This is a genomic window from Teretinema zuelzerae (assembly GCF_021021555.1).
GTDB classification, from domain to species: domain Bacteria; phylum Spirochaetota; class Spirochaetia; order Treponematales; family Treponemataceae; genus Teretinema; species Teretinema zuelzerae.
Map to the genome: position 1 here is coordinate 229323 of NZ_JAINWA010000001.1, position 57671 is coordinate 286993.

The window sequence follows — 57671 nt, forward strand, 5'->3', positions numbered from 1 at the left end:
CTCGGGCGATTCCCAATAAAAGTCCTGCGCGTACAGGGATGAAAAAAGAGAAAACAGCATAATACCGAGCAGAACGATTTTTTTCATCATAATTGAGACTCGATCCTCTTTTTCAAATCCTGAACTTTTGAAGAATTCCTGCTTTTGGGACTCTGAAGCAATTCATTGACCAAAGCGAGGGCGTCGTATTTCGCGCCGCTGAACAATAATTGCAATGCCCTATTATACTTCGCTTCATCTTCCGCGGAAAGCACCGCCAGCGATTGTCCGCCGATCGCTGTTTGAACGCGGTCTTTCAGGGCTACGGCGGCAGAGTTATCGGGATTCAGCTTGATCGCCTCGTCGAGCTGAACGAGAGCCGATTCGAATTCCGTTCTTCTGTTCGCGTCGTACGTGCGCTGGGCCAGACGGGTCAATTCAGCCGACCGGGCCAAGGCTTTCGGGTCAGGCGGAGGGATGCGGATTCCCAGATAATACTCGATCTCGGTTAACAGGCTTCGTATTCCGGGATAGGCAGGATTAATCTGATACAGATCCAAGAGATCGCTGTAAGCTGTCTGCCGTTCCGTACGGTAGTTGATTCTGATGGACTCGACCTTATCCCTGAAGAAGACCCGGAACTGCGTAGGATCGATGAGCTGATTGATCAACAGGGTAAGCTGGCCTGCGTCCTGGTTGAGGGGATACAATAGCTGAAGCTGTTGCAGCTTCTCCTTTGCCTCCTGCAGCACCGCGGTTCCTTCGGCTCGTTTTCCGCTTTCGATCAATTCCTTTCCGCGCGAGTATAGCGTATTAGCGCCGCTCAGGATCTGGCTCAGCTGCGGGTACAGAGGCTCCGAGATGGGAATGGTACGCCCTGTTTTCATGGAAAGAGCGATGTTGATGATATCCAGCCAGTTCGTAACTTCCGCGTTCGCTTCGATATTCGTCACCGCCCAGCGTGTTTTCGCCTGAATAAAAACCTGTTCTGCCTGATCGAAATTGCCCTGATAATAGAAATTCTTTCCGCTGGAAATCAGAGCGCGGACTTCCCGAACCACGGATTCGTTCTCTATGCGGGTGATCTCGGCGCCCAGAAGTTCCAGCTTTTTATCGGTATCAAGCCGAAAAGACGCTGATTCCTGGATGGAGAGGGACTCGCTCGCCTTATCTCGCGAGCGTTGCAGATTGTCGCGGGCTGTCGGAAAATCGCTGCGGCGCAGAGCGGCCTGAGCCTGAGCATACCGGCGTTCCGATTCCTGCCGGGCGACAGCGGCTTCGAGGATTCTGGAATTCGCGCGCGAGATGCCCGTCGCCGTCAAGCCGGCAAGCCGTTCCAGGCCGGAGCGGCGTTCTTCGAGACTCGCAATAGCGGCGGTGTAAAACTCCAGAACCTTTATGTCTGTCCCCAGCGATGCCTGGGCCGTTAAAACTCTATTAAAGGAGGAAAGATCCGAAACGAGGCCGGTTCGAAGCGCATTGAACGCAGAGAGAGCTTCTGCCGGATAGAATAACAGGGGCGAATCGGGAGTGCTTTGAACGCCGGTTAAATATGCCGAGGCCCCTTCATATTCGCCTGTTCGAAGTTCGAGTATCTGTCCGCCGCTGTCTGCAAGATAGCGAAGCATTTCTTCGTGCAGTGCGTTTCGCGACCCGAGCACTTTTTCGTCCAGGGACGCCAACAGTGCTGAATAATCGTCGGCATAGGCTCCGATAGAGGCCAGACCCTGAGCCCGCCGAACGCTCTCGAGTATCCCGGCGCGAATAGAATCAAGCTCGGCTGCTTTCGCCTGGCTGCTTATATAGGTCTGGTCAGGATATGTTCTTACGCCCGCGGGAGACGCCGTCATGCCGGACGGCGAAGCTCCGGTGGAAACCAACGACTCAAAACGCCGGACAAGAGTTGCGTATTGCGAGCTCTCGCGCATCAGGCTTTCGACGGAGGCGAGCTCCGCGGTTCTTTTGGGCTGGTCCCGCCTTCCCCAGGTGTCGTCCCGGTACGCGAATAACCGGCCGGGCCCGTCCATGCGCAGCGCGGAACGCGCGATGAGAGCCGATGTATCAAGAGCCTGAAGCATAGAGTCGTAGCGGCCGGCTTCTGCCTCGGAAAGGGCCGATTGCCAGAAGGAACGCAGAACTTGATCGGTCAAAGCATCGAGTTCTCCGAGAATAACGGTATATTGGGAGTCCATCGCGCCGAGTATGCCTTCGAATCGGTTAGAGGTTTTCCTTCCAAGGGTAAAACGCAGGGCGAACGGAAGAAAAGAGTTTTCCGTAACGACTTCGGCCGTCTTTTGAAGCTCGATAAAGGAATCCTCGAAAAACCAGCCGTTCTCCGCTATGCGGTTTCTGATTTTCGCGTACTCCTCGACGACTCCGGCCAGAGAGGAAAACGCAGTGTCTATCCTTGGAGCGTCTCCAGCCTCCAAAGCCGCGCGGACTTCCAGGACGGCCGTTTCAAGCGGAAGCTGAAGGGCAACGTATGAGGCATTCGCGGAAAGAATGTTTCCCAGCCTGCGGTTCACCTCTGATACGGTCTCAGGATCGTTCGTCTCGTCGAAATCGGTTTTATAAAATGAAAAACCTTCGTTAAACACGGCCGGAGCGCGAGCCCACTCGCGCGCGTCAATCAACTGATTAGCCTCGTTCATGATCTCGTCGAAACGGGCTCTGTAATACGTGAACTGGGCGGCCGCCTTCGTACCGGCGATGAAATCCCTGGTGGCCTGGTTCGGGTTTTTCTCCAGGGTTTCCATGAAAGCGATCATCTCAAGCTTTTTTTTGTCGTTGGTCGGCTCTTCCGCCAATACCAACAAGAGCTCCATGGCCTTTTTATTATAATTCTCGCGCATATCGATGATGCGCTTGATTCGCCGCTGGGCGCCGTCGAAATCTTCGGGGTTTTCGTTCATATACGCCGCCAGCTCGAGAATGGCTTCGTTGTAATTCCGTTCTTTGATGAGTCTGTCGACCTTGGGCAGACCTATCTCCTGGTTGCCCCGCGCGCATAAGGGAACCGACAAAAAAAGAGAAAAAAGTATGATTAAAAATACGGAATGCTGTTTGTACACTTTTTTTGCCTGTATGACTCCAACCCCTGTATCGAATTTCGGCATCTAAACCGGGTGTATGGAGTTAAAAAGAGCAGAATAATAACCGAAAATACAATATACTCGGAGTGGGAATGCAAAAGACCAGTCGTTTTCTGATCATCATCTTCTCGACGCTCATGGCCTCTTCGGCTCAGGCTTTGGATTTATCCGATCCATACAGCTACCTGTCAGGAATCCTCGCCCCGCTCGTGGACGAAAACGAAGGCGAAACAACCTTTCGATCCCTGCTGATACCCGGGGGCGGCCGCTCTGAAGCCATGGGGTCAGCCTTTTCCGCATTGGCCAACGACATCAGCTTTTTTGAAACCAATCCCGCCGGCAGCTCGACCATGCCGAACACGGAACTCGCCGTATTCCATAATAACTGGATCGCAGACTCTCGCCTTGAAACCCTTTCATGGACGCAGCGAGCCGACGACCTGGGGTACGGCGTTTCCCTCCGATGCTTTTATGTGCCGTTCACTGAATATAACACCTATGGAGAGAGAGTTTCACGGGGATACTATACGGAAACGCTCGGAATCCTCAATTTTTCCTATAACTTCCTTTCCGGCTATTATTTCAAGGGAATCGCAGTCGGAACTAATATCAAAGCGGGATTCAGGAGCATGCCGGACTTTTCTAATAACACCGCGGGCGCGGTCGAAGGTTCGGGATTCAGCCAATCCGCGTTGACAGTCATGGGCGATTTCGGTTTCCAGACGCGATTCAACCTGATCAAACTGTACAGTTCCCGGGATCCCAACTTCTTCATCGGGGCGACGGCTCGAAACATCGGACCGGCCGTCCAGGGAGATCCCCTTCCGAGCGTTCTAACCGGAGGGGCTGCATGGAAACCGGCGAATCCGATCACCGTGTCTGCGGAAATTCAACAGCCGGTCAATCTGGTTAATCCGGAAAACTCGGGTCTTATGGCCGCCGGAGCCGGCGTTATGGTGGAATTCGCCGAGTTTTTCACCTTTCTCGGAGGCTTTCAGCTCAAGGGCGGCAATCCCCGGGCAAGCATCGGCGGAGAAATAAACGTAAACGACTTTCAATTCAATATTAACTACACCCTTGATATGACCACTCAGGCGGCTTTATTCAATCGAATCAGCCTTGCGGCCAAGTTGAATCTGGGAGACAGGGGAAGAGCGGCGCGAAGAATTCGCATCGAAAAGCTGTATATCCAGGGACTTAAGCTGTATGCGAGCGGAGATTTGAATCAGGCGATAGAGATTTGGGCCGATGTGCTGGAAATCGACAGGCGATTCGATCCGGCAAAGGAAGGAATCGCCACCGCTACGCAGGCTCTGGAAATTCAAGCCCGCATTCAGGAACTTCAACAACTGGAATAAATCGAAGACGGAATCACTTGCGGCGGCTGAATACCCGATAGTTCATGGAATGAAAAAGATTATGCTTTTTTTCCGTGTTCGTGAGCCATTCAGTGCTGATGAAATTCGATCCAAGGGGTTCGTATACGACGGTGAAGGCGCGGACGCTTTCTTCGAAACGGCTGCGCGCGTAGTCGCTTTTCGCGCTGTCGTTCATGAGCATATACCAATCCATCGTTTGCGCCAGAAGCAGTTCGCGCGCCGCCATATTCAACGCACGTTCCTTCAGCCCCGTATCGTCGGGGAAGCGCTCGGCGAGATCTATCATCCGTCGCGTGGCCTTCTGGATATACGGATACATCCAGTCGTTCGTGCTGTTAAGGACTTCCTCGGCGTATCCGCTCGGAAACCAGGACGACGGATACGGATCTATCTTCTTTTCGCTGACCCGCGAACGGATCACCGATGAAGGCAGGGCGAAAGACACATCCTGGCGCGCGGCTGCAGCCCTGAAGAGCTGTTCCAGCCAGGAAACGCCCTCGTACCATTCGCTGCCGAACATCTCGGACGGAAGCGCGCACACGAGGGAAACAGGGGCGCCTTCGAGAAAGGAAGAAGCCTTCGCGAGGGCTTCCGCCCTTCTATCGAGAAAGGCGGAAGCGTCCAGACATACCTGTTCGTGGGCTTTACTGATCTGGTACCACTTGGAAGAGGAAGAGTCTCGGGAACGAGGCCAGTATCTGAAACCGGTAATCCGCCGGCCGAGCTGTACATCGAACAAGGGAGACAGAGTTTCTTCTGACAGTTCGAAGCCGATATCCCTGTCCACGTCGAGATACACAGAATTCGCGGAAAAGGAATTCTCTTCTCCGGCGATTTCCTGACAGGCGCTCTTGTCACGCCCTAAAACGGCAAAATTATTCCTGCACCAGGCCGGAGAAAAAAGACCGAGGTCAGCCTGAGGCGCGGAAAACATCAGTCCGTGGGATTCCAGCAGCGTGTATTGGAATCCGTAGGACTTGAGCACTTCTTCGATTCCGCTCGAATACCCCATGGCGGGAAGCCAGAAGCCCGTCGGAACAGCCGTAAAGTGCTCCCTGAAGGAAAGCAGACCCGTTTCGATCTGCGCGTTTATCGCTTCGGGAATATCGTTGTAGAAAGGAAGATAGCACGAGGTCGCGGTGGTCGCTAACAGCTCGATATATCCGCGATTCGCGAAATAATCGAATTTTTTCAGAACATTCTTTTCATATATCTCGACGAAGTCGCGGCGGTTCAGCTGGGCAAGATCAAGCTGAAGCTTGATCATCTCGCGGGCTTCCGGCATATCCGCGCAGCGGTCCAGCTCGCTCAGCCCGAAACCGATAGTCCGGTCGAGGGTGTCTATATAGCGTTCCTGAAGAAGAGGATCGGAGAGCATTTCGCAGAGAGTAGGCGAAAAAGCGATTCCCAGCTTGAAGGGCACGCCCTCGGTCTCCAAGGAGGTGCAGCTTCGGAGCAAGGGAAGCCAGGTATACGAAAGAGATGTGAACAGAGCGGTCTCCTCCACGCAGCCGGGAACATCCGGATGGCGAACGAAGGGGAGATGCGCATCAAGCACGAAGACAAGGTTCGAATCAGACATCTAATCGGTACCCTCACATAAATGATTGTCGATGATTGCGGAAATGAGATTTCCGTAATTCGGTAAAACCCGAGAGCTCAAGCAAGGGTGGAACCTTTCGCTTCTCCTCGTGGGGGGCTTCCGCGAAACCGCTGCAGGGAACGCACAGTTCCTGGGACTTCGCGAGCAGTTGCTCTTTCTCCTGAGAATTTCTCGTATAGAGATCGACCCTGCACCATTGGGTGCCGACAGGCAGATGCGCGTACCATTTTCGGTCTCGGATGCCCACGTCGATGTCGTAATAGTCAGCCGAAGCGCTGTCCTTTTGAGTTCCTTGAGAGTTGACCCGAAGGAAAAAGGATTCAAACTTGTGATTTCCCGTCAGAGCGGAATACAAATTCGAGTGAAAATCCCAAAACACGAAAACCCAGCCCGGATCGCGCATCAGAACCGTAATCGCGGTCTCGTTATATGTTTCGGGAAGAACCTCCGGGGAGGCCGGAATATCAGTATCGACAAGGCTTGCAGTCTCGGCGGCGATCTTATTGTCCTCGGCCGCGATTTCCAGCACTTCGCCTATGATGAAACGCCTGTTTAGGCCTTCCGGAACATCGATTCCGTACTCTTCTGCGAGAGATACAAGGTCGGAAGTGGAAAGCGATTCTAGGTATGCTCTGCTCAGGGGTGTCTGTTCCATAAGTTACCGCGTATGATGGAGAAAACCGATGGGTCTGTCAAGCCGGAGCGTGTATACCAAGCGATTCCAGGCAAGAAAGCATGTGATCCGGCAGCGGTATTTCGAATCTGCATATTTTTCCCTGTATCGGAACGCCTAAGGAACGGGACACCAACTGGAGCTTGCGAACGCCGCGTTCGGAGCGGATCAGGCGATTTTTGCCGAAGTCTCCGTACTTGTCGTCGGCTATGATGGGTGTGCCGGCTGAAGCAAGCTGCATCCTGATCTGATGCATCCTTCCGGTAATGAGCGTCAGCGAAACCAGAGCGCATCCGTTTGCGGACGAGGCGACGCGGTACCGGGTTTCAGCGGGCTTTTCCCTGCCGGCCTTTCCGGCATCGGTTTTCAAGACTCCTGACGAGGGAGACGGGAGGCCGAAGCACACTGCGTTGTATTCTTTTTCGAGCGCGCGGCCGGAAACCAAATCGCTTAAGTCCGCGGCGGCCTTCGACGATTTTGCGACGATAATCAGGCCCGCAGTGTCCCGGTCGAGCCGATGCACGGGATAGGCCTTGGCTCCAAGCTGTTTTTCCAGTACATCGATCAGGCATACGCTGATCCCGGCGCCGCCCTGAACGGCAAGGCCGCAAGGTTTATTCACAATGACGAGCTCGTCGTCTTCATATATAATAGGTACGTCTTTCACAAGGAGAAATACTAGCATGAACGGACGAAAAAATCTCGGGTCTCCCTGCCGCGCCTTCCTTGTTTGCTGCCTGATCGCGGCGTTCGCCGCCGCGAACGCTGAAATCATCGGATCGCCGGAGGAAGGGTGGTCGATCGACCTGCCTGAAGGCTATATTCTCGCGGAAAAATCAGGCTCTGACCGTTACCGCTTTACGCATACGATCTTCAGCTCTGATCTTCTGATCGCCAGATACGATGCAGCGCAGTTTTCTTCTGCCGAAGAAGCGCTTATCCATGTACAGAAACAGTTTACCGGAACTCAGGATCGCGCCGCCTTTTTCTGGAGAAACAGGGAAGCCGCTCTCGGGAAAATCGAATCCTCTCAATTATCAGGCTGGTCGCTCGCCCTGGAGCTTCCGGAAAACCGCGGTTGGCTCGCCTTCGCCTCAGTCTCTCCGCCGGACAAGTTCGAGTATTCGGAAATACTTATTCTTTCAACCCTCGATGCCGTATGCACCGATGAAGGAAGCTGGTTCGCTTCAGGACCGATAACAACCTTTGCCTGGCCGCAGGAGGGGCCTCTTGCGGGACAGTTTAAAACGGCCGAATATACGGTCGAAGCGCCCTTCGATACAACCGATATTCCGGCGAGCCAGGCTGTCGTCGACCGGGAATTTTCTCTCCTCACCGCCTACCTCGACTCGCCTCTCGTCTATGACGCATGGAAAAGATATTACCGGATGATTTGGAAGGACAGCTGGGAAAGGATGGAAAAAGCAGCCTTCGTCGCGGCAACCGTATTGCCCGACAACGCGTATGAAAAAGCGGCGGTGCTGCTTGAATGGACGCAAAGCTTTCGATACGAAAGGAATCTTGAGCAAAGCGATTTCGCTTCGCTTCCCGCTGCCTTCATCGAGAACCGCGGAGATTGCGATTCAAGGGCTCTTCTGACGGCGCTGTTGCTGAACCAGATGGGGATCGACGCTGTTGTCATGATTTCGCCCGAATTCAGCCATGCGCTGGTCGGGGTTGATTGCGAGGGAGAGGGAGCGAGATTCGAGTCAGGAGGAAAAAAATACTTGGTGGGAGACACCACCGCGAAGGTAAAAATGGGTTTGATCGCGAGGGAAATGGCGGATCCGACAAAGTGGTTCGCCGTCCATTTCCCTGCGTTTCCCCAAGCTACTCCTTCGCAATAAGAAGATTATACGCTTCCATGGGTGTAGCGGCGGCGAGAAGACCTTCCCGGAGGGAGGTCTTTTTCAGCTTCGTGCTGAAAAAAGAAAGGGTTTGCAGATAGTACGCGTGCTGATTGTAGGCAGCGGCGATCATGAATAGAAGGCGCACCGGCACATCGTCTATGGTTTGAAAATCAATTATGTCGTTTTTGCACAAACCTACGGCCATAACCAGATCCGTGACCGAAGAAAGCCGTACGTGGGGAATAGCGATTCCCCTGCCGATCGCGGTAGACATAAGCTCTTCGCGCTTCAAGATTTCCACCGTCAATTCCTGGCGGTTCTTGATCTGGGGAGCGGTTCCGAGAGTGTCTGCCAAAGCGACCAGAGCGTCGTGGCGGGTTGAGTGGTTCAGGATGACGATTCTATCAGGCGAAAGAATATTCTGAACCTGCACAAGAGGAGCGCTTTGATTCGTTTTCACGGAACTCGTCAGTCGCTCATTCACCCATTTCTCGATTTCGTCTTTTTTGAATCTCCAAACAGTACCGATCTTGCCGGCGGGAATTTCACCCTTCTGAGCCCAGTCATAGACGGTGCGTTCGGATACGCGTAAATATTTCGCAACTTCTTCAATCGTTAATATATCGTCAGCCAAGGCTTTCACTCCTGTTCTTCGTTTCGCATTATTTTGCATCATACAGTACTATATGTCAAGCATTATGGGTAATCATGGGCTATTTGCGAAATAATTTACACGACGAATATCAGGATTTTGCCAACTCGTGCAAAGCGTCGAAGGGATAGAGCTCCGAAAGGGAGGAATAGATCGCTTTCTCGAAAACCGGTCCGAAAAGAATCGGAGCATCTGCTTTCATGAATTCGGACAAGACCTGTCTACATGCACCGCAAGGGCTCACCGGATACTCGGAGTCGGGAGTAGCGATCGCTATCGCCTTGAAACCGAGCTTTCCAGCGCTCACGGCAGTATATACGGCGCTTCTTTCAGCGCAATTGGTCAATCCGAAGGAGCGGTTTTCCACATTAACGCCGGTTATGATTTCTCCGTCGTTTAATAAAAGCGCAGCGCCGACCCTGAATTTCGAATAGGGCGCGTATGCCGACCTGGCGGCTTCGAGAGCTCGTTCAAAGAGCTCTTTGTATTCTATTGAATTTTCCATATACCTATTATACCATTGAAGCCCATGAACATCAAAGGAAATATCAAATACATAGTCGCCGGTTCCATCGTATTCCTCATTATCTATCTTTTTGCGGCCCCCCTGCCGTTAAAAAGCGAACTGTACTTCGAACCCGTATGGACGCAGGATATTTCAGAAGCTAAAAGCTGGCCGGAAGGCCTTGACGCTCCTCTCGATCTGGAGCCGTTCATCCTTGGAGAAAAATTCGGCTATTTCACGCCTTCAGGCGAGATTCTGTTCTCCCGGCAAATGGAGGGAAATGCCTCGGTAAGCCGCGCTGCATGGGCTCATTCCGACATGAAAAGCAAAACGACCTCGATTGCCTCTCCGGACGGAACGCCTGCGGCGACTATAGCGCTGCAGGGAAACGTTTTTCTCATGGACGACCGTAGGTACCTGTTTCTTCCCGGCGGCGGCGGGGTAAGCCAGCTGGACGAGACAGGCAAACCGCTGTGGACGCAAGATCATATCGCGCCCCTGACGGCGTTCAACTCTTCCCGCTCAGGAACTATTATGGGGTATGGAGACGGAAAGCTCGTCTGCGTAAATCAAACAGGCGAAATCCTCTTCTCTTTCTATCCCGGCGGAAGCTCGCATCAAATAATTCTCAGCGCCGCGGTGTCGGAGGATGGAAAAAAGGTTGTCTGCCTTTCGGGCATCAAGGAACAGAGAATTCTGGTCATCGATATTCGGGCGAATCAGACGAAAATCATCCAGCACCGATACTTGAAAGGCGATCTGCGCAGAAACAGCTTCGCGTCTTTCGAATCTGCGGGAGAGTGGGCCTTTGTGGAAACTTCAGACGGATTGGGAATCATAGACTGCAAAAAAAACGAAATACATCTTATTCCCCTCGCCGGAAAAATTGTATCTGCGGGGTTCAATCCCGGCGAAAGCCTCTTTCTTATACTCTCGCGCGATGAGGAGTATTTTACGCTGGCGATGGTGGAACGGCCCGATCATCTGCTCGCGAGCACACGATTCAAGGCTGATAACGCGTTTCTCATTCAAAACGGCGGAGACGCGTATCTGGGTGCCGATTCGAATATTTCCAAAATCGCGATACGGGGTCTAAAATGAAAAAAATCAACGCAGCGCTGTTAACATTCCTCGCGGCCGTTCAGCTGGCTTCGCTTGAATGGCCGTCGTCTTTGATGAACGCGACGTCCGTATTCGGACAAAAGACTGATTCGACCGTTCAACGAGGCATAGTACTGTCGAAAACGGAAGAAGTCCGCGTAGCCGGCGACGGAGAAGTTCTTTTCGTCATGGAGGAAAGCTCCAATTTAAGCGGTTTTCCCGGAACGCTCGGCAACGCGGTGCTCGTCGCCCACGAAGATTCGCTGATCAGCGTCTACGGAAACCTGGACGACCTCCTGAGAGTTGCCGAGGCTATCCAGGTTGAATCGGGAGCCATCATAGGAGCGGCGAAAAAGAATCCCGGGGAGAATGAGGGAGACTGCTTTTTTCAGGTGTACGATACAGACCGAAAGAATCTCTTGAATCCCCAAATGCTTCTGCCTTCCATACCGGACTCAAAAGCGCCGGTCATCAGGAACGCAAGCGCTGTGTCGATTGCGAACGGCCAGGCATATCCGCTCGGAACGCTCAAAACCCTTAAACAGGGAAAATACAGAATCATCGCGGAAATATTCGACACGGTTAACAGCGGCAATGCCGAACTGGGAATATTCAGAGCGAGCGTTCTCGTCAACGGCGCGGAAACAGCCTCCGTGCCCTTCGAACTGTTCAAGGAAAAAGACGGAAAGTTGTCGGTCGGAACCGATATTGACGGGTCGGTATTATACACGGACGATGCCCGCCTCAATCTGGGCGAAATCAGGATATCCAGGGGAAGAGCTGATATCACAATCGTTGCGCGGGACATCGCTGGCAATGAAAGAAGCGTACAGTTCGGATTGACGGTCGAGTAATAAAAAAAACCTGAAAACAGAAAACTGTTTTCAGGTTGCATTGCGTCACGGACGAAAAGATTTATTCTCCGTACAAATGTTCCAGCTCATGCAGCAGTTCCATTGTTTTTTCGCGGCATCCGCCGCAAGCTGTTCCTATCTTCGTACGCGCCTGAAGATCCTCCCAGGTGCGGTCCCCTGCCTTGTACGCGTCTTCTATATCCCTATCGGTGACATTCAAACAAGTGCAGATCACGGTAACCTCTTCCTTGCCTTTAAGCGAAGGAAGGCCGTTCTTTTCCAGGTAATCGTCTATCGCCGCACGCAACGCCTTATCGCCGAGAACGGAACAGTGGATCTTGTTCGCAGGCAAACCGCCGAGCTTGGCTACGATGTCCTGAGGCTTCAGAATATAGGCTTCTTTGAGAGGCATTCCCTTTATTGCCTCGGACAATATCGAAGTAGAGGCGATCGCGCTGGCGCATCCGTAGGTTTTCCACCTCACATCGGTTATTACGTCGTCCTTAATCCTGAGAAGAATCAGCATCTGGTCGCCGCATTTTATATTTCCAACGATGCCCCGTCCGTCGCAAGGCCAGGAAGATTCATCATCCTCCAACACGTTTTTAGGATTCATGAAGTGGTCTTTCACCACGTCGGAATACAGCCATTCAGTCATACGCCCTCCTTGTGTGCGACAGTAGAAAAGCCTCGAAGACGTTTTATCACCGGAGGCATCTGTTCAAGTACATAGTCTATTTCTTCATCGGTCGTGGTGAGTCCCAGACTGAAGCGGATCGATCCGTGCGCGAGTTCGGGACCGACTCCGGTCGCCATAAGCACATGCGACGGCTCAAGGCTTCCTGAAGCGCAAGCCGAGCCGGTCGAAACGGAAATGCCCTTCAGATCGAGCATCAGCAGAATCGCTTCGCCCTCCGCACCGGGAAATGAAACATTCAGGGTGTTGGGAAGAACCTGATCAGGATGTCCGTTTATCCTGATGTCGGGAATCGCCTCAAGGAAACCGTCCCGAAGCTTGTTCCGCATCCGGCGAAGACTTGCTTCATAATCGTTCAATCCCTCCGCAGCCAGGCGCGCCGCTTCTCCGAAGGCGATGATCGAGGGAGAATTATAGGTTCCCGCCCGCAGGCCCTTTTCCTGATGTCCGCCCTTAATGAACGATTCCAGGGGGGCGCCTTTTTTTACATAGAGGGCGCCCACGCCCTTCGGTCCGTATATTTTATGAGCTGAAAGCGTCAAATAATCGACATCCAGAGCTTTCACGTCGACCGGTATTTTTCCCGCCGCTTGCACGGCGTCGGTGTGAAACAGAGCTCCCGCCTCGTGAGCCAGAGAAGACAAGAGCCGAATATCCTGAATTGTCCCGATTTCATTGTTCGCCATCATGACGGAAACGAGGAGCGGCCGATCTTCAAGCCGTGCCGAAGAAGCCGCGGCTGACAGCATTGCTTTATAGGACTCGAGTACGATCATTCCTTCAGGGTCTACCGGAATTTGCTTCACTGTAAATCCGAGAAACTCCAACCGCTTCGCCGACTCCATCACGCACGGATGTTCTATAGCCGAAATGAAAACGGTTTTTCTTCCGCCGTACAGCTCCTTCAACCGTCCTGTATGTACAAGAGCCGGAGAAGAAACGGTATTGAAAACGGTATTGTTCGACTCTGAACCGCCTGATGTAAAAATAATCTCGTCAGGATCAGAGCCTATAAGCGATGCGACTTGCTCCCTCGCCGCGAATACATTCTTCGCTACGATCCGCCCGTCCTCGTGCATGCTCGAAGCGTTCGCGTACTGCGTCAATGCGGTAAACAAAGTCTCCCGAACCTGCGGATTCAAGGGCGTCGTCGCGTTAAAATCAAGATATATGCGTTCTTTCATGTTGTTAGGGTTCAGAAACCCACCCCCCTCACGGATAACTTCAGCAGCCCGCGCCCAGTAAATATACTAAAACAGGTCGCAAGTGCCAATGGGAAAGCGATGCAAATGCAACACTCTCGTCAAGTTGAGCAAAAAAGGACGATATGGTAACATTTCGAAAAATCGGAGGTGCTCGCATGCCGCACGCAAATATAGCTTTTTCGGAATTCGCCGACTCGCACGATTCCTTGCTCTCAAGCCCTCTTCCTTCGTATGACGATGTGCAGAACGCATTTTCTCCGCTGATTTTATCCGCTTCAGGATGGAGAAAACCGTTTGCCGAATCCGGTGCGGACGAAGATCCGTCTCCGACGATAGGCAAGGCCAATACCGTGCTCGCGGTTCATATGGCCGCGGCCTTCGCCGAATATCTTCATGCGAAAACGCCGCACCGCAAGCCCCGCATCGTTGTGGCTCTCGATTCGAGGCCGACTGGCATTCAATTAGCCGATGCGATGTGCAGAGCATTCATCGCTTCGGATATCGAGGTCCATTTCCCCTCCATAGCCGCGGCTCCGGAGGCGATGGCCTACGCCCGCTCGTTCGACGGCTTCGCCTATATCTCGGCGAGCCACAATCCGATAGCGCATAACGGCGTCAAATTCGGGCTCGACGACGGAGGAGTGCTTCCCGGACAGGAGGTGGCGATCCTTATCAAGCGCTTTACCGAGGCATGCCGGGATCCCGGCACCGTCGACAAGGCGAACACGCTTTTATCCGCCTGTCCGCGCGACGCGCTTGCGGCAGTCCGAAAAGAGTCTGAAGCGGAAAAAAAAGCGTGCCTCGAAGCCTATGAACGGTTCGCGCGTACGGTCATCTCCGGCCGCGACGAAGAAGAACTTATACAGCCGTTCTTCGAGCTGATACGGAGTTCCGCCCGAAAACTCAAGGAATCGGGAACACCGCTTTCGGTCGTGGCAGATTTCAACGGAAGCGCGCGGGCGTCGTCGATCGACAAATCCTTTATGGAATCGTGCGGAATCGGCTTTTTCAGCATCAATTCTGAAACCGGCAAGATCGCGCACAGAATCGTTCCGGAAGGAGAAAGCCTCTCGTATTGCGCGGAGGAATTGAAACGGCTGCGGACAGCAGGATCCACCGCGGAAGAAAGAAACACCGTTCTCGGCTATATGCCGGACTGCGACGGGGACCGGGGAAACATCGTTTTCTGGAATGAAGAAACCGGCGAGGCGGAAATTCTGCAGGCGCAGGAGGTTTTCGCGCTTTCCGTAGTCGCAGAGCTCTCCCATCTATTCCATCAGAAAATCATTGCACGGGTTCCGGGATCTCCCTGCGAGCCTCCTGCCGCCGTCGTCGTCAACGATCCGACATCCCTTATGATCGAAAGCATCGCCGAAAAATTCGGGGTGTCCGTAGCGCGGGCCGAAGTCGGAGAGGCGAACGTGGTAAACCTCGCGCGGGAGTACCGTTCAAAGGGATACATCGTCAGGATACTGGGAGAAGGGTCCAACGGCGGAAACATCACACACCCGGCGGCCGTGCGCGACCCCTTGAATACCCTGTTCGCCCTGCTCAAAATGCTCATCATCCGGGACGATGCCGACGGTCCGGGACTCTATCATCTCTGGTGCGCCGCGTCGGGACAGGAGCATCTGTATCGCGAGAATTTCACGCTGAACGACATCAGAAAAAGCCTCCCTTCATGGGTAACCACTTCCGTATTCGAAGCCGACGCCATGCTCAGAATAACGACGCTCGACCACGGCGAATTAAAGAGGAAGTTCCAGAACGTATTCCTCAGGGAATGGAAAGCAAAGAAAGACTCTCTGGCCGCCGAGTTCGAATTTGCGGATTGGACGGCCATATCGAATAATGGAGTAACAGAGACCAGGGGAATCGGCGATTTCGGAGAGTCGGGAAAAGGCGGATTGAAAATCCAGTTTCTCGACCGTCAGGAAAACCCGGCCGGCTATCTGTGGATGAGGGGCTCGGGCACCGAGCCGGTATTCAGAATACTCGCGGATTGCCGCGGAACCGACGTCAGCAAGGAACGAAGGCTCCTGGAATGGCTGACCGCCATGGTACTTGAGGCTGATCGAGAAATAGTATAGTATCGGCTTACTAAGGAAGGATGTGATTATGGGTGTACGCGGAGAACTCTTTACGACGGAGGTCTCACTTGACAACCGGACCTACTTTTTCAATGTTAAGGAAAACAGGACCGGAGATGTTTTTTTGCAGGTAGTCGAGAGCAAAAGCCTCGAGGGAACGGGATTTGACAGGCATGCTATCGTGGTTTTCGAAGACGACATGCAGCGTTTCCTTCAGGGACTTGAAAACACCCTGAAATTCATCGAAAAAACCCGAAAGGAAAAGCTGAAGGCCGGCGCCGCTAAACCGGCTGCCGCCAAAAAAAAGGTGTATCGCAAGAATCCCGACGGAGAGACAACCCGCGCGCCGAGAAACGCCGAAAGCTCCGGAGAGAAAACCCCGAGAGCCGCTCCCAGACGGGTAAAAGTAATCAGTAAAAAAGATCAGGAAAAGAAATAAAAAGCCGCGGAACCGCAAGGGTTTCGCCTGCGTTTATCGGCGCTCTGCCGTTAAAAGAGAGAAAGCTGGCCTTCGCCCTTCAAACGGAAACTATTCCGCTGAATGGGAGAAGGCCCGTTTTGTTTTAAAGCTTCTATATGGGCCTTGGTCGGATACCCCATATGGCTATCATAGCCGTATTCCGGATAAAGCCAGCTGTATCGAGTCATCATGCGGTCGCGGGCTGTTTTCGCCAATATCGACGCTGCCATAACTTCAGCATATGTTCCGTCTGCCTTAGGTTCCGCTCGTATAGACCGGGCTCCGATGACGGGTTTGTGGAGTCCGTCTACTACCGCGTCGATGAAAAAAACGTCTCGGGTCACGTGGGCGCCGCGCAAGCGTTCGAGCATCCGATCCCAGGCTCTCGACATGGCGAGAAGCGATGCCTGCAGAATATTAATCTCGTCGATTTCGGCGGCAGAGGCCCATCCGATGCCCCAGGACAGAGAACCTCTGTAAACAGCTTCCATAGCGATAGCGAGTTTTTTGGGTGATAGTTTTTTCGAGTCGTTTAATACGGATACGTCGAAATCCGGAGACAGTATCACCGCGGCTGCGCATACTGGACCCGCCAACGGGCCTCGTCCGGCTTCGTCCAAACCGCAGGAAAAAACGATAGGATCTTCTACGCTCACCGCGAAGCCCCCGGGCCGCCGACGACGGCGCGGAATCCGCCGGCTGTTATCGCGTCCGCGCCGGAAAGAACCGAGTTTCTATCGATCCATACGGCGTACGGAAGCGGACCCTCGTTTTTATCGGGAAGACTCAAGGCGCCGGTAGTAAATCGCGAATCCCGAATAGCCGCCTGCGCCGCGGCCTGAGAGAACGCATCGGTATTCGAGCCGCGAAGCGTAAGTCGATCGGCGTCGATCCGCGACGACCATGCTTCAAGGGCGCGGCCAGCCGTTTCGGCAAACACTGAGATAGAGGAATTCCGAATTAGCGCGCGGCTTGCCCGGAGGCTCACCGGGGAGGCCACGGAGCCTGATGCTATCAGTTCGCATCCGTCGATTCCGATTTCCGATCCCTGCGAATCAATAATTTGGGCGTATTCGTCCGAAACGGATTCGAAACCGGATCGCTCAAAAACCAATCGGGAATCGGTGCACCGGATAATCGGATTTCCGCCGCGATCTGAAAGCTTCCAGGTCGACGAGCGGGAAAGAAACGTCGACGAAATCAGGTCGATCAAGGCCGAACCGGTAGAGCGAGAATCGGCAGGAGAGAGCGAGGACTCAGAGCGCTCGTCTTTGCTCAGAGCGCACTGAAGAACCGATAGCGAACCGTCCCGAATCGCGAGAGCTCCGTCTTTTGAAAAATCGATGGACGAACCGTTTCCGTACAAAACTAGATCGGCGGTTATCGCGTGCTTGCGGGTTATCATGTGATTTCCGGCAAGATAGACCCGCCATAGCCCGTCCGGGGAGACTGCGTCCAAAGCCGAATCGAGATCCGTAAATCTTGAATCCGGCAAATCGGCGGAATCATCGGCGGCGTGCGCCGTCGAATCTACGAACAAGGCATTGAGATCGACTCGAAGAGCGAAGGTATTCGGAGAACTTCTGTTGCCGGCAGCGTCTACTGAAGAAATAGTTACCGCGTAGTCGACCGGAGATCCTTCGCTTCCTTCCAGGATATACGAGGAAGCTTCGCGCCGCCACGGTCCGTTTTCAATCGAAACAACGACCGAATCCGTACCTTCCGGGGTGAATCGCACCGGCGATCTCGACCAGGAAAGTTCTGAAGGCAGGCCCGAAAGCGGGGTTTTCGGAGCTTTACGGTCGATGTCGAAGCGCACAGGAATTTCTCCATGCACGACGCCGTCGAGTAAAACCGTAAACAGAAGGGAAAACCGGTACTCGGCATCCTGAGGGACTTCGAACACTTGACTGGAAGGCGCCTGGACTGAGCCCTGTGAAAGCGATGAAAAAAAAGCAGAACCGGATGAAAGACGATATTGGTACGGCCCGGACGGAAGCGAAATAAACACCGGTTCACGCGAAACGCCGGAAGGGGGAGCTCCGGTTATAGCGGGAACTGGAGGCAAATCAAGACGTTGCACTTCGCCGGAACGGAGCGCGGGAGAATACCAGAAAAGAGTTTCGCTTCTCTCGCGCTGAAAAAACAAGGGGTCTTCGTAGCGGCTCCATTTCCGTCCGTCCAAGGAATAAAAAACCGGGGTTTTATCGGGAAAGGAAACGAAATTCCAGGAATTGACGAACGGCTGAACAAGCGGCGTAGTTTGGTTCTCCGATGCAGGAGAAGCCTCATTCGACCGGCCCCCCTCGAAAGCGCGGCACAGCCATCTGAAAACACCTTCCTCGTTTTTCATAATCAGGGGATACACCGTTTCCGCTCCCTGCACAGCGGAGAAAGAAAGGGTTTTACCGCCCGCGTTATGGGGAATCTCATCGCCGATCGAATAGGTAAACCCGTAGGGTATGCGTACCTCTGCGAATCCGCCGAGCTCGACGAGAGGAGAGGAGAAATCAAGAGATCCGAGATCGGGAAGAGGGAGCGGTTCGACCGAATAGGAAATCGACTCATCCCAGGCCCTGCCGAGGGAATTCCGCGCGCTTATGCGGACCAAAAGGGATCCTTCGGCGTCGATGAGAACCGGCTCGCTGTACTCGACTCCGGAAACCGCCGGATCGGAGCCGTCCAGCGTGTATCTGATTTCTGCGCCCGCGGCGGCTTCGATATACAGAGGCTGAGCATTATTCCATACGCCCGGAAGAGGACTCACGATTTTGTACGGTTTTGCGCGCGAGTCGGGAAGAGTGAAATCGGGAGAGCTCGGCTCGCTCCGGTTTCCGGACGCGTCGATCCCCCAGGCGACCATACGCGCGCCGGAAGGGAGGAAAAAGGACGATCCTGAAGGAACAGATTCCGTGGAGAAAGCCTTCGCGAGCGGATGATATGTTCTGATCTCGACCCTACCCGGCTCCGAGAGAGTACAAACCACCAGCCTGCCGCCTTCGATATTTTCAAACGAGTAACGAGGAGGTTGCGGAGGTTTCCGATCGATTATCCAGAGAAAAGAATCTTCCCTGATATATTTAGAATCCGGTTCGATATTGAATAAGCGAGCCCGTACTTGATACCGGATTTCTTCGTCCGCGGCGCCGGTCAAAAATACGGGGGATTGATAGGGAGTGAATGTATCTCCGTTTATGCTTAACTCCAACCGGTGTTTATGTGAATAGGAAAAAAAAAGATTTTGGGGAATCCGGTACGATCCGGGAGAAACCGAGGGCGTCGGGACTGCAGGGGCAGAAAGCGCGCCCGCCGCCGGAGACTGGGAAAGAAGAGGCAACGCAAGTCCCGCAAAAATGGCCAGAAAAGCCGTTCGCAGTGTCACCCTTCCCTCCTTTCCGTCATTTATGTTTATTCAGCGCGGCCAGGATAGGCCGTAATTCAGGATCCGCTCGATAATAGTATTCCTCAAGCTCCGTTTCGCTCAAGCCTATCAGTTCATGACTCATATAGTGAATCCAGCAATCCTGATCAGGGCTTCCGATTTCGTGCTTTCTGCACCAGTAATCGGGCTGGATCGGAAGCTGTTCCTCATGAAAAGAAAAGTACTTGTAGTCGTGCACGGCTACCTTGATATCGTTTCTTGGTATGCCCTTCTCCAGCAGTATTTCTACCAGATGATTTATAGTCTTTCCGGTGTCGAAAATATCGTCTATAAGAAGAATCTTGTCTCCATGGCGCAGATGTTCGGGAGAATAGGTCCAGCCGTCGACCATGACCCTGTCGCGCTGGCGGATATCCGAATACGATCTTGCAACCACGGCGGCGTACAGCACAGGATGAGCATCCTTTCTGACGATCTTGAAGTATTCGCTTATGACGTTCGCTAAATACGCGCCGCCTCTCAGCGATACATATATTACATCGGGGATGAAACCTTCCTGATGAATTCGGTATGCCATCTTGAGCGCATTGTTGCGCACCGTTTCATATGTCAGGAATTCCTTATGCATTATCTACACCTCTCATCCAATCACTGTAACGTTTTTTCGGCGATTACTCAAGGGAAAGCGCTCGACGAGAGAGCGCGGTAGAAGGCTTGACCGTTCTGCCGAACTCTTGCCGAAACGAAAAAAAACCTCCGGGCGAGCCCGGAGGTTGGCAACGTCAACGCTTGTAGCGCATCGTAGAAACCGTTTGTCCTTCGCGCAGAACGTCGAACCACACTTCCTTCGCGGACTTGTCGGCGAGCTTCTTATAGAAGTCGGAAATATTCTGAACGTCGGCGTCGTTTATTTTCACGATAACGTCTCCCGACTGAAGCCCCATGACGGCGGCAGCGCTTTTCGCCTGAACGCCGGCCACAAGGATGCCCTTCTGTTTCGCGTCGATCTTCAGCTCCTTGCGTATGTCTTCGTTGAGGTTGAACGGCATAAACCCGGGCCACAGCTTGCTGGAATCAGAAACGTTCTTTTCGTTCCGTTCTTCGATCTTTACGTCTATTTTCTTCTCTTTTCCATCGCGAACCACGACGAAAGAAGCTTTGTCTCCGCTCACCAGATCGCCGACGTCGCGGACCAGTTGATCCACGGTCTTTACGTCCCGGCCGTTAAGAGAAACGACGAAGTCGCCGGGAACGATTCCGCCCTTGTCGGCGGGCGAACCTAGGAATACCTGAGCCGCTAGAGCTCCTTTGCGTCCCTGGAGGCCGAGGGCTTCAAGAGTAGTCTTGTCGGCGCTTGAAAGGGATACTCCGAGCCAGCCGTATTTCACCCGGCCGTCCGAAATAAAGTCGTCTATGGCTTTCTTCACGTTATTTATGGGAATCGAAAAGCCGAGACCCTGCGATCCGCCGCTCGAAGACGCGATCCATGCGGTTATGCCGACGACTTCGCCGTAGATATTGACAAGCGGGCCGCCGGAATTTCCCTGATTGATAGCCGCGTCGGTCTGAATGAAATCGTTGATATTGTTGTTCGGCCCGCCGTCGCGGCCGACAGCGCTTACGATGCCCTGAGTGACAGAGGACATGTAGCCGAGCGGAGCTCCGACAGCGAACACGATGTCGCCGGTTTTTACGGTATCGGAGTCTCCGATGCGCGCGACGGGAATCGAGGCGTCGTCGGATTCAAAAGAAACCAGGGCTATATCCTTTCTTTCATCGGCACCGACGAGGGTTCCCGTCATTTCGCGCCCGTCGAACAGACGAACGACGATTTCCTTGGCCTCACCGGCAACGTGCTGATTCGTCAGCAGATAATAGACCTTGCCGGATTTGCGCACTATCACGCCGGAGCCGAGACCCTCGGACTTGTACTCGCGCTTCGGCGCTTCTCCTTCCGAGGATTTGTCCCCCTGCCCGGGATTTCCGAAGAAAAACCAGGGGAACGAATTCGCTCCGGAAGAATCCACTATTCTGGTTTCCACTACGTCCAGAGTCACTACGGCCGGGAGAATGGCGGATGAAACGCTTCTATTGGCCTTCTGCAAGCCTTCCAAAAACGATATCGATTCTGCCGATACCGAAGTTGCCGTGACGGAATCAGCGAAAGCCGTCTGCGCTGAACCCGGATCGCGGGTCGAAAAAAACACCACCAGGGAAAAAGAGAACAACCCGGCGAGAGAGAGCAGTACGGCTGTCTTTACTTTACGCATCGTTGATTTCATATATATGCCTCCGAAAAATTCCTAACGTTAAAATAATAAAAATGAGGAGGTTCGGGTTACAAAGAAACGATTATTCTTCGCCGTTATCCAACATGGTGAGTATTTCGGTATGATCCTTGAACACGGCGACGGTATGCTCCATATGGCACGAAACTTTTCTGTCGGACGTGACCACCGTCCACTCGTCCGGAAGAAGATCGACGTCGCCGGTGCCGAGGTTGATCATAGGTTCGATCGCCAGAACCATTCCGGGAACGATTCTCGGATTCGGTCCGCGCTCCGGAACATTGGGAATCTGAGGGTCTTCATGGACGCTCAAGCCGACTCCATGACCGCAGTATTCGTAGACGACGCCGAAACCGGCTGAATGTGCGATGTCGTAGACGGCCCGGGATATATCGCCGATCCTGTTGCCCGCCTTGCAGGCCTCGATTCCGGCGTACAGCGAGCGGGTCGTTACGTCGAGCAATTCTTTCTCGCGTTCGCCGACGACGCCGACGGGAACCGTCACCGCTGAGTCGCTGATGTATCCGCCGAGATTGATGCCGATATCCAGTGAAACCAAATCTCCGTTTTTGATTATTCGTTTCCTGGATGGAATGCCGTGAATGACCTGCTCGTTGACGGAAATGCACGCGGCTCCGGGAAAGCCCTCTGAATACCATGCGGGCTTGCCGCCGATGCTCTGGATAAAGTCGACGCAAAACTCGTCCAGCTCTCCGGTGGATACCCCTTCGCGGACAAGGGGAATGAGCTTTTTATATAACCGGGCAAGAGCCTTGCAGGATTTTCTTATTCCATCTATCTGTTTTTCGTTTTTTATCCGTATCATTCATAGACCTCCAGTCTTTTTTTCAACTCTCTCATTCCGGTAATCTTCGGATCCTGGCGCAGCGCCTCGCGAACGCAGAGGGCTGCGGTGTGAGAGTCGCCCATCCGTTCGTAGCACTGTGCCATCAACTTTAAAATAAACGCGTCGTCCTTTTTACCGAACTTCAGCTCAAGCGCCGTTTCCAGAGCGTCGAGAGCCAGCTCGTCGGGAACGAAGCCGGCCAGCTTGGTCCGCACAAGCGTGCGAACCATCAACACAACCTCGGGGAAGAAGTGCTTAAAATACGGTTTCCTGGCTTCCATGCGGTACACTTCGATCAGCAGATGAAACGCTTCAAGGGGATACGATCGGAGATCCAACTCCTCTGCGAGAATGAACGCGCAATCCATGAAATCTTCCCGATCGAAGAAACGGGACAAGGGAAAGGAAGGATCCTTCTCAAGTTGCAACAGATACTCGCGAACCGCTTCCTCTTCCAAATCGTGGAGAAGATCGAAAAATATCAGCTTCGAGCGGCTTTCCGGATCGGATCGCTGCATGAGCCACATCCGGTAATCGAAGGAGCTGTCGGAGGAGGATCCCTCGCGGTACTTTCTGAATGATGCCCAGGTCGCGTCGAACTCGGCCCGCCTTCCGGGATTCGAAAGCGTCTCGTAGGCGAGGATGAGGGCGCGCATCCGTTCGGCGTTGTCGACGCCTTCTCCGGCCGTATCGGGATGCAACTCCTTCGCCCGGGCGCGGAAAGCGCGCTTTATCTCAGCCGCGGACGCGGATGATTTAACGCCGAGAACTCTATAACAGTCTTCCACGTGAAAATCAGCCTATTTTTTTGCCCACCAGGGCCGCATGGTCTTCATCTCCGACGATATCGAAGTAATCGAGCATCAATCCTTCGGCCTCAAGGGCCTTCATAAGGTTCTTGCAGGTTTTCGCGGACGAGAATCCGCTTTTCAGCACAAGGGCGCAGCCCTTCTTGCCCGATATCGTTCCGGAAGTCGCGAGAAAGTCCGAGATTCGGCGGGGCAGTTTTCCTCCGAAGAGGCCTTGAGGACGGGTGCAGACGGCAATGTAGTCGTACACGGTCAAACGGGTGTTCACGAGATCCTCGTTTCCGTTGATGGCGTCGACCTGATTACCCTTCGAAGCGGCGGCGTTCGCCATCTTCTGCATGATATTCTGAACCCGCCTGTCGGGTTTGTCTATAAAAGCGATAAGCGCAACTCTCATTCTTAGTCTCCCGGGCTGTTACGCCAGTTTATACAGCTGCTCGATCATCCGTTCTTTCACGGTAAGAACCGAGCATCTGGCGTTCAGCAAAATCGATTTAAATGTCGAGGAATTAATTTCCTTCTGGTCTGTTGAGTCATGATCCGAACCGCCGAGCAGGATGGCGTCGATGTGGCGCTCCTCCGCGGAAGCGACGATTTCAGACCAAATCGCGCCCCGTCTCAGTTCCGTCTCGATTTTTACGCCCTTCGCCTTGCCGAGCTCGTCGACGTAGGCGAGATAACGCAAACCGTTCTGTTCCAGGCTCTCTTCGTATTCGCGGCTTTCTTCTTCGATGAAAATCCGGTTGAGCGTCAGCTGTTTTATGGTCGCAGTATCGACGACGTACACGGCGTGCACTTTGCTGCGGTATAATTTGGCCATCAACACGGCGTATTTCACCGCGTTAATCGAAGCTTCTGTTCCGTTGACCATAACCAGAAGATTCTGAAAAAGGGGCTTTATCATCAGCGATTGCCTCCGTTTCTGGATTTGAGAGCCTTCAAAACAAACACGTTTTCACGCTCCCGTTCTTCCAAGACGCTTTCGATATAGGTCTTGGTTTCCCTGGTTTGCGGAATAACCTGCTTGTCCAGGGCATTCACCCGTCTCTGCGTTTTTTTCACTTCGCGCGCAAGACGCCACACGATGGTTCTGATGGAAGCCATATCGGTGAGGAGTCGAAGCAACTCGAAGAAGTCTATCATGACTTTATCGCAATCCGCAAAGGAATTTAAATACGAGTACGCCAAACGCCGTTTCGGCAGGTTTACTGAAACGGAGGAAAAGGTCATCCCGGCGAGAATAACGCGTTTTTCTTCCAAATGATATTCATACGAAACGGTTTTTGCGACCCGTTCTGTTCTGTCGCGTCCGACGGCCATGAACATCCGCTTGAGAGACGGATAAGCCTTTGCTATCTGTTTATCGATGTCGGCTTCCAACAGTTTAACTTTCTCGACCATCTGCATGAGCTCCATTACCAGGATTTCGCGCTTCTGTTCGAGCAGTTCGTATCCGTCGCGGGCGATCGAAAGCTGTTCCTTCACCGAAAGAAGATTAGACTTTGTCGGAGCGAGAGGAAGGCGTGCCATGTCAGCCTGCCTGGCCTTTCATGGGAACAGCGGCGATCGGAGCGGCGGCGAGAGCCGCCGGCATATATTGATCGATGAACTCGGGCTTAATGCGGTACAGTTCGGAGCGCGGCAGAACCGAAAGGATCCGCCATCCGATGTCGAGAGTTTCGGCGATCGAGCGGTTTTCAAACTCGCCCTGAGTCAGGAAATGCTGTTCGAACAGTTCGCCGAATCGAAGATACTGCTTGTCTCCGTCCGCCAGTTCCTCTTCGCCGATGATAGCCGCGAGGTTGCGGATGCTTTTCACCTTCGAATAGGCGGCAAAAAGCTGGCTTGAAACGTCCTTGTGATCATCGCGGGTCATACCCTTTCCAATGCCGTCCTTCATCAGGCGCGAAAGGCTGGGAAGCCCGGCGACCGGCGGATAAATTCCTTTTTGCGAAAGCTCGCGGTCGAGAACTATCTGGCCTTCGGTGATGTAGCCGGTGAGATCAGGGATGGGATGGCTGATGTCGTCGTTTGGCATGGTCAGAATCGGTATCTGGGTGATCGAACCCGAAGACCCCTTGATCTTGCCGGCCCGCTCGTAAATCTCGGCGAGATCGGAATACAGATATCCGGGATAGCCCTTTCGGCCGGGAACCTCGCCCCGGGTCGTCGATATTTCGCGGAGGGCTTCGCAGTAGTTCGTCATGTCGGTCAGGACGACCAGAACGTGCTTGCCCTTTTCATAGGCGAGATATTCGGCGGCTGTCAGCGCGCAGCGGGGCGTAATGATGCGTTCTATGGAAGGAGCGTCTGCGAGTGAAAGGAACATGACGACCCGCGAAAGAACGCCCGACTTTTCAAAGGTATCGATGAAGAAACGGGCTACGTCGTACTTGATTCCCATTCCGGCGAAAACCATGACGAACTCTTCGTCCGCGGCGAGAATTTTCGCCTGTCTGATGATCTGGGCGGTGAGCCGGTTATGAGGAAGACCGTTGCCGGAAAACACGGGAAGCTTTTGTCCGCGGATCAGGGTATTCATGCCGTCGATAGCGGAAATGCCGGTCTGGATGAAGTCCCTCGGATATACGCGGGCGTAAGGATTGATGGGATAGCCGTTCACGTTCAGTTTTTTCGAGGAGTAGAGTTCCGGATATCCGTCTATCGGCTTTCCCAGTCCGTTGAAAATGCGTCCCATCAAGCCTTCGGAGACGCGAAGCTCCATGGGGGTCTCAAGGAATTCAACGGTTGTGTTTTCAAGGCTCAACCCGCTGGTGGATCCGAAAATCTGGATGACGCAGTTCTCGTCGGATACGTCGATTACCCGTCCGGTGCGGATCTGGCCGGAACTGTCGCGAACCGACGCGATTTCTCCGTAAAACACGTTTTCGCGCCGTTTAACTATGACGATGGGGCCGTCCACCGACGAAATGCCCCGATATTCTACGCCTCTCATACAGTCTCCAACTTCCGGTACATACGCTCAAGTTCATCCAATTGTTGAGCCATCCTCGTTTCGACCCCGTGCATGCCGGCGACATCCTCGTTCTCGAAGGTAGTCTTGATGCGAATGATTTCTTCGCGGCAGGGCAGATTCACGATCTTTCCGAGCGGTGCTCCGTTGCGGATGATCGTCAGAGAACGCCGATAAAAGTTCATAATCATCACAAGTATGAGAATCTGTTTTTCCGGAACCGAAAACATATCGATGTCGTCGAAGGCGCTCTGCTGGAGGAATCCGTTCTTGATCATCTCCGCCGCCACTAAAATGATGCGCTCGGTGTCGGGAAGAGCGTCCGGTCCGATGAGCCTGACGATCTGCTGGAGGCGCTGTTCGCGCTTGAGCAGTTCGAGGGCCTGGACGCGCACGTCGTTCCAGCGGGGATCGAGACGATCCCACCAGGGCTTTATTTCCTCTGCGTATTCGGAATACGACTCGATCCAGCCGATCGCCGGATAATGGCGCGCGTTCGCGAGTTCTCTGTCGAGCGCCCAGAAGCATCTGATAAAGCGTTTTGTATGCTGAGTAACGGGTTCGGAAAAGTCTCCTCCCGGAGGAGAAACCGCGCCGATGATCGAAACAGAGCCTTTATCTCCGCAAAGTGCATTCACGCGGCCTGCGCGTTCGTAGAACTCGGCCAGACGCGTTGGAAGATAGGCGGGGAATCCTTCTTCCGCAGGCATTTCTTCCATTCGTCCGGAAAGCTCGCGCAGAGCCTCTGCCCAGCGGCTTGTGGAATCCGCCATGATGGCAACGTGCATGCCCATGTCGCGAAAGTACTCCGCAAGCGTAATTCCGGAATAGAGGGACACTTCGCGGGCCGCTACCGGCATGTTCGAAGTATTCGCTATCAGAATGGTCCGCTCCATAAGGGAGCGGCCGGTGCGCGGATCTATGAGCTCGGGAAATTCGGTAAGAACGTCGGTCATTTCGTTTCCGCGCTCTCCGCAGCCGATGTACACGATTATGTCTGCGTCGCACCATTTGGCGACCGCATGCTGAGTCATCGTTTTACCGGTGCCGAACCCGCCGGGAATTGCGGCGGTTCCTCCCTTGGAAAGAGGAAAAAATACGTCGATGACTCTCTGTCCGGTAATCAACGGCTCCGATACTGAAAGCTTATCTGAAAACGGCCTGGGTTTTCTCACCGGCCAGTAATGCGCAAGGTAAATATCCTCGTCGAGCTCGGTCCTGGCGATCGGCTCTTCGATCGTGTACTCGCCTTCGCCGGCGAACCATGCGATGCTTCTGCCCCTGATCGACGGGGGAACCATGATGCGGTGGACTACGGAGTTGGTTTCCTGAACGGTTCCGAGAATGAAGCCCGGTTTAATCGGAGATCCGGAGGAAAGTCCTGCTGCGGGAACAAAACGCCATTTTTTCAGGGTATCGAGCGGCTCGCTTCTGACTCCGGGCTTCAGAAAAGCTTCAGAACCCGCGAACAGGGTTTCAAGCGGACGCTGGATGCCGTCGTAGATGGTGCCGAGAAGACCGGGGCCCAGGCGGACGGAAAGCGGACGGCGACGGCAGAGAACCTTCTCGCCGACCCGCATGCCGGTATCGTCTTCGTATACCTGGAGAGTGGCTATCCCGTCCTTCAGCCTGATGATTTCGCCGATCAGGGCGCCTTCGCCCACGTCGACGACGTCGTACAAGCCGCACGAGCCGAGGCCTTCCGCGTATACGATGGGACCGGAGATTCGGGTAACCGATCCTTGAACTATGTCTGAACTCATGAAGGAATCCTCCCGCCGAGCAGGGCTTCGGCGAGCTCCTGCCTCTTGTTCGTCAGCAAGTCGGCTAAAAGCTCCTCCCGGGTTGCCCGGCACAGTATCGATTTATTTTCAGTTTCGACGAGTATTCCTTCGGAAAACTCAAAAGAGCTTTTAGCGTTTCCGGAGGCGGGGACGCAGTCCGGACAGGAAGACTCGGGCAGGGCACGGGAGATAAGGCTTCTCACATCCGTTTCCCGGGAACCCTTGTAGTACGCGCGAACGGTTTCTCCCCTGAGCACGGTTTGAAAACCTGAAAGCATGCGGCCGTAGAGGGAAAAACGCTTTTCGGACCCGAGTTCGTCAAGCCATCGTTCCAGGGATTCGCCGACCGACGAATCAACAAAGGATACGCGTCTGCGCTGCTTTTCCAGGGGAACGGCGGATTCCGCGTCCCGGATGTATGAATCGAGCAATCGAGCGTATTCGGCCTTTTTTTCAAGACCGACCGTCTCTATGCGTTTGCGCGTATCGGAGAGGATCTGATCGCATTCGGCCTCGCTCGTCTTCAGGATTTTCTCCGCCTTGCGGCGGGCGTCTTCCTGAATTTCCCGATCCAATATCTCTGTAGAACGTAATTCTTCCATAATTAAACCTGTTTCCCTTACACGTGAATTCCGATTGCTTCCCGGATTGAATCCGTCAGCGTTTTTCGGCCGCTCAAATGTCCATGCAATCCCGGAATTTCCACGATGAGCGGATAATCGGCGCCCATTTGCCAGTCCCGAACTTCTTCATCGAGCATGGATGAGACTTCTTCGGTCAAAATGAGGATTTTCGCGCGTTCAGATTCGGAGGGGGTTCCTCCGGCTAGCAAAGTTCCCCGGCCGGTGGCCCGATAGAACGCGTCTAACGCCTCCTCGCGCGTCCTCGCGACCGCGCCGTGAATGCCGACCAGGGAGAAGCCTAGAACGAGTTCCCGTTCGCCGATGACAAAGTATTGCAAAAGCTACGCTCCGGAATCAGAGAAGAATAATAAGAAGGGCAACGAGAAAGCCCCACAGGCAGATGCCTTCGGCGAGACCGACGAAGGGAAGAGCCTTTCCCGACAACTCGGGGTTTTCGCTCATGGCGCCCATTGCAGCCGCACCGATGCGTCCTACGGCCATGCCTCCTGCGATGCAGGCGATGCCGACAGCAACGGCCGCCGCAAGATATTTAAAGGCCGCGACCGAAGATGCCGCCGCGGCGGGAGCAGCCGCTTCAGAGGCGGCGAGGGTTGCGGCGGCGCATACGCCGAGAATAACTACGGATGCAAAAGTTTTGCGATTCATAAAAAACTCCTTGTTTCGGATCAATCTGTATATTTGAACCGGAAAGGCTTGAATTCCCTTCCCGTTTCTGTAAAAAATTTAGAGAAAAACTCGTAGTACTGCAGCCTGATCACCTGGATGGCGACGATAAGACCTTCAAGAATGATTATAATCGCATTTCCGAAAATGCCTATCGCGATGCCCCCGGCGGAAAGAGAGCCGCCCACCAGATCGGACATTGTAAAGATGATAAAGCTGAGGACCGCATGAGAAAGGGCGAACGCGCCGACGCGCAGGAAGCTGACAGAATTGGAAATATAGGTTGAAACGACTTCCAGTATTTCGACGATTCCTTCGATCACGGCCGAGAAAAGTCCGTTCTCGAACACAGGCCGATGCCCCTCGAAAAGCCTGGTGAAAGGCTCGGCGAAAAAGATGCCTATGAGGGGAATTGCGATGCCGACGATATCGAACCATGAAAATCCGACGCCGCCGAGAAGAACGCGGATAACGAAGGAAGCTACGTACCAGAAGAAGAAGGCGCCGCACACGCCCGTCTTGCTGAACACGGCGTGGGCCGGCTTGCCGAGCGAAAACTGGTTCACGATGTTGATTATCAAGCCCACGGAATTGATGATGAAGCCGACGGCCACGGTGAACCCGAAAAACACGATCAGTTTACCCAACGAATCCTTCGACGGCATCATATGAAGAATGTGATCGCGCGGTTCTCCGAATAATCCGGTGACGAACCGGCTGAACGGGCGGAGCACCTCGGAATTTGCGAAAAACTCTCCCGTAAGAAGCCCCATAACCATGCTGGAGCAGCCGATCGCGACGAAAATCGGCCCGAAGTTGTTCCAGTTTTTAAGGACCTTCGCTTTTTTGGAAATCATGAGAAGTCCGATCAAAAAGAATACCAACCCCTGCCCTACGTCTCCGAACATGATTCCGAAAAGCAGGGTGAAGAAAAAAGCGACGACGGGAGTCGGATCGACCGTACCGTACAGAGGCGCGCCGTAGCTGAAAATCATGCGCTCAAAGCTTTTCACGAAAGCGTTATGCCGGTACTGCACCGGAACCTTTTCATGACCGTTCTTCACGGACGGAACTTCGCCGGGTTCGTAGGTGCGTATAGCGATTCTGCCTTCCGTGAGGTTGTCGAGATCGCGCATCACCTGAGAGCAATCGGAGGCTGCGATCCAGCCCATAATACGATATACCAGCTGCGTGGCTTCGAGGCTCTCCCTGATGCGGGAAACCTGCGCTCCCAAAGAAAAGGACTCAAGAAGCCTTCTCAACTGTTCCGCGTGGGCATCGGCATAGCGATCTCGTTGAGCGGATAGATCGGCAAGCTCGCGATCGGCCTCCTCCGACTGTTTTTGCAGTCCTTCGAGCACGTCGTCGGGCACGCCTTTGAAATCTTTCGGCACTTCCAGGGCGATGAAGCCGAACTTTTTGAGTTCGCTGTCGAGCGCGAATCTGCCTTTCTTCGAAGCGGCGGCCAGAATCCGCGAATTATCCGCGCCGAGGGACACGATGACGGCTCTGTCGCCTACGGAAAACCGGAGTTCTTCGAAAATAGATGGATCGATTTTTCCGATCCTCATCGATAAAAAGGTAAGATGTTCGAGTTCCGAGTACGCAACCTTCAGGTTCGCAAAGGCTTTAGCCTCGTCCCAGGCCGAACGTATGCGCTTCTGCCGGTCGCCGGCTTCGTTTTCTCTTCGGCGCATATCTTCCACCGCCGCGAGGATGTCCTGAGCCGACGCGTAATCTGAATCCCCGGGAAGCGAGGAATCATCGCTCCAGGAAGATACGTCGGGGAGCTTGAGAAATGAACGGCATGACTGAAGTTGATCGAACATGGCGCGATGAGGGTTATGAGCCGAATCTGCCGGGAGTTCGGTCTCGTTTTGAATCTGGAAGTTGGCGGTCTTCCCCAGATATTCCAATACGCGGTCGATATCCTGGCGGAGAATCATCAACTCTATGAGTTTCATCTTTGTGGTTTTAAACATTTCGACCGCCTCCCATAAACTCTTTCATTTGTTCTTCAGTTGCGCCGAGCCGCAATCCTTCGGCTGCGACGCGAATCATCTGTTCTTCCAATTGCTTGATTCTAAAAAAAGAAGCAAGCACGCCGGCGGTAAACGGTTTTTGATGAAAACCGGAAATAGCCTGGCGATAGAGATAATTATCTGAGGAAAGCTGGGCCCAGCGGGGATCCAGGAACCAGGGCACCCCTTCTTCATGCTGATTTAAAAGCCACTTATACTGCCAAGAAGACCAGGGCTCCCAGGTATCAAGAGGCCAGGAAAGGATCTCCCTGGCGGGTCCGCAGAGCCGTTCGTCGTCTTGTTCCCCGTTGCAAGCGAGCAGAGGCAGAATATCCTCAGCTGTTTTCTGGTAGTACACGCGAAGGCGCATCGCCCACACGATATTTTGAAGAATTATCTCGTCGGCAATGAGGGCATCCGCGGCTTCGCGGTCGCTGCGGTTGAGCCTTTTCAGGGATGTCCACAAAAGCCGATAATAATCGTTGTCGATCCGCGTTTCCCACACAATCTCTTCTTCCGCATCGGGAATATGATCGCACCAGGAAAGGCTGGTTCCTGCGGTCATCGCGGCGATATCCGGCCACTTATCGTGATGAAATATCGAGAACTTCCCTAAATCCACCATAAAGGGCGCTTCGGCGTTTCCCAGCAAAAGGGAAGACAAGGCCGATTTTAAATTTGCGTAGTCGTACCGCGCGAGCAAAGCCCGGGCAAGGGGATCCGGCGAATCATAGGCGGAAAGCAAAACGATATAATCGGAAACGACCTGCTGAGCCGATTTTCGTTCAAGCAGAAGAGCGAGCATGCCTTCAGGAACGACGGGAACATCGTCTGAAAAAAGAAGAGTCCACAAATCCTGAAGCCGCTTGATCTCGAAGAGTTTTTTAGCTTTTAGGCCGGTATAGGAACGGCCGTACATTCCGCATGCCTTGGCATAGACATACGCATCTGCCGCTGTTCTGTCCATGCTTATAAACCCGCTGTCACGGATTCGAGGTAGGCTGCCATAGACTGATAGTCTTTAGGAATCGAGGTTAATTCTGAATCGAACCGCGAGTATTCGGACGACAGACGGTCGTCGCAGGCTTTTTTTTCGCGTTTGAGCTCTTCTTCCAGGCGAGAGATGATTTGTTCGTAGGCGGCTTTGAATTCGGCATCAGCCTTTTCTTTCGCGGCGGCCTTTCGCCTGTCGGCTTCGGTTTGAGCGTCGAGCAGCAAATCGTATGCAAGCCGCTCGACATCGATAAGATGTCCGATTACATCCTGTGCAACCATTTCAACCTCCTCAGAAAGCGGATCCGTCAGGCAAGTCTAAGCGGCTTTCCGGGCAAGCTCCGTCATTATCAACTCCACATTACATGGAGGTTGTTAAAATGTCTTCGAATCTGCTTAGTTCATTATACACGGATACGGCATCCCGCGCCTGCAAAAGCGACGGATAAAATTCAGGATCGTCCAATAAAAAAGAGAGCCGCTTAAGGGAACGCAGCTGAAGAGCGCACTCGGCATCGGACGCAAGTATCAGGAATATGAGATGAACGGGATTGCCGTCCAGAGAATCGTAGTCGATTCCATTGCGGGAAATGCCGATGATCCCCGTAACGCCGGGAAATGAAGGAATCCTGGCATGGGGAACGGCGATGCCGGGCTTTACCCCGGTAGAAAGCTTAGCCTCCCGGCTTCTCAACGCATCGAGAATAAGCGAACGGGAGACCTTGGGATTCTGGTTTGAATACAGCTGTACAAGTTCTTCGAACGATTCTTCCTTGTCTTCACTTTCCATGGAAACAGTTATCAAGTTTGACGAGAAGATGCTCCGCAGAACCATACTAATAAACCTGTTTATTCCGCCGAAGCAGCATCTGCCGGCGCGGTCCCGGTTTCAACCGAAGCGTCTTCAGCGGATTCCTCGAGGAACCATTCAGTATCGGAAGATTCGATCTGAGCCTGGCGGGCTGCGGCTTCGATACCCTTATCGCTGGGGCTTTTATTAATAAAAGCAAGGAAAAAGGCGGAAACGAAAAACAGAGTAACCACGACGTATGTGGCGCGGGTAAGAACATTCGCTGATCGGGAACCGAAGGCAGAATTGCTGCCGCCTGATAACAAACCGCCAAGACCGTCCCCATCCTCGTTCTGAACGAGCACGAGCGCTATGATGAGCAAACAGATAATGACAAAGACAACCAGCAGAATAACACCAATAATACCCATAAATGACTCCAATAATGAATTCGATTTTTACTATATAATAAAGAAAAATCTTGTGCAAGCAGTTTCGCCCCGTAATGGACAGGGCGAAACGACAGGACTTCAGGAAGAAGTTACTTGCAGAGAGCGATCGGAGCGAAGGTGTCGGCCTTGAGCGCGGCTCCGCCGATGAGTCCGCCGTCTATGTTAGCCTTCGCGAGAAGGGCGGCGGCGTTGTCGGCTTTCATGGATCCGCCGTATTGAATGATCATCGCTTCGGCGGCGGCGGCTCCGTACATGTCTGCGACGATTTTGCGGATGAAGGCGTGAATCGCGTCGGCATCCTCGGGGGTAGCGGTCTTGCCGGTGCCGATCGCCCAGACGGGTTCGTAGGCGATGGTTACCTTCTTGAGATCCTCGAGCGATACGCCTGCGAGGCCGAGACGTGTCTGTTCTTCGCAAACCTTTTCGGCTTTTCCGGCTTCGCGTTCTTCAAGAAGTTCGCCGACGCAGAGAATAACCTCGAGGCCGTGGGAGAGGGCGAGCTTAACCTTGCGGTTGATCATCGAGTCGTCTTCTTTGTAGGTATGGCGGCGCTCGGAGTGTCCGAGAATCACGACCTGAACGCCGAGGTCCTTGAGCTGGAGAACGGAAACTTCTCCGGTATGGGCGCCCTGCTCGTCTGTGCTCATGTTCTGGGCGCCGAGAAGGATGTTGGATCCCTTCACCACTTTGGATACGGCGTCGAGAGCGGTGAAAGACGGCGCGATCATGTACTTGTGGGGACCGGCTTTCAGCTCTTTGACGAGGTCGGTTGCAAGGGCAACAGCCTCTGAAGCGGTTTTATGCATCTTCCAGTTTCCGGCGATAAAATATTTGCGCATGGGATAGCTCCTTTCGTAACAAATTTATTGAATAGTATCAAAAATGCGCAACGCTTTCAATCCGGGAAAACAGAGGCTTCTCTAACAAAACAAAAAGGGCTTCCATTTCATCGGAAGCCCTTTCGGAAACTGCTAAATTGTTACTTTGTTTCCAGGACGGCGATTCCGGGAAGGATTTTTCCTTCGAGGAACTCGAGGCTCGCGCCGCCGCCGGTAGATACATGGCTCATCTTGTCCGCAATATTGAATTTGTTTACGGCGGCTACGGAATCTCCGCCGCCGACGACGCTGATCGCGCCCTTGCCGGTCGCGTCCGCCACAAGGCGGGCGACGGTTTCGGTTCCCTTCGCGAAGGCGTCGAATTCGAACACGCCGACAGGTCCGTTCCATACGATGGACTTGCTGGCAAGAATGGTTTCAGTATACAAGGCGATAGTCTTGGGGCCGACATCCATGCCCATCTGGCCGTCGGGGATGTCGAGTCCGGGAACGTTCGTCACCTTGGCGTCCGGAGAGAAGCCGTCGCCGCATACGTGATCAACCGGGAGGATGATCTTAACGTGCTGGGCGGCGGCTGCGGAAAGAAGGCTTTTCGCGGTATCGATGAACTCGTCTTCCACCAAAGACTTTCCGACTGTGTGGCCCTGGGCTTTAAGGAAGGTGTATGCCATGCCGCCGCCGATGATGAGGGCGGAAGCGTTCTTGAGGAGGCTTTCGAGAACTGCGATTTTAGAGGAAACCTTCGCGCCGCCGATGATGGCTGTCATCGGTTTGGGGGGATTTGAAATCATCGGATCAAGATACTTTACTTCTTTTTCCATGAGGAAGCCGCCGACGTTCACTTTCATGAACTTCGCGATGGTAGCGGTCGAAGCATGGGCGCGGTGAGCGGTTCCGAACGCGTCGTTTACGAAGACTTCTCCGTAGGTCGCAAGCTCTTTCGCCAGTACTTCCTGGGAAGCAGCGTCCTTCGCGGTTTCTTCCTTGTGGAAGCGGGTATTCTCCAGCATGAGAACGCCTCCAGCGGGAAGGGAGTCGACCTTGGCCTTCTGTCCCATGCAGGAAGGAGCGAATTCCACTTTCTTGCCGAGCTTGGACTCGAGATAGGCGGCGACGGGAGCCATGCGGTTTTTGCCGGCGATGAATTTTTCTTTATCAAAGGCCTTGCCGTCTTTTTCGGCTTTTTCCTGGGCCTTTTTCGCGTCCTTGTCAGGATCTCCGAGGTGGCTCATCAAAACGAGGGAACGGGGCGATTGCTCAAGGATGTACTTGATTGTGGGCAGAGCGGCCATGATGCGGGTGTCGTCCTGAACGACTCCGTCTTTCATGGGAACATTGAAGTCCACGCGCATAATAACGCTTTTACCCGCGAGGGCTACGTCTTTCACAGTCTTAATCATGGAAAAGCCTCCTGAAAATATTAAAAAAACAATCGATCTTTAATCTATAAAAATATAGCAATTTGAGATTGCCTTGTAAATAGAGCGAAACCGCAGGCTGTTATTGCAGGGATTTGATATAGGGCACCATATGTTTCGCCGCGTGGGCTCCGTCGGAAACAGCTTTCGCTATTTGCAGATATCCGCCGATGCAGTCGCCGGCGGCGAAAATTCCCGGCACGTTCGTCATAAATGACTGATCAACGACGATATCGGTCTTGTTGAGTTCAACGCCGATCTTGGCGGCGAAGTCTGCGGCTCCAGCGGTTCCCAGCGCGACGAAGGCGCCGTCAACAGCCATAGCCTCCCCTCCTTCAAGGGAAATCCCGGTCAGCTTATCCGAACCTGCAAATCCGTCTATCATGCGCTTCTCAACGGCAAGACCTTCCGGAAAGCGGGCAGAAGCAGGTTCAGCTCCGTTCGTGAAAAGAGTTATATCCTTGGTGAAATGAGCGAGTTCCGACAGCTCGTTCGCGGCGTAATCGCCCGTTCCTATGACCGCAAGACGCTTATTCTTATAAAAAAAACCGTCGCAGGTTGCGCAAAAACTGATGCCCTTCCCGCGAAGCTCCTCAAAACCGGGAACCTTCAAGCCGGCGCGCGATTTTCCGGTGGCAAGCAATACGGATCGGCCCCGATATTCGCCGCCTGCGGTTTTCACAACCCACGCGTCCTCCATGGAAATATTCACGGCTTCCTCTTCTCGGATTTCCGCTCCTATGCGGCGGGCCTGGGCGACTCCCCGCGCGGCCAGCTCTGCGCCGGAAAGAGGCTGGTCGAAACCATAGTAATTATCGATTTTTTCGGCCCGTTCAAGAGCCCCTACTCCATGACCGAGCACCAGAACCTTCAGGCCGGCGCGAACCAGATACAACGAAGCCGAAATTCCGGCCGGACCTTTGCCAATAATAATTGAATCGTACATCATTAAACTAATTTCTTTCTTTTTAAACGAAAAGTAAAGTGACAGAGTCACGATTGCGGATAGAGGGGGCGCTCTTCTTTCTTGACAAATGCCTGGAGAGGATTTATTTTGTACAAGCAGTGTACCAACAAGAAGCAGAGGAAACAATGAGCAAAATGAACCATAAAGCGATATCACGACTCCCGTCCATCAATCCGCCGGATAGACTCCAGCCGGCACGCGTGCCTCAATTCGCGGCCTTCACCTTCGACGACAACGGAAAGTCGGGTCTTCCGGGAGCTGGAACCATCGGAGGGATGTCCTTCGTTCTCGATCTCTTCGATTCGGGGCGAAACCAGGGAAGCGGGGAGCATACAGAACACGCCGGAAAAAAAACCTTCGACTATGCCGCTACCCGGGCAACCTTCCTCGCGGCGGGTTTTTACTCAGGGCCGGGCCAATGGGAAAACGGATCGTTTGTGAAAAAAATCTGGAAAAAGGCCGCCGATCTCGGCCATGAGATCGGGAACCACACCTACACCCACCCTCATGGACTGCGGGAAGGCTATTCAGCATCTAAATGGGAAGAAGAAATCATGCGCTGCGACGAATGCCTGACCAATCGCTTCGATCCGAATGAAACGCCGGAAACAAAGGACGACAAGAACGGAATCGGACTGAGAAGCGAGGAAATCGTCGGTTTCAGGGCGCCTTTTCTGGGATACAATGCGCATCTCTTTCCTGCGCTCTCCCGTCTCGGCTTTTCGTACGACTGCAGCATCTCCGAAGGCTTTCAGAGCGAACAGGACGGAACAAACTGTTTTTGGCCCTATACACTCGACCTGGGAAGCCCGGGAGACCGGCTTGACGCTATAGAAAACGGCAGAGAACCGGCGCCCGGCGTGCCGGCTTTGTGGGAATTGCCGACGTATGCAGTAACCGTTCCGCCCGACGAACTGTGCAGAAAATACGGGGTGCAGGAGGGACTGAGGACGAAACTGGCGAAGCGGGTCGACACCTTTAACGAGAACGACGGAAAAATCGACGGCCTCGACTGGAATCTGTGGTCGCCGTTCGAAATGAACGCGGACGAGTTCATCGCGACTTTCGCTTATTCGCTCGATTTAAAATATCAGGGAAACCGCGCTCCGATGATTTTCTGCTTCCACTCGGATATTTACGCGGACGAGTACGACGACCCCATGCCGAACGCAGACGCCGGGGAACGCAGGCGTGCTTTGAAAGCGTGCTACGAGTATGCTGCAGGATTGAAAGACGCCCGTCTTGTAACAATGAAAGATCTGGTATCGTGGCTGGAGAATCCCGTTCCGTTGAGATGATAGAACAAAAAACGCCGGAGACAGAGTTCTTCGGCGTTTTTTTTATAGTTTAAATTTGACAATACTGTATTACATACACTATATTAGGCACAGGAGCGAATCATGGAGAATGACGACGAGGCGACCATCAACCTGATTCAGGAACTTAACCGGGGAACGCTGGTATTGTCGGTTTTACTGTGCACAGACGAGCCGGGATACGGATACTCGCTCGCTTCCCGGCTCAACGAGCAGGGAATACAGATTGAACAAAACACGCTCTACCCCCTGCTGCGAAGGCTCGAAAAACAGGGATTGCTTGAAAGCCGGTGGGATACGACTGAATCGAGGCCGCGCCGGTACTACTCGGCGAGCGAAAAGGGAAAGGCTGTGCGCGCCCGGCTTCTCGAGGAATGGAAAGGACTCGACACGGCTCTGCGCGGACTGGAACAACACAAAGGAGGTTCTGAATGAAACTGGTGGATCAATATATCCAGGCTATCGGCTCGAAGCTCCCGCTTAAAGGGCGGGCAGACATTAAAAAAGAGCTTGAAAGCTTGCTTATGGAAGATATCGAATCAAAATACGGGGAGAACCCCTCGGAGAAAGAAGCGATGGAAGCGATCCGCTCCTTCGGCAGCCCGCAATCGGTAGCGTTAAGATACGCAGAAAACCAGACGGCCGTTTCGCGAGGCCTGACGCCTTTGTATCTGATGCTGATCAAAATCGTGCCGGGCGCGCTTGCGATAGCTTTCGCGGTCATAACCGTCGTGAAGGCTCTCTCTGGAAACGGAGGCGGACCAGCTGCTCTTCTGGGGTTCTTTGCATCAAGCGTTTTCACGTCATCGCTTGCGGCTGTAGGCGCGATCTCCATCGCCTTCGTCCTGGCGTCAAGATGCGTGCCGGACGCTGTTGCCGATCCCGACGAAGACTGGGATCCTGTTGAACTCAAGGGGATCGAAATCGATTCCGGAAAAGAATCAACGGTGGAACACATCATCGCGATAGCGGGACTATCTATCGCGGCTGTCGTCTTGAACGCGTATCCTCAGGCGATACGCGCTCTGGAAACGTCATTCTTCGCGACAGGGCTGGCCGCAGGCAGGAATCACTTCGTAGACATTGAACGGTTAGCATTGTACGTCTCGCTTTTCAATCCCGTCTGGGCAGCTCAGGCAGTACGTGCCGTTTTCGCCGTTTCCGGGAAAGCGAAAATAAAGACGTTGAAAATTTGGGGATTGATCGCGGAAGTCGCGACTGTCGCCCTCCATTGGGCGATGGCGTTCGATCTATCGCTCTATTCCGATTACGAAGGCATTGTCGGGTTCAGAATGATTTTCATTCTGGTCGCGTTAATAGAAACGATAGAGCTGGCGTCGCACGCGTTCCGCTCGCTCGTCAAAAAAATGGAAAATCTGGGGTCTTGAAATGAAGAAAGATTCAATCGGTTTCGTCTGGAATGCGGCGCTGGCGCATACTATCGCGTACTTTATCGCGGGGATTTTCGCGGTCACCTTTTTAGGATACCGCGAGCGTTTCGCCGAAGAAGCTCTGGCAACCTTCATGCGGCAGGTCGACGATCCCATGACCGCGCTCGGACCGGGGCTGCAAATTTTGCGAGGGCTTGTCGTCGGCGCGGTGCTTCTTCCCTTCAGGAAGAGAATAACCGGCGAAAAGCACGGCTACGCCGCGCTCGCCCTCCTCGTTGCGGGACTTTCGGGGTTTTCAGCTCTGGGCCCTGCTCCCGGTTCCTTCGAAGGCTTCGTATACACGACTCTTTCGCTGCTCTACCATGTCTTCGGCCTGCCTGAACTGGTCTTGTACGTGCTTCTGTTCGCCCTCGTATGCAAACTGCTCGTCGAGGCTAAGAAAAAAGCTGTGAAAGCGGCGGCCGTCGCGGCCGTAGTTCTTATAAGCCTGCTCAGCCTTCTCGGCTACCTCGCCGCGACCGGGGTTCTCGCCGTGCCGGCATAACCGGAACCTGAAACCGCGGCCGCGCTTGCACGCCGGGCGCGGGGTTCTCGCCGTGCCGGCCCGGCATGAACGGATTGCGGCCGATCCGGCGCCGAGCGCGTCAGTCTCCCAGACCGGCGCGGATCACCGACGCGACGCGGCGCACTGTGGGAAGAGCTTCAATTTCGGCCAGAGCGGCGCGCATTTCAGCTTCGCGCGTCGGATGGGTGATGATCGTAATCGTCGCCTCTCCGTCGCGCGCGTCCATTTGGCGGATGTTGTGGATGCTAACCCGATATTTGGCGAAGATGTTCGCGTAGGATGCGAGCACTCCGGGCGCGTCGTTGACGACGCAACGAACGAAAAAGCTGGTGATGCTTTCAGATATCGGAAGCACCTTGCGTTCGGCAAGGGCGAAATCGGTATCGTGGGAAAATCCTTGCGTTCCGCGGAACGCGAGGTTCATCACGTCGCCGACGACAGCGGAAGCGGTCGGCAGCTCGCCGGCGCCCCTGCCGTAAAGCATGGAATCGCCGAGGCTCGAACCGCGGATAAAAATCGCGTTGAAGGCGTCGTGAACGCTTGCGAGCGGATGCTCGTCCGGCACCATGACCGGGTGAACGCGAAGCTCGAGTCCGTCCTCCCGGTTGACTCCCACCGCGAGAATCTTCACCGTGTAGCCGAAATATTTCGCCGCCGCGATATCGTCCGCAGTGATCCGAGTGATTCCTTCGCGGTATATTTCGCGGTAGTCGACGGGACAACGGAACGCGAGGCTCGATAGAATAGCGAGCTTATAGGTTGCGTCGTATCCTTCAACGTCGTTCTTGGGATCTGCCTCGGCGTATCCGAGATCCTGGGCTTCGCGGAGGGTGGCGGAGAAATCCGCCCCGGTGGCCGTCATCTTCGATAGAATGAAGTTGGTAGTACCGTTCACGATGCCGTACACCCGCTCGATCCTGTTCGCGGCCAAGGAATTGCGGATTGCGTGGAGAACCGGTATTCCTCCGCCTACAGCCGCTTCATAGAGAATCGTACAGCCGTGGGCCTTGGCGAGTTCGGTGAACGCGCGCCCGTGCTTTGCGATGACTTCCTTATTGGAAGTGATGACGTTCTTGCCGGCCTTGAGCGCCGCTTCTATGAATTTCTTGGCGGCGCCTTCTCCGCCGATGACTTCGATTACCGTGTTTATTTCCGCGTCGCCGATGACAGCGTCCGCGTCCGCGATGAGCATTCCTTCAGGAAGCGCGAGGCCGCGATCGGAGGAAACATCCAGATCAGCGATTCGCTTGAGGACAATTTTGCATCCTGCGCGCTCCTCGAGCATCGCGCGGTCGTTTAACAGTATTTTCGCGACGCCGGTGCCGACCGTACCGAATCCTATAACTCCTATGACGATATCAGACATTTCATATCTCCCGATTTTTATTGAGTCGAACTGCATAAATACTATATCACATATAGCCCGTGTGCAGAAAGCGGGATGATATGACCGCACCAAGTATCTGCGGGCATAAAAAAACCGCGTCCTGATGCGCCGTATCGGCTTCATCGGGAACGCGGTTTTTCGAAAGACCCGGCTGCCGCAGGGACAGCCGGATTTTCACACAGCTAGCGTCGAAAAATAGGGAATCGAATTCCTTACTTTGCTACGACGCGAACCATTTCGCATACTTTGTTGGAATAGCCCCATTCGTTGTCGTACCAGGACACGACCTTTACGAAGTTCGCATCGAGAGAAATTCCGGCCTTCGCATCGAAGATCGAGGTGCAGCTCTCGCCGCGGAAATCGGTGGAAACAACGTCGTCCTCGGTGTACTTGAGAACGCCCTTGAGTTCGCCTTCGGCGGCGGCTTTCATTGCGGCCTTGATCTCGTCCATGGAAGCGCCCTTCTCGAGCACGCAGGTGAGGTCAACGACGGATACGTCGGAGGTGGGAACGCGGAAGGCCATGCCGGTGAGCTTGCCGTTAAGAACGGGAAGAACCTTGCCGACAGCTTTTGCAGCACCGGTCGAGGACGGAATGATGTTCTCGAGGATTCCGCGTCCGCCGCGCCAGTCTTTGGCGGAGGGACCGTCGACAGTCTTCTGGGTGGCAGTTGCTGCGTGAACGGTGGTCATCAGGCCCTTAACGATTCCGAACTTGTCGTTCAGGACTTTCGCAAGAGGCGCGAGGCAGTTGGTGGTGCAGGAAGCGTTGGAGATGATGTCCTGGCCCTTGTATTCCTTGTCGTTTACTCCGTAAACGAACATGGGGGTTGAATCCTTTGAAGGAGCGGACATGATGACTTTCTTGGCGCCGGCGGTGATGTGCTTGCGGGCGGATTCGTCGTCAAGGAAGAAACCGGTGGATTCGACGACTACGTCGGCTCCGACTTCGTTCCACTTGAGGTTCAGGGGATCTTTCTCGGCGGTGAGGCGGATCTTGTTTCCGTTCACTACGAGGAAGCTGCCCTCAACGGAAACTTCGCCCTTGAACTGACCGTGTACCGAGTCGTATTTAAGCATGTAAGCCAGGTAAGAGGGATCGAGAAGGTCGTTGATTCCGACGATCTGAATGTCTTTGCTGAAGTTGGCGACAGCTGCGCGGAAAACCATGCGGCCGATGCGGCCGAAACCGTTAATTCCTACTTTGATCATTAGGGTCTCCTAATCTATAAAATGTTACCTATACTATAGCCATACGGCCTATCAAGGTCAATGTATCGACGCCCGCTCGAACGGAGCGGAGCGTAAAAAAAAAGTCAACCGCCGTGAGGTTCGACCCGGCGGCACAGAAAGCCGGAATCTTCGAGGTATTGCCGGCGGGATATGACCAGCTGAATCAGTTCCTGGTACATTTCGAAATTCACCTCGAGGGCTATGGGAAACAGATACAGCTCTGTTTCTTCGCAGTAGCGCTCGATGAAGGCGGGATCGGTGACGAAGCCGAGGCTGATCATATTGCTGATCCTGTCCGCGCATTTAAGCACCTTGGCCCGATGGGAGCCCTTCTCGATAATGCGCTTGAGGTAATCGCTTTTCAGCATTCCTTCCTGCTTGGTCACTTCCATGACCAGGTCGTACACCTGGCCAGATTCCGAATCGATTTCCAGAATCTGGTTGCGATTGAAGTCGGGAATGTCCTCTATCACGTCGTGGATCACTGATGCCTTTAACAGCACGCTGTCGATATAGCCGTAGTCGAGGAGTATCCCCATGGTGTCGATCTGATGGCGGAACATGTTGCCGCCTGCATGGCGTTGTTTGCCGATCAACATAGTAGCGAGCTGCATGTAGGGAGCGAGGTATATTCCTTTAAGAACCAGCATGTCCTGGGTATTCATTCGCTCCCCCTGCAAACTAACGCAAGTCCGCCACGTAGCCGGACAATTTTTCTATCCTGCGCCGAAGTTCGTCCAGTTTGGATTTCTCCGCGGCGACGACATCCTCCGGCGCGTTCGAGACGAAGCTCGCGTTTCCGAGCTTCGCTTCGAGACGCGAGGCATTGCCCTGCTCTTTAAGTATTTCCTTTTCAAAACGGTTTGCAAGCTGGCCGGAATCGACGCCCTCACCGACGAGGATGAAGGCCTCGAAGCCCTTCCCCACCGTTCCGATGGCGCCTTTGGGCCTGTCGGAGGGAGACGGGATGAAGTCGACGCGGGAAAGCCCGGCGAGCATCTGCAGAATATCGACCTTCTCGCGGGCGACGGCCGCGTCGCTTCCGGCTTCAGTAAACAGCGCGATTCCGATCTTCGATGCCGGATCTATTCCGCATTCTACCCTGAGACCCCTGATGGATCGCACCATTTCCTGAAGCGCGGTGAAGCGGGCTTCGGCGGCCTCGTCGCAGCGGTTCTCGTTCGATTCGGGATAAGACGCGCTGATCAAAAGGGAGGCGCGCTCGGCAAGCCCCAGTGAATCGTCCGCCGACCGCGCGCAGGCTGCCGGAAGGAAGCCGTAGATTTCCTCTGTAACGAACGGGAGGAAGGGATGCACCAAACGCAGGGATTCTTCCAACACCGAAAGAAGCACGGAAACAGCCCGGTTTTTCTCGGCATCGTCGCCGTTTCTGAACGAAAGCTTGGTCGCTTCCACGTACCAGTCGCAGAAATCGTTCCAGAAAAACTCGTATATCGCCTGGGCGCCGTCGTTATAGCGATAGGATTCCAGAGCCGATCGCACTGCGCCGGCGGCAGCGTTCAGGCGGTGATATATCCATCGGTCCAGTTCGGTCAAACCGCTCTTGGGAACGGAAACGAGTTCGCGTCCCTCAAGATTTCCAAGAATGTAGCGAGAAGCGTTCCATATTTTGTTGGCGAAGCGGGAACCCATCTTGAAGGATTCCTTGTCCACCAGGATGTCCTGACCGGCGGCGCACATAAAGGCCAAGGTGAATTTAAGGGCGTCTGCGCCGAACTCGTCGACTATTTCCAGCGGATCGATGCCGTTGCCCAGAGATTTCGACATTTTCCGGCCCTGTTTGTCGCGCACCAATCCATGGATGTAAATATCGCGGAAGGGGGCTTTGCCGGTGAACTCGAGCCCCGCCATAACCATTCTGGCCACCCAGAAAAAGATGATATCGTAGGCGGTGACGAGAGCAGTCGTGGGATAAAAGGACTCAAGGTCGGGAGTTTTTTCGGGCCAGCCCAGGGTCGAAAACGGCCAGAGCCAGCTTGAAAACCAGGTGTCCAGAACGTCGGAATCCTGTTCGATCTTCGCGCTTCCGCATTTTGAACAGGAGGCAGGATCGTCTCGGGAAACTATCATTTCTCCGCAATCCCTGCAGTACCATACCGGAATGCGGTGGCCCCACCACAGCTGGCGGGAAATGCACCAGTCTCGGATGCCTTCCATCCAGCGAGAATAGGTATTCTCCCATTTCTGGGGATAAAATCTGATTTCGCCCTTTTTCCACGCGTCGAGAGCCTTGTCCGCGAGCGGGCGCATTTTTACGAACCACTGGTCTGAAAGATACGGTTCGACTACGGTATTGCACCGGTAGCACTTGCCCACCGCGTGGGTAATTTTCTTTTCTTCCTTAAAAAGGCCGAGTTCCTTGAGGTCTTCGATGACGGCCTTGCGGGCGGCAGGGCATTTCAAACCGCGGTATTTTTCGGGAACTTCTGCATTAAGAGTGCCGTCCGGATTCAGAATATTGATGACCGGGAGATTATGGCGCTTGGACACTTCCCAGTCGTTCGGATCGTGGGCGGGAGTGATTTTTACCATGCCGGTGCCGAACGTCCGGTCTACGTACGTATCTGCAACTATCGGAATCATGCGGCCGGTCAGCGGCAAATGGACGTGTTTTCCGATCAAAGAAGCGTATCGTTCATCCTCGGGATGCACGGCTACGGCGGTATCGCCGAGAAGGGTCTCCGGACGGGTGGTCGCGATTTCGATGCGCGTCGAGCCGTCGGGAAGAGCCGATCCGGCTTCGAGCTCGTACCAGATGTGGTACATCGCGCCGTTTGTGTCTTCGTGTTCGACTTCGTCGTCGGCAAGGGCTGTACCGCAGGAGGTGCACCAGTTTACCAGATAATTTCCGCGATAGATAAGGCCGCGTTCGTAGAGGGTGACGAATACTTCGCGCACCGAGCGGGAGAGGCCTTCGTCCAGGGTGAAGCGTTCGCGGGTCCAGTCGACGCTGGCGCCGATCTTCCGCAGCTGGCGTGTTATAGTCTCATGATGTTCTTTTTTTACTTCCCATGTGCGTTCGACGAAAGCTTCGCGGCCCAAATCGTGGCGGCTCTTGCCTTCCTTTTTCAGACGCTTTTCTACGACGTTCTGGGTGGCGATACCGGCATGGTCGGTTCCGGGAACCCAAAGGGTAGGCTCTCCGCGCATGCGGTGATAGCGCACCACGATGTCTTGCAGGGAATTATTGAGCCCGTGGCCCATGTGGAGGACGCCGGTCACGTTGGGAGGAGGTATTACGACGACGAAGGGAGACTCCGGGCCTGATTTCGGCTGAAAATGACCGCCGGTTTCCCAGGCTGAGTACACCCGGTCTTCAAAATCTTTTGGGTTATATGCCTTTTCGAGTTCTATTGCCTTCATGTGCCGCGTAGTCCTTCAGGATTTAAATTTAGGTATCGAATGCGATTTTATACGTTTTGGAGTGCTTGTTCAACTGCGTCGATTACGTCGTCCGGGGTGGAGGCACCGGCGGTGATGCCGATGCAGGACAGACTGTACGCTTCCGGAGGGATTTCCGCCGCGGTTTCCACATGCCAGGCATGTGAACACAGGCTTTGAGCGCTGAGAAACAGACGAAGGGTGTTGGCCGATTCCCTGCCGCCTACGACCAGGATGCCCTCCACTTTTTCAGCGAGCGAGGCAAGGGCTTTCTGGCGTTCGACCGTCGCCGGGCAGATGGTATCCAGAACGATCAAGTCGGTAATGTGCCGGGAAAGAACCCCGGCAATCGCGTCGTATTCGGATTGTTTTATCGTGGTTTGGCTGATGAGCACCGCTCTTTCAGGCCAGTTTTGTATGTTTTCAGCGTCTTCCCGGGAGCCGAGAAGTATGCAATCCGGCGCGTAGCCGGCGATGCCGGCGATCTCCCCATGGTCGCGGTCGCCTGCGAGAATCACTCGATACCCCCGCTCGTGGTAGCTTTTTGCCCGTTTTTGGCTCGAAAGCACGCGCGGACAGGTTGCGTCTACCACCATCGCATGGCGGCTTTCAAGCAGGGCGCGCTCCTGGGGCGGTATTCCGTGGGCGCGGACGACAACCGAACGGCCGTGAAAGTCGTCCGGAATCGGCGCGTAGCCCGGTCCGAGAATCTCCACGCCGGCTTCCGACAACCGCTCCAAAGCGGAGGGATTGTGAATCAAAGGCCCATAGGTATATACCGGGCGCAGAGGGTTGTCCAGCAGCGCCTGTTCCGCGGCCTCTACTGCCCGCCTGACTCCCATGCAATAGCCCATGATATCCGCCCGGATGATTCTCAATGTCCGTTTCATGGGATCACTGTACCCAAGTGTCAAAAAAAAGAAAAGGGGTTGCCCTGATGCGGACAACCCCTTGGTTCATACAGACAAACTGATCAGATCACTTCGCCAGAAACAGCCGGTTTCGCGACTCGGGCGATGATGCCCTTATCCTTGCGGAATCTGCTGATGAAGTTGATGAAGGAGCTTGCAATGAAGATAGTCGAGTACACGCCGCTCGTCATGCCGACGAGGAGGGCCAGAGCGAAGTTCTTCATATCTCCGGTGGTGAAAACATAGAGGGATACAACAGCGAGCATCGTGGTCACCGTGGTGATGATCGAGCGTCCGAGCATTTCCGACTGTGAAAGGTTCAAAAGATCGGTAATGTTCAATTCCGGACGGAGCTTCATGTTCTCGCGGATGCGGTCGAAAATAACGATTGTATCGTTGATCGAATAACCCAGAATCGTGAGCAAGGCCGCGATGGTGAGCGTGTTGAATTCCATCCGCGTCCAAACGATGAAGGCGATCATGATCAGGGTGTCGTGGAGAATCGCGAGAATGGCGCCCATGGCGAAGTCCCATCGGAAGCGGATGGTCGCGTACACCCAAATAAGAGCGAGGGTCGCGAGCACGAGCCAGATCGCCTGGCGGGCCAGGGTGCCGGAGAATCTCGAACCGACGAAGTCAGTGCTGACAACGGCGATGGATTCAGCGCCCCAGACGGAATTGAGAGCCTGTTCGATGCCGAACTGGATGGTCTGGCTCGCGTTCGGATCGGTGCCGTCGTCGCTTACGCGGATCTGGAACTGGCTGTCTTCAGGCTTTCCGACGACCTGGACGGAGGCTCCCGGGAAGGCCGCAAGCGCTGTCCGCACTTCGTCGGAACCGACGAGAGGCGCGTCCTTCGGAACATAGTGGAACCGATAGGGAACTGCTGAAAGCCGGGAAAGTGCGGTAGAATCGGTGAAGACTGACTTCAGCGAGGCAGAAGGATCGGCGGGCTGGGAAACGGCGATTCCCGGAATCTCGGACACGGCGGAAACGAAGTCGCCGACGGTCGCGAAACGCGTATAGGGATAGGCCCAACTTTGATTATCAGATCCGACGCCGGTGGAAACAATATCGATCCCGATAGAAGACTGGGATACGGTTACCCCCTGGCTTCCGGAATACGAAAGGGTAAATGAGGTCGGCGCGATGCGTACCTTCTGGATGAAACCTGCCTGGAAATCGATTCCGAAGTTAATGCCGCGAGTGAAAAGACCGGCTATGCCGATCAGGATAAGCGCTGTGCTGACGATGGCCGTGGGAAGAAATCCGCGGCTGAATGCGATGACCTTTTTCATTATTTGATCCTCCAGCTGATGCTGACGGTCTTTTTCTTAGCGACGTCAGTGGTGAAGTCGAACATGAGGCGCGATACGAAGAGAGCGGTGAAAACGGAAGACACAACGCCGATCGCGAGGCTGTACGCAAAGCCCCGGATGGGTCCGGTTCCGAGCTGGGAAAGGAATACCGCCGCGATGAAGGTGGTGATGTTCGAGTCCATGATAGCCCAGAACGCGTGGTCGAAACCGGAAACGATTGAAGCGGCTCGGCCCTTCTTCAGTTTCAGTTCGTCCTTGATGCGTTCGAAAATAACTACGTTCGCGTCTACGGCCATGCCGATGGTAAGAATCATACCCGCGACGCTGGGAAGCGTAAGAGTAAGGTTCAAAGCGGAAAGCACGCTAAAAAGGATAAAGAGGTTGAGAACCTGGGCGACGAAGGCGTTTACGCCGGCGCCGCGGTAGTACAGAAGCATGAAGAGCAGAACAGCGGCCAGACCGCAGGTAACGGCCCACACGCCCTGGCGGATCGCCTCGTCTCCCATCGAAGCACCGATAACCTGCTGGTTTTCGAGCTGAAGGGGTACGTTGAGCCAGGCGGTGCGAAGCACTGCCTTGATGTTTTCAGCTTCGTCGGCGGAGAAACCGGAAATCTGAACCTGTCCGGTGGGTATGGCTTCGTTGATCACCGCGTACGACTTGATCTTGTCGTCGGATACGATGGCCATGCTCTTCTTTACGTTGTTGGCGGTCAAATCCGCGAAAATCTTCGAGCCTTCGGAATCGAGCACGAAGTTGACGCGGGGCTGGCCGGAAATAGAATCACGGCTGGTTTCCGCGCTCTGAATGTGCTTTCCTTCGAGTCCTACTTCCTTCTTGATTACAAGAAAGCCGGTGCGCTCGTCGAGACCGTAGGAATCCTTGGTGTATAAACCGAGAACCTTCGTATCGGACGGAATGATCGATTGATCGAGAAGGTTGTATTCCGCATCGAAGGTCGATGTGGGGTGAGTCCGGTAATAAGCGTTGAAGGCTTCGGTCGCTTCGGAATCAACCATATGGAAGGCGAGCATGCCCTTTCCCATGATAATGGAATTGATGCGCTCGGAATCGGCGGTGCCCGGAAGTTCGATGTAAATCCTGTCGTCGCCCTGCTGGCGGATGACCGGCTCTGAAAGTCCGAACTTGTCGATGCGGCTGTTCAGGGTGTCCATCGCCTGGGCCATGGCCTCGGTTCGAAAGGTACCCATATCCGCGATGTTGTCCTTCTGGGACTCCGCGGCCGCGTCGAGGTCTGCCTTGATGATGATGCTCATGCCGCCGGAAAGATCGAGGCCGAGTTTGACGGCCTTATCCTGAACGGCCTTAATGGAGAGAATGCGGTCGCGGTAGGAGGACTCGATCAGAGTCATCACGTCGGATTCGCTGGGATAGGCGGCCAGAAGAGAGCGGGCGGTCCAAACCTGGGGAACAGGCTTCTTCAGGGATTTAAGCGTCTTTTTCGCGTCGGCGAGAAGGAATCCGTATTGATTCCCGACATCTGTCTGATCGTCGGCGCGGGCCATGTCCATCAGCTTCTTCAGATCGGATACCGCCATATTGCGAGCGTAATCCTTGATCTTTTCCCGCGAACCAAGCGCAAGGGCCTGATCCTCTTTCGGGGTGAAGTAATACCACTTTACAGACGGCCACAGAAATGCAAAACACACTGCTATGACTGCAAGAATGAGTACCAATCGGCTTCGTTTGCTCATTTCATTTCTCCGGATGTGCAGAAAGAAGCCGGCCGTCCTGCGACGAAACCGGCTTCTTAGCTGATTAATTATTTGATTTCCTGCGCTTCGGCAGAGGTTTCAGATTTTTCTTTTTTTGATTTTTTCTCGGTCTTTTCGTCCACGATTACGCTCGCGATTGCGGAACGGCTGAACTCGAGCTTGCAGGAGTCGTCGACCTTCACGATGACGGTCTGTTCCTTCGCTGAGGTCACTTCGCCGTGGATGCCGCCGATCGTGATGATCTTGTCGCCTTTTTTCAGGGCGGAAATCATCTTTTCGGTATCTTTCTGTTTCTTGTTCTGGGGGCGAATGATAAAGAAATAGAAAATTACGAAGACAAGGCCGAATGTTACGATCGGCATAAAAACAGAGCCTTGAGCGGCTCCTACTTGTAAAAGGGGCATAAAACTCATAAAAACACTTCCTTAAAGACGCAAAGAATAGTCTTGAAATAAGGTATCATCAGTCGTAAATACAGTCAAGGTAAAAAGAAGCCCGCCAAACAGGGGCTTCCCTGCCTGGCGGGCTGTATTTCCTTTCCGTAAAAGGAAACCGGAGAACGATACGCTACAACGCGAGCACTCGATTCACGGTTACTTTCGCTACTCCGAATAAACGGGGAATGGATTCGCTCTTGTACGATGAACCGGAAACAGCGTTATAGGCCTCGGCCACAGCCTGAAGATCCTCGCGCTTTCCGCTGTCCATCGCGGCGGCGGCGGCGGCCCGGAACAAGCCCTTCTCCAGCAGTTCAGCCAGAGAAAGCCGTCCGAAGTTTTTTCGGGCGGACTTGTCAACGAGAGCGGCCGAACCGTCGTATCCAATCGTAAAGATCGCGTCTTCCCGGGTTATTTTCTTTTTTCCTGCAGGCATTAGACTTCCGAGAAGCTGTCCTTGCCAGCGCCGCAGACGGGGCACACCCAATCTTCAGGTAAGTCTTCGAAGGCTGTCCCAGGGCTGATTCCGTTGTCAGGATCGCCTACAGCGGGATCGTACTCATAGCCACATAAATCACATACATACTTCTTCATTGGTGACTCCTTTCGCTTATTATACGGCGAATGCCCTCATCGGGCAAGCAATTCGTCAAGATTTACAAGCAGACGGGCAAGGCTGCCGTTCGAAGGATCAAGGGAAACAACCTGTTTAAGATAGTACTGGGCTTTTCTATAATCTTTTCTTTCCATATAAAGCTCGTACATTGCGAACAGAGATTCCTGATTGCGGGGATCGGAGAGCAGGCTCGACCGCAGAGAGGCCAGGCGCGACTCCGCATCGCCCGCGAGCCGGCTTTCATAATAATGCAAAACGCTTTTCAGGGCAGGAGACGCATCAGGCAGAGCCGAGGATATCGCGGCCCGGGCGGCGGCGTTTTCTCCCCGAGAGACAAGGCTTTGCAGATACAGGCCTGTTATCTGGGGAGATTGAGGAGAAGCAGCATAGAGCGAGGAAGCCGCCGATTTCGCTTTCGCATAGTCTCCCGCGCCGAGGAGGGCCCTCACATGAACGATCTGATTCTCCGGGGACGGATTGACCGATACGAGCCTTTGCGCAGGCTGCAGGGCGGATTTCCATTCCTTCGCCGCGAGAAAGTCCTCGGCCAGCAAATACAAAGCCTGCGTGTTGTCCGGATCGCTTCCCAAAACCTGTTGCACAAGATCTCTCGGCGATTGATTATTCACGTTCTGTCCGGTTTGATAGGCAACCGCAGCCGCCGACAACAGAATTTCGCCGTCGCCGGGATAGAGGCGGAGCGCTTCCTGCAACAGAGCGGAAGCCGCGACGGGATTTTTATTCCACTCGCGCACGACGCGGGATTTTAAAAGAAGATACGACCGGTCGGTTCTGTTCGTGGTCGCGAAGGCGTCGAGCAGGGAGTTCGCCTTGAGAAATTCCTTCCGTTCGATAAGGATTCTGGCTCGCATCAGCAAATACGCGGTATTGTCGGGATTGTTCTTCAACACCGCAAGGATATATCCGTCCGCAGTGTTCCAGTCTCCCGCCGCGAAGGATGTCTCGGCGCACAATCTGAGCATTCCCTGGTCCGAGGGATACCGGGCCGCCAGGGATTTCGCCGCCAGGTACGCGTCCGCTCCCCTGCCGCGGGCCGCGAGAGCGCGGGAGTAGCCGACGCCCGCCGGATAACAGGAACTGTCGAGCTTCCATGCGGTCTCGTAAAACGCGAGGGCGGCGTCAGAATTGCCGCGCTTTTCGGCCAGGCGGGCGGAAAACAGCGGAGGAAGAACGGAGCGGGGATTCATCGCCGCCGCGCGCCGCAGGGCGTTTTCGGAATCGATATAATAGTCGGTTTGAGTGCTTTCGGTAAAAAGAACCGCAGACGGAAGCGTCAGCGCAAGGAAATCCGAACTGCCGGCGCTGTAGTCGTAGACGCCCAGCCGGGACGCCTTGAGCGCTCCGAGATAGCGGTCGGACTCGGGAACAGACGGCAGGGGCCAGGTTACCTGTTCAAGCGGATACAGAAATTTCATGAGTTCGCCGGCAATGGCGAGAACGAAGCGATTTCGCTCGGTCATTCCCCGGGGATCGGAGGTAACCAGAGACACCGCCTGACGCAGAGAGTCGGGCGAGCCGGTTTCCACATGGGACAGGATGACCGAATCGAGGTCGCTCCGGTTTTGACGCTCCCTGTCCGGAAGCGCAAGGGGCGTGCCCGCGGCGTCCTGGATCGAAGAAGGAGTCACCTCGGCCGATTTCTGCCCGTCCGATTTGCCTGCAAGCCGGGAGGTCCCGCCTCCGGCCGATCCGGAAGGAGAGGAGGCGCAGGAAACAACGGCTGCCGCGAGCAAGGCAAGAGGAAACGCTTGATAGTGATGTTTCGCCTTAATCGCGCGCGTCACTGAAATCATGCCTCCTGAAGAGCCACAGCAGAAACGACACGATTGTCGGAATCAGGAGGAGAGGAAGCCACCACAAAGCCAGGGATACGAGGGAGACGTGAATGATGTCGGTCGAAAAGAGCAGGAACAGGAAGCCCAGGGCGAAGAAGAAAAAGGCCGGAACAATGAACATGGGATGGGCCCGCCGATAGCGGATCATGCCGGAAATCATGAATGAAAGCCCGACGAACAGCATAAGGAAAGGCCACACCGAAGGCAGCGGAATCGAAAACAGCCCGAGGTCGAGCAATAGAAGCAGAAAGCCGGAGAGAAGCAGAAACGAGGCTGAAAAATGAAACCGGAAGCGGTCCTCGAAATAATGGCCCGACCATGCAAGGAAGAGGCCGCAGGCGATGGAGACAAGGGGAAGAACCATGTAGAACAGATGCCGGTTCAACAAGGTCATCAATGTAATAACCACCGCGAGAAATCCGATGCTTGAGGGGAGAACCACCACAGACAAACGAAGCAGCACTTGAGAGATCAACCCTTTTCTGTTCACACGCACCCTCCGGACATCGTATTTTAGACCAGTTTTCCATATCTTGCCAATAGTTATCGCGCCATGATAGTATCCATCCGTGTCAAAAAACGTAGTCGCACCAGCCGTTATCGCCGCCGTTTTGCTCGCGTTTTCGTCATGCGTCCCGGAGACCGGCAGCTATCTGACGAAGGGGCTCGGCTCCCGGGAATCGGAACAAAAAGAACTGCTGAAGCTGCTTGCCTCCAAGAATCACGACAGCGAAACCGCCTTCGCGGTGCAGAACAGAATAGCGGGAAACCTTCTGGAAGCCGGACAAACCCGATCCCTCGTCCTGTTCCTCACTGAATCCGTGGAACGCGATTATCAGAATCCCTATAACGCATACTGGCTCCTCATGACCGCGCATTCGTACCTGAACGACGGAGCGGTAAAAATCGCCGAATACTATTTCAACCGCATACTGAAGAACCATCCGGATCTTGAAATTCGCGGAAAATCCATTCATATGATCTGCCTGCAAAACCTCATCCGCATTACGGAATCTCCGGAAATGCAAGTTGCGTACTACACGGACCTCATCACCCGATTCGGATCGCAGATAGATCTGGGCTCGGCATACTTCAACATGGGCCGTTCCTACGAAAAACTCGGCGAGTGGGAGCTCGCAATACAAACATATTCGCAGTTCCTCAGTTACGGCGCCTTCAACATCATTATTCCCGGAGTTCCGGACGCCTACGAATACGCGAAACGAATCGTGGACTACGACAGTTCCGCGAAGGACTGGACCTTTGAAACCCTCGACGATCTGGTGACGAGCGTAAAAAAAGCCATCGCCCAGTACGACTACCGATCGCTCGACCGCTATCGCGCAAAGGTGAATTTCTTCGCCATGTCCTGGAAGCAGGAATCGAGTGACAACAACTCCCAGGCGGACTTCCGCATGCTCGACTTCATGAGGGGAAATAGAATCCGCTACAACGACGAGCTCGACGCCTCCTCGAACCCGACCGAAGCGTATTTGCGAACCTGGGGCTGGAGCCAGTACGTCAATATCTGGTATCTGTACTTCAGGAAAATCAGTTTTCCCGCGGATCCTGAAATTCACGGAAGATGGGAATGGGCCGGCATTTATTATGGAGACAAGCTGTAAATGAATCATGCACGACGCCTGCTGACAGCGGCGATTATCGCATGCTCCGGGTTTTCCGCGCATGCCGCCCACGATCCACTCGCACAGGAAGCGGGCATAGTCGAACGCGCTTCTGCGCAAACAGGAGAACCGGTAGTCCAATCGACCGGGGGAGCCGAGTCTGAAATCCCGGGAACTCCGGCAGAACTTCCATTGTCCGGAGAGGTTTCGAATCCTGAAGCCACAGTCCCCGCGAAGATTCATCCGGTGCGGCTCAGGCCTGTTTCGGCGGTTCCTGATATAGCGGCGCCCGAAGCTGAATACGCTCTGATCAACCGCTACCGAACCCAATACTCCAGCCCCGAAGGAATCAAGTACCTGTCTGCGGTAATGAAGCGCTCGGCGCCGTACCGCGATTTCATCGTCAGCGAACTGGAGCGCATGGGCGCTCCCGCGCGCCTGCTGTATCTTCCGGTCATAGAATCGGGCTTTTCGGTTACCGCCGTTTCGCGTTCGGGAGCGACCGGGCTGTGGCAGTTCATGAAGAACAGTACGGCCCCCTTCAACCTGAGAATCAACGAATGGATGGACGAGCGGCGCGATCCCTGGCTCACCACCACGGCGGCGATCAGAAAGCTCAAAGAAAACTACGACTACCTCGGCGACTGGTATCTCGCACTCGCCGCCTACAATTGCGGACTCGGGGCGACGAGAACAGCGGTGAAAAAAGGCGGAAGCTCTGACTACTGGTACTTGTCGTCCAAGGGCTTTTTCAAAAAGGAAACCGTGCACTATGTGCCGAAATTCCTCGCGATATCCGAAATACTCGACGAAAGCGACTCGTTAGGCATCGACTGGGGCGAAACCGACGAATCGACGTACGAAGTGATCCCCGTAAAACGGGCGGTCGACATATCCGTTCTGGCGAAGGAGACGGGGGTAGACCCGGCGGTCATGAAAAAGGCGAACCCAGCCCTGGCTTACAATATTACGCCTCCCGATGTTTCATACGGGCTGAGAATTCCCGCAGAAACGAAGGAATCGGTAGAAACAATCCTCGCGGACAAAAACAGGAAACTGCTTGAATACTACATGTACAAGGTGAAATCGGGCGACACCCTGTATGCCCTGGCCCTGCATTACGGCATCTCGGTCGACATGATCCTGCAGCATAATCCGGGAGTGAAGGCCTCGGCCCTGAAAATCGGAAAGAAACTGGTGATACCCGCCCTGAAAGACGTAAAAGCCTACACAGGGAAGAAGGATCCGGACAGCCTCGATTTCTCGGGCTCCTATCTGGTGAAGCGGGGCGACACCCTGTGGTCCATCGCCCTGGCCTACAATATCCAGGTCGAAACCCTGGCGGACCGAAACAATCTGGATGTGAATTCCGTTCTCAAGTCAGGAAAAGAACTCAAAGTGCCGATACTGTAAAAAACGGAGGAACGATGTTCTTTACAAAAGGCATGGCCCGCGCCGCATGCGGAATGCTGATTCTTCTGGGATGTTCGAACGCGGCAGCCCAGCAGCGGCCGATGGAAGCAACCTCGTCCATTGATTGGCAAAAAGAAACGATCCATTCGGTTCTCTCGCTCGATACGATAAAAACCGGCATTCAATTGCCTTCGGGACGCAATTCGGCTTTGCAGATTCTCGAAATGGAAACCCCAGCCCTCTTAAAGGACACATTCTTTTCTATTCTGGTGGATTCCTCGTCCCTTCTGGGAGATTCGGTCGAACGCGGAGAAATTTCGCTCGGGGATCTCAACCGGATAATCGATACGGGAAAAAGAACGCCGCCCTGGGTTTCTCCGGATCTGAAAAAAGTATCGATGACGCATGCAGTCGATCTTGCGGACATAGGCTCCCTTTTTATTCATCACACGGCGGTTCAAAAACCGAAGCCCATTCTGGACACCATTCCGTCCCGGGCCTTCTCGGGAATTCTCATCGACGCCCGCTCGCCTCTGCCGGTTCACGGCGAATACGAGCAGGCGATCCTCCAGCCCTGCCTCTTCCCCCGGATCTGGAACAGCGGCATGGAGCTATTGTATGAAAAGAATATGGTAAAGCCTGAAATCGCGAAAAAACAGGGAATCGCGCTGTACTCGTCCAATCCCGACGAAAGCGCGTACCGGGACGTCATCGGCGACAATCCGCTGAGAGTCTCGGCGAGACAGATTTTCGGAACCCATCATACCGATCCGATAATATCCAACGATGACTATCTGCGCATTATGACGCAAAGCGAAAACCGGGATCTGCTCGCGAACGGAAAAGTAGTCATACTTTGCTCCGAGGAAAGTTTGGAATCGCGAGGGATCGGGCCCCGGAAGGACGACGCGTATTATTTCGCATGGAAGGATGTAGGCGAGCGGCTGTCAGCCCGCGAAGCGAAAAAGATCGATTTCAGCGACAGCTGGAAGGGGTTGAAGCTTACCATATACGACATCCGATTCGTGGCGGATACGGCGCGAATCCTTCCGGAAGAGCGTGGGCGCCTAGACGTAATCGCCGAAGCCCTCCTCCTCGCGGGGCCGAGAGCGTCTTTCCTGATCGAAGGACATACGGCGAGCGTGGGTAAACCCGCTGGAGAAACCGCTCTTTCGGTCGATCGCGCGCTCACGATAGCGAAGGAACTCCAGGCGCGAGGGATCGCGGCCGAACGTATCCATTCGGCGGGCTTCGGCGGCACCAAACCGGTGGCTAACAACGATACAGACGAGGGCCGGGCTCTGAACCGGCGGGTCGAAATCACCATCCAGCTGCCGGATTGACGGCTCGCCGGGCGCGTGGTAGACTTTTAGCGATATAAGAAAGGGGATATGCACATGTCCAGTTCAAAGAGTATTGACCGGGAAATCGACGCGATCAGCGCCGAAACCGAC

The 57671-nt window shown here is 54.1% G+C and carries 58 protein-coding genes (2 of these 58 cut by a window edge); 14 read left to right on the forward strand and 44 right to left on the reverse strand.

Annotated features, from left to right (window positions below; all coding sequences use genetic code 11):
• Both K7J14_RS01095 and K7J14_RS01100 read right to left on the reverse strand, forming a co-directional pair.
• A protein-coding gene (locus tag K7J14_RS01095) for a SpoIIE family protein phosphatase (protein WP_230752212.1) crosses the window boundary here: on the reverse strand, positions 1-90 show its start. 4551 nt of this gene lie to the left of the window's left edge; 90 of the gene's 4641 nt are visible here — the first part of the coding sequence; it begins with the start codon at positions 88-90; its stop codon lies beyond the left edge, outside the window.
• Positions 87-3095, reverse strand: a complete 3009-nt coding sequence (locus K7J14_RS01100) for a hypothetical protein (protein ID WP_230752213.1) — start codon at positions 3093-3095, stop codon at positions 87-89. Before K7J14_RS01100 ends, K7J14_RS01095 begins: the two co-directional genes overlap by 4 nt.
• 68 nt (positions 3096-3163) lie before the next feature.
• Between K7J14_RS01100 and K7J14_RS01105 the strand changes: the two genes are divergently transcribed.
• Positions 3164-4429, forward strand: a complete 1266-nt coding sequence (locus K7J14_RS01105; RefSeq protein WP_230752214.1) for a UPF0164 family protein — start codon at positions 3164-3166, stop codon at positions 4427-4429.
• 13 nt (positions 4430-4442) lie between these two features.
• Here K7J14_RS01105 and K7J14_RS01110 read toward each other — a convergent pair whose 3' ends face one another.
• The 3 genes from K7J14_RS01110 to K7J14_RS01120 are packed head-to-tail and all read right to left on the reverse strand — an operon-like array spanning position 4443 to position 7393.
• Positions 4443-6032, reverse strand: a complete 1590-nt coding sequence (locus tag K7J14_RS01110; protein WP_230752215.1) for a 1,4-alpha-glucan branching protein domain-containing protein — start codon at positions 6030-6032, stop codon at positions 4443-4445.
• 13 nt (positions 6033-6045) lie between these two features.
• On the reverse strand, positions 6046-6708 hold the full coding sequence (locus K7J14_RS01115; protein ID WP_230752217.1) for a DUF4912 domain-containing protein: 663 nt from the start codon (positions 6706-6708) through the stop codon (positions 6046-6048).
• A gap of 37 nt (positions 6709-6745) precedes the next feature.
• Complete coding sequence (locus K7J14_RS01120) at positions 6746-7393, reverse strand: RluA family pseudouridine synthase (protein WP_230752218.1); 648 nt, start codon at positions 7391-7393, stop codon at positions 6746-6748.
• 16 nt (positions 7394-7409) lie between these two features.
• On the opposite strand from K7J14_RS01120, the gene K7J14_RS01125 reads away from it, so the two are divergent.
• A complete protein-coding gene (locus K7J14_RS01125; protein ID WP_230752219.1) occupies positions 7410-8573 on the forward strand; it encodes a hypothetical protein in 1164 nt (387 codons plus the stop codon).
• Here K7J14_RS01125 and K7J14_RS01130 read toward each other — a convergent pair.
• The gene (locus K7J14_RS01130) at positions 8557-9249 is read right to left on the reverse strand and encodes a PTS sugar transporter subunit IIA (protein ID WP_408033969.1); all 693 of its coding nucleotides are present in this window, start codon (positions 9247-9249) and stop codon (positions 8557-8559) included. The two genes, K7J14_RS01125 and K7J14_RS01130, sit on opposite strands and share 17 nt — an antisense overlap.
• Before the next feature lie 70 nt (positions 9250-9319).
• Positions 9320-9733 (reverse strand): cytidine deaminase, encoded by a 414-nt coding sequence (locus tag K7J14_RS01135; RefSeq protein ID WP_230752222.1) that lies wholly within the window; start codon positions 9731-9733, stop codon positions 9320-9322.
• 24 nt (positions 9734-9757) lie between these two features.
• On the opposite strand from K7J14_RS01135, the gene K7J14_RS01140 reads away from it, so the two are divergent.
• Positions 9758-10834: a PQQ-like beta-propeller repeat protein gene (locus K7J14_RS01140; protein ID WP_230752223.1), complete on the forward strand. Its 1077-nt coding sequence runs from the start codon at positions 9758-9760 to the stop codon at positions 10832-10834.
• Positions 10831-11688, forward strand: coding sequence for a peptidoglycan DD-metalloendopeptidase family protein (locus tag K7J14_RS01145; RefSeq protein ID WP_230752224.1), 858 nt, complete (start codon positions 10831-10833; stop codon positions 11686-11688). Before K7J14_RS01140 ends, K7J14_RS01145 begins: the two co-directional genes overlap by 4 nt.
• A 61-nt stretch (positions 11689-11749) precedes the next feature.
• Here the strand turns inward: K7J14_RS01145 and K7J14_RS01150 are convergent, their stop codons facing one another.
• Both K7J14_RS01150 and K7J14_RS01155 read right to left on the reverse strand, forming a co-directional pair.
• A complete protein-coding gene (locus K7J14_RS01150) occupies positions 11750-12346 on the reverse strand; it encodes an iron-sulfur cluster assembly scaffold protein (RefSeq protein ID WP_230752225.1) in 597 nt (198 codons plus the stop codon).
• Positions 12343-13569: a cysteine desulfurase family protein gene (locus tag K7J14_RS01155; RefSeq protein WP_230752226.1), complete on the reverse strand. Its 1227-nt coding sequence runs from the start codon at positions 13567-13569 to the stop codon at positions 12343-12345. The genes K7J14_RS01150 and K7J14_RS01155 overlap by 4 nt, the downstream gene beginning before the upstream one ends.
• A 176-nt stretch (positions 13570-13745) precedes the next feature.
• Here K7J14_RS01155 and K7J14_RS01160 point away from each other — a divergent pair, with 176 nt between their 5' ends.
• Both K7J14_RS01160 and K7J14_RS01165 read left to right on the forward strand, forming a co-directional pair.
• Positions 13746-15680, forward strand: a complete 1935-nt coding sequence (locus K7J14_RS01160; RefSeq protein ID WP_230752227.1) for a phosphohexomutase domain-containing protein — start codon at positions 13746-13748, stop codon at positions 15678-15680.
• A gap of 28 nt (positions 15681-15708) precedes the next feature.
• Positions 15709-16119 (forward strand): DUF3276 family protein, encoded by a 411-nt coding sequence (locus K7J14_RS01165; RefSeq protein WP_230752228.1) that lies wholly within the window; start codon positions 15709-15711, stop codon positions 16117-16119.
• A gap of 50 nt (positions 16120-16169) precedes the next feature.
• On the opposite strand, the gene K7J14_RS01170 is transcribed toward K7J14_RS01165, so the two are convergent.
• From K7J14_RS01170 to K7J14_RS01275, 22 genes are all read right to left on the reverse strand, one after another.
• Positions 16170-16796, reverse strand: a complete 627-nt coding sequence (locus K7J14_RS01170; protein ID WP_230752229.1) for a ribonuclease HII — start codon at positions 16794-16796, stop codon at positions 16170-16172.
• The gene (locus K7J14_RS01175) at positions 16793-19522 is read right to left on the reverse strand and encodes an FN3 associated domain-containing protein (RefSeq protein WP_230752230.1); all 2730 of its coding nucleotides are present in this window, start codon (positions 19520-19522) and stop codon (positions 16793-16795) included. The genes K7J14_RS01170 and K7J14_RS01175 overlap by 4 nt, the downstream gene beginning before the upstream one ends.
• A gap of 16 nt (positions 19523-19538) precedes the next feature.
• Positions 19539-20150 carry a phosphoribosyltransferase gene (locus K7J14_RS01180; RefSeq protein ID WP_230752231.1) on the reverse strand — a complete coding sequence of 204 codons (612 nt, stop codon included), beginning with the start codon at positions 20148-20150 and terminating at the stop codon, positions 19539-19541.
• Positions 20151-20304: 154 nt separating this feature from the next.
• The gene (locus K7J14_RS01185) at positions 20305-21792 is read right to left on the reverse strand and encodes a Do family serine endopeptidase (protein WP_230754743.1); all 1488 of its coding nucleotides are present in this window, start codon (positions 21790-21792) and stop codon (positions 20305-20307) included.
• 82 nt (positions 21793-21874) lie between these two features.
• Entirely contained in the window at positions 21875-22636 is a 762-nt protein-coding gene (gene map / locus K7J14_RS01190) for a type I methionyl aminopeptidase (RefSeq protein ID WP_230752232.1), read from the reverse strand.
• Positions 22633-23445 carry a J domain-containing protein gene (locus K7J14_RS01195; RefSeq protein WP_230752233.1) on the reverse strand — a complete coding sequence of 271 codons (813 nt, stop codon included), beginning with the start codon at positions 23443-23445 and terminating at the stop codon, positions 22633-22635. The genes map and K7J14_RS01195 overlap by 4 nt, the downstream gene beginning before the upstream one ends.
• 7 nt (positions 23446-23452) lie before the next feature.
• Positions 23453-23863, reverse strand: coding sequence for a hypothetical protein (locus tag K7J14_RS01200; RefSeq protein ID WP_230752234.1), 411 nt, complete (start codon positions 23861-23863; stop codon positions 23453-23455).
• Between the two features lie 18 nt (positions 23864-23881).
• Positions 23882-24370, reverse strand: coding sequence for a universal stress protein (locus K7J14_RS01205; protein ID WP_230752235.1), 489 nt, complete (start codon positions 24368-24370; stop codon positions 23882-23884).
• Complete coding sequence (locus K7J14_RS01210; protein ID WP_230752236.1) at positions 24370-24996, reverse strand: V-type ATP synthase subunit D; 627 nt, start codon at positions 24994-24996, stop codon at positions 24370-24372. Before K7J14_RS01210 ends, K7J14_RS01205 begins: the two co-directional genes overlap by 1 nt.
• Before the next feature lies 1 nt (position 24997).
• Positions 24998-26422 (reverse strand): V-type ATP synthase subunit B, encoded by a 1425-nt coding sequence (locus K7J14_RS01215; protein WP_230752237.1) that lies wholly within the window; start codon positions 26420-26422, stop codon positions 24998-25000.
• Positions 26419-28203, reverse strand: a complete 1785-nt coding sequence (locus K7J14_RS01220) for a V-type ATP synthase subunit A (RefSeq protein ID WP_230752238.1) — start codon at positions 28201-28203, stop codon at positions 26419-26421. Before K7J14_RS01220 ends, K7J14_RS01215 begins: the two co-directional genes overlap by 4 nt.
• Positions 28200-28826: a hypothetical protein gene (locus tag K7J14_RS01225; RefSeq protein ID WP_230752239.1), complete on the reverse strand. Its 627-nt coding sequence runs from the start codon at positions 28824-28826 to the stop codon at positions 28200-28202. Before K7J14_RS01225 ends, K7J14_RS01220 begins: the two co-directional genes overlap by 4 nt.
• 17 nt (positions 28827-28843) lie before the next feature.
• The gene (locus K7J14_RS01230) at positions 28844-29185 is read right to left on the reverse strand and encodes a V-type ATP synthase subunit F (protein WP_230752240.1); all 342 of its coding nucleotides are present in this window, start codon (positions 29183-29185) and stop codon (positions 28844-28846) included.
• Positions 29186-29201: 16 nt separating this feature from the next.
• A complete protein-coding gene (locus K7J14_RS01235) occupies positions 29202-29513 on the reverse strand; it encodes an ATP synthase subunit C (protein WP_230752241.1) in 312 nt (103 codons plus the stop codon).
• 20 nt (positions 29514-29533) lie between these two features.
• Complete coding sequence (locus K7J14_RS01240; RefSeq protein ID WP_230752242.1) at positions 29534-31513, reverse strand: V-type ATP synthase subunit I; 1980 nt, start codon at positions 31511-31513, stop codon at positions 29534-29536.
• Positions 31506-32519: a V0D/AC39 family V-type ATPase subunit gene (locus K7J14_RS01245; RefSeq protein ID WP_230752243.1), complete on the reverse strand. Its 1014-nt coding sequence runs from the start codon at positions 32517-32519 to the stop codon at positions 31506-31508. Before K7J14_RS01245 ends, K7J14_RS01240 begins: the two co-directional genes overlap by 8 nt.
• 2 nt (positions 32520-32521) lie before the next feature.
• Positions 32522-32827 (reverse strand): hypothetical protein, encoded by a 306-nt coding sequence (locus K7J14_RS01250; protein ID WP_230752244.1) that lies wholly within the window; start codon positions 32825-32827, stop codon positions 32522-32524.
• A gap of 79 nt (positions 32828-32906) precedes the next feature.
• A complete protein-coding gene (locus K7J14_RS01255) occupies positions 32907-33380 on the reverse strand; it encodes a PTS sugar transporter subunit IIA (RefSeq protein ID WP_269062366.1) in 474 nt (157 codons plus the stop codon).
• 14 nt (positions 33381-33394) lie between these two features.
• Positions 33395-33766: a preprotein translocase subunit SecG gene (secG, locus tag K7J14_RS01260; protein WP_230752246.1), complete on the reverse strand. Its 372-nt coding sequence runs from the start codon at positions 33764-33766 to the stop codon at positions 33395-33397.
• Positions 33767-33876: 110 nt separating this feature from the next.
• On the reverse strand, positions 33877-34626 hold the full coding sequence (tpiA, locus tag K7J14_RS01265; protein ID WP_230752248.1) for a triose-phosphate isomerase: 750 nt from the start codon (positions 34624-34626) through the stop codon (positions 33877-33879).
• Between the two features lie 140 nt (positions 34627-34766).
• Positions 34767-36026, reverse strand: coding sequence for a phosphoglycerate kinase (locus K7J14_RS01270; protein ID WP_230752249.1), 1260 nt, complete (start codon positions 36024-36026; stop codon positions 34767-34769).
• A 100-nt stretch (positions 36027-36126) separates the two neighbouring features.
• Positions 36127-36993 (reverse strand): NAD(P)/FAD-dependent oxidoreductase, encoded by an 867-nt coding sequence (locus K7J14_RS01275; protein ID WP_230752251.1) that lies wholly within the window; start codon positions 36991-36993, stop codon positions 36127-36129.
• Positions 36994-37136: 143 nt separating this feature from the next.
• Here K7J14_RS01275 and K7J14_RS01280 point away from each other — a divergent pair, with 143 nt between their 5' ends.
• From K7J14_RS01280 to K7J14_RS01295, 4 genes are all read left to right on the forward strand, one after another.
• Positions 37137-38309 carry a polysaccharide deacetylase family protein gene (locus K7J14_RS01280; RefSeq protein ID WP_230752252.1) on the forward strand — a complete coding sequence of 391 codons (1173 nt, stop codon included), beginning with the start codon at positions 37137-37139 and terminating at the stop codon, positions 38307-38309.
• Positions 38310-38411: 102 nt separating this feature from the next.
• The gene (locus K7J14_RS01285; protein ID WP_230752254.1) at positions 38412-38762 is read left to right on the forward strand and encodes a PadR family transcriptional regulator; all 351 of its coding nucleotides are present in this window, start codon (positions 38412-38414) and stop codon (positions 38760-38762) included.
• Positions 38759-39715 (forward strand): hypothetical protein, encoded by a 957-nt coding sequence (locus K7J14_RS01290; RefSeq protein ID WP_230752256.1) that lies wholly within the window; start codon positions 38759-38761, stop codon positions 39713-39715. Before K7J14_RS01285 ends, K7J14_RS01290 begins: the two co-directional genes overlap by 4 nt.
• A 1-nt stretch (position 39716) precedes the next feature.
• Positions 39717-40262 (forward strand): hypothetical protein, encoded by a 546-nt coding sequence (locus K7J14_RS01295; RefSeq protein WP_230752258.1) that lies wholly within the window; start codon positions 39717-39719, stop codon positions 40260-40262.
• A 100-nt stretch (positions 40263-40362) separates the two neighbouring features.
• Here the strand turns inward: K7J14_RS01295 and K7J14_RS01300 are convergent, their stop codons facing one another.
• The 13 genes from K7J14_RS01300 to K7J14_RS01360 form a co-directional block, all read right to left on the reverse strand.
• Entirely contained in the window at positions 40363-41649 is a 1287-nt protein-coding gene (locus tag K7J14_RS01300; RefSeq protein WP_230752260.1) for a homoserine dehydrogenase, read from the reverse strand.
• A gap of 46 nt (positions 41650-41695) precedes the next feature.
• On the reverse strand, positions 41696-41848 hold the full coding sequence (locus K7J14_RS01305) for a hypothetical protein (RefSeq protein WP_230752261.1): 153 nt from the start codon (positions 41846-41848) through the stop codon (positions 41696-41698).
• 34 nt (positions 41849-41882) lie between these two features.
• On the reverse strand, positions 41883-42881 hold the full coding sequence (gene gap, locus K7J14_RS01310) for a type I glyceraldehyde-3-phosphate dehydrogenase (protein ID WP_230752262.1): 999 nt from the start codon (positions 42879-42881) through the stop codon (positions 41883-41885).
• Between the two features lie 104 nt (positions 42882-42985).
• A complete protein-coding gene (locus K7J14_RS01315; protein ID WP_230752263.1) occupies positions 42986-43567 on the reverse strand; it encodes a hypothetical protein in 582 nt (193 codons plus the stop codon).
• Between the two features lie 16 nt (positions 43568-43583).
• Positions 43584-46286 (reverse strand): valine--tRNA ligase, encoded by a 2703-nt coding sequence (locus K7J14_RS01320; protein ID WP_230752264.1) that lies wholly within the window; start codon positions 46284-46286, stop codon positions 43584-43586.
• Positions 46287-46333: 47 nt separating this feature from the next.
• Positions 46334-47194: a 4-hydroxy-3-methylbut-2-enyl diphosphate reductase gene (gene ispH / locus K7J14_RS01325; RefSeq protein WP_230752265.1), complete on the reverse strand. Its 861-nt coding sequence runs from the start codon at positions 47192-47194 to the stop codon at positions 46334-46336.
• Positions 47195-47277: 83 nt separating this feature from the next.
• On the reverse strand, positions 47278-48513 hold the full coding sequence (gene secF / locus K7J14_RS01330) for a protein translocase subunit SecF (RefSeq protein WP_230752266.1): 1236 nt from the start codon (positions 48511-48513) through the stop codon (positions 47278-47280).
• The gene (secD, locus tag K7J14_RS01335; protein WP_230752267.1) at positions 48513-50249 is read right to left on the reverse strand and encodes a protein translocase subunit SecD; all 1737 of its coding nucleotides are present in this window, start codon (positions 50247-50249) and stop codon (positions 48513-48515) included. The genes secF and secD overlap by 1 nt, the downstream gene beginning before the upstream one ends.
• A gap of 68 nt (positions 50250-50317) precedes the next feature.
• On the reverse strand, positions 50318-50683 hold the full coding sequence (yajC, locus tag K7J14_RS01340) for a preprotein translocase subunit YajC (protein ID WP_230752268.1): 366 nt from the start codon (positions 50681-50683) through the stop codon (positions 50318-50320).
• Positions 50684-50837: 154 nt separating this feature from the next.
• Positions 50838-51143, reverse strand: coding sequence for a hypothetical protein (locus K7J14_RS01345; RefSeq protein ID WP_230752269.1), 306 nt, complete (start codon positions 51141-51143; stop codon positions 50838-50840).
• Entirely contained in the window at positions 51143-51301 is a 159-nt protein-coding gene (gene rd / locus K7J14_RS01350) for a rubredoxin (RefSeq protein ID WP_230752270.1), read from the reverse strand. The genes K7J14_RS01345 and rd overlap by 1 nt, the downstream gene beginning before the upstream one ends.
• Before the next feature lie 36 nt (positions 51302-51337).
• Positions 51338-53137: a tetratricopeptide repeat protein gene (locus K7J14_RS01355; RefSeq protein ID WP_230752271.1), complete on the reverse strand. Its 1800-nt coding sequence runs from the start codon at positions 53135-53137 to the stop codon at positions 51338-51340.
• Positions 53112-53669 carry a hypothetical protein gene (locus tag K7J14_RS01360; protein ID WP_230752273.1) on the reverse strand — a complete coding sequence of 186 codons (558 nt, stop codon included), beginning with the start codon at positions 53667-53669 and terminating at the stop codon, positions 53112-53114. Before K7J14_RS01360 ends, K7J14_RS01355 begins: the two co-directional genes overlap by 26 nt.
• 79 nt (positions 53670-53748) lie before the next feature.
• Here K7J14_RS01360 and K7J14_RS01365 point away from each other — a divergent pair, with 79 nt between their 5' ends.
• The 4 genes in view from K7J14_RS01365 to K7J14_RS01380 are tightly spaced (at most 54 nt apart) and all read left to right on the forward strand, a layout consistent with a single transcriptional unit that may run on beyond the window.
• Positions 53749-54804, forward strand: a complete 1056-nt coding sequence (locus tag K7J14_RS01365; RefSeq protein WP_230752274.1) for a tetratricopeptide repeat protein — start codon at positions 53749-53751, stop codon at positions 54802-54804.
• Positions 54805-56217 carry a lytic transglycosylase domain-containing protein gene (locus tag K7J14_RS01370; protein ID WP_230752275.1) on the forward strand — a complete coding sequence of 471 codons (1413 nt, stop codon included), beginning with the start codon at positions 54805-54807 and terminating at the stop codon, positions 56215-56217.
• 14 nt (positions 56218-56231) lie between these two features.
• Positions 56232-57560, forward strand: a complete 1329-nt coding sequence (locus tag K7J14_RS01375) for an OmpA family protein (RefSeq protein WP_230752276.1) — start codon at positions 56232-56234, stop codon at positions 57558-57560.
• Positions 57561-57614: 54 nt separating this feature from the next.
• Positions 57615-57671, forward strand: the beginning of a protein-coding gene (locus K7J14_RS01380) for a hypothetical protein (protein WP_230752277.1). It continues 282 nt past the right edge of the window; the window shows 57 of its 339 coding nt (coding positions 1-57); the start codon lies at positions 57615-57617; its stop codon lies off the right edge, out of view.

Coding starts and splice junctions, on each gene's coding strand:
- K7J14_RS01200 (WP_230752234.1), bottom strand. CDS start 23,863: ATGAGAGTTGCGCTTATCGCTTTTATAGACAAACCCGACAGGCGGGTT.
- K7J14_RS01285 (WP_230752254.1), top strand. CDS start 38,412: ATGGAGAATGACGACGAGGCGACCATCAACCTGATTCAGGAACTTAAC.
- K7J14_RS01145 (WP_230752224.1), top strand. CDS start 10,831: ATGAAAAAAATCAACGCAGCGCTGTTAACATTCCTCGCGGCCGTTCAG.
- K7J14_RS01140 (WP_230752223.1), top strand. CDS start 9,758: ATGAACATCAAAGGAAATATCAAATACATAGTCGCCGGTTCCATCGTA.
- K7J14_RS01115 (WP_230752217.1), bottom strand. CDS start 6,708: ATGGAACAGACACCCCTGAGCAGAGCATACCTAGAATCGCTTTCCACT.
- K7J14_RS01150 (WP_230752225.1), bottom strand. CDS start 12,346: ATGACTGAATGGCTGTATTCCGACGTGGTGAAAGACCACTTCATGAAT.
- K7J14_RS01215 (WP_230752237.1), bottom strand. CDS start 26,422: ATGAGAGGCGTAGAATATCGGGGCATTTCGTCGGTGGACGGCCCCATC.
- K7J14_RS01290 (WP_230752256.1), top strand. CDS start 38,759: ATGAAACTGGTGGATCAATATATCCAGGCTATCGGCTCGAAGCTCCCG.
- K7J14_RS01270 (WP_230752249.1), bottom strand. CDS start 36,026: ATGATTAAGACTGTGAAAGACGTAGCCCTCGCGGGTAAAAGCGTTATT.
- K7J14_RS01250 (WP_230752244.1), bottom strand. CDS start 32,827: ATGGTTGCACAGGATGTAATCGGACATCTTATCGATGTCGAGCGGCTT.
- K7J14_RS01135 (WP_230752222.1), bottom strand. CDS start 9,733: ATGGAAAATTCAATAGAATACAAAGAGCTCTTTGAACGAGCTCTCGAA.
- tpiA (WP_230752248.1), bottom strand. CDS start 34,626: ATGCGCAAATATTTTATCGCCGGAAACTGGAAGATGCATAAAACCGCT.
- K7J14_RS01235 (WP_230752241.1), bottom strand. CDS start 29,513: ATGAATCGCAAAACTTTTGCATCCGTAGTTATTCTCGGCGTATGCGCC.
- K7J14_RS01205 (WP_230752235.1), bottom strand. CDS start 24,370: ATGATAAAGCCCCTTTTTCAGAATCTTCTGGTTATGGTCAACGGAACA.
- secD (WP_230752267.1), bottom strand. CDS start 50,249: ATGAGCAAACGAAGCCGATTGGTACTCATTCTTGCAGTCATAGCAGTG.
- K7J14_RS01100 (WP_230752213.1), bottom strand. CDS start 3,095: ATGCCGAAATTCGATACAGGGGTTGGAGTCATACAGGCAAAAAAAGTG.
- K7J14_RS01375 (WP_230752276.1), top strand. CDS start 56,232: ATGTTCTTTACAAAAGGCATGGCCCGCGCCGCATGCGGAATGCTGATT.
- K7J14_RS01370 (WP_230752275.1), top strand. CDS start 54,805: ATGAATCATGCACGACGCCTGCTGACAGCGGCGATTATCGCATGCTCC.
- K7J14_RS01130 (WP_408033969.1), bottom strand. CDS start 9,249: ATGCAAAATAATGCGAAACGAAGAACAGGAGTGAAAGCCTTGGCTGAC.
- K7J14_RS01345 (WP_230752269.1), bottom strand. CDS start 51,143: ATGCCTGCAGGAAAAAAGAAAATAACCCGGGAAGACGCGATCTTTACG.
- K7J14_RS01275 (WP_230752251.1), bottom strand. CDS start 36,993: ATGATGTACGATTCAATTATTATTGGCAAAGGTCCGGCCGGAATTTCG.
- K7J14_RS01300 (WP_230752260.1), bottom strand. CDS start 41,649: ATGTCTGATATCGTCATAGGAGTTATAGGATTCGGTACGGTCGGCACC.
- K7J14_RS01280 (WP_230752252.1), top strand. CDS start 37,137: ATGAGCAAAATGAACCATAAAGCGATATCACGACTCCCGTCCATCAAT.
- K7J14_RS01220 (WP_230752238.1), bottom strand. CDS start 28,203: ATGAGTTCAGACATAGTTCAAGGATCGGTTACCCGAATCTCCGGTCCC.
- secF (WP_230752266.1), bottom strand. CDS start 48,513: ATGAAAAAGGTCATCGCATTCAGCCGCGGATTTCTTCCCACGGCCATC.
- map (WP_230752232.1), bottom strand. CDS start 22,636: ATGATACGGATAAAAAACGAAAAACAGATAGATGGAATAAGAAAATCC.
- K7J14_RS01315 (WP_230752263.1), bottom strand. CDS start 43,567: ATGAATACCCAGGACATGCTGGTTCTTAAAGGAATATACCTCGCTCCC.
- K7J14_RS01210 (WP_230752236.1), bottom strand. CDS start 24,996: ATGGCACGCCTTCCTCTCGCTCCGACAAAGTCTAATCTTCTTTCGGTG.
- K7J14_RS01225 (WP_230752239.1), bottom strand. CDS start 28,826: ATGGAAGAATTACGTTCTACAGAGATATTGGATCGGGAAATTCAGGAA.
- K7J14_RS01245 (WP_230752243.1), bottom strand. CDS start 32,519: ATGGACAGAACAGCGGCAGATGCGTATGTCTATGCCAAGGCATGCGGA.
- K7J14_RS01180 (WP_230752231.1), bottom strand. CDS start 20,150: ATGCATAAGGAATTCCTGACATATGAAACGGTGCGCAACAATGCGCTC.
- K7J14_RS01105 (WP_230752214.1), top strand. CDS start 3,164: ATGCAAAAGACCAGTCGTTTTCTGATCATCATCTTCTCGACGCTCATG.
- rd (WP_230752270.1), bottom strand. CDS start 51,301: ATGAAGAAGTATGTATGTGATTTATGTGGCTATGAGTACGATCCCGCT.
- ispH (WP_230752265.1), bottom strand. CDS start 47,194: ATGAAACGGACATTGAGAATCATCCGGGCGGATATCATGGGCTATTGC.
- K7J14_RS01295 (WP_230752258.1), top strand. CDS start 39,717: ATGAAGAAAGATTCAATCGGTTTCGTCTGGAATGCGGCGCTGGCGCAT.
- secG (WP_230752246.1), bottom strand. CDS start 33,766: ATGGGTATTATTGGTGTTATTCTGCTGGTTGTCTTTGTCATTATCTGT.
- K7J14_RS01185 (WP_230754743.1), bottom strand. CDS start 21,792: ATGCGTAAAGTAAAGACAGCCGTACTGCTCTCTCTCGCCGGGTTGTTC.
- K7J14_RS01160 (WP_230752227.1), top strand. CDS start 13,746: ATGCCGCACGCAAATATAGCTTTTTCGGAATTCGCCGACTCGCACGAT.
- yajC (WP_230752268.1), bottom strand. CDS start 50,683: ATGAGTTTTATGCCCCTTTTACAAGTAGGAGCCGCTCAAGGCTCTGTT.
- K7J14_RS01320 (WP_230752264.1), bottom strand. CDS start 46,286: ATGAAGGCAATAGAACTCGAAAAGGCATATAACCCAAAAGATTTTGAA.
- K7J14_RS01240 (WP_230752242.1), bottom strand. CDS start 31,513: ATGTTTAAAACCACAAAGATGAAACTCATAGAGTTGATGATTCTCCGC.
- K7J14_RS01110 (WP_230752215.1), bottom strand. CDS start 6,032: ATGTCTGATTCGAACCTTGTCTTCGTGCTTGATGCGCATCTCCCCTTC.
- K7J14_RS01255 (WP_269062366.1), bottom strand. CDS start 33,380: ATGGTTCTGCGGAGCATCTTCTCGTCAAACTTGATAACTGTTTCCATG.
- gap (WP_230752262.1), bottom strand. CDS start 42,881: ATGATCAAAGTAGGAATTAACGGTTTCGGCCGCATCGGCCGCATGGTT.
- K7J14_RS01165 (WP_230752228.1), top strand. CDS start 15,709: ATGGGTGTACGCGGAGAACTCTTTACGACGGAGGTCTCACTTGACAAC.
- K7J14_RS01125 (WP_230752219.1), top strand. CDS start 7,410: ATGAACGGACGAAAAAATCTCGGGTCTCCCTGCCGCGCCTTCCTTGTT.
- K7J14_RS01355 (WP_230752271.1), bottom strand. CDS start 53,137: ATGATTTCAGTGACGCGCGCGATTAAGGCGAAACATCACTATCAAGCG.
- K7J14_RS01155 (WP_230752226.1), bottom strand. CDS start 13,569: ATGAAAGAACGCATATATCTTGATTTTAACGCGACGACGCCCTTGAAT.